This is a genomic window from Streptomyces sp. NPDC037083 (assembly GCF_055606485.1).
This window is the reverse complement of record NZ_JBVJSQ010000002.1, coordinates 822208-879514: the sequence shown is the minus strand read 5'-3', so window position 1 is coordinate 879514 and position 57307 is coordinate 822208. Positions and strand designations below refer to the sequence as shown.

General features: G+C 71.9%; 47 protein-coding genes and 1 tRNA gene (1 of these 48 cut by a window edge). 18 read left to right on the top strand and 30 right to left on the bottom strand.

The window, feature by feature from the left end; all coding sequences use genetic code 11:
• The 4 genes from ACZ7DE_RS08605 to ACZ7DE_RS08590 all read right to left on the bottom strand — a co-directional run.
• Nucleotides 1–227 carry the start of a GH1 family beta-glucosidase gene (locus ACZ7DE_RS08605; RefSeq protein WP_470758970.1) on the bottom strand. 1204 nt of this gene lie to the left of the window's left edge, so 227 of the gene's 1431 nt are visible here — the first part of the coding sequence; the start codon lies at nt 225–227; the stop codon falls past the left edge of the window.
• 162 nt (nt 228–389) lie between these two features.
• On the bottom strand, nt 390–1277 hold the full coding sequence (locus tag ACZ7DE_RS08600; protein ID WP_470759002.1) for a carbohydrate ABC transporter permease: 888 nt from the start codon (nt 1275–1277) through the stop codon (nt 390–392).
• 41 nt (nt 1278–1318) lie between these two features.
• Complete coding sequence (locus ACZ7DE_RS08595) at nt 1319–2329, bottom strand: carbohydrate ABC transporter permease (protein WP_470759001.1); 1011 nt, start codon at nt 2327–2329, stop codon at nt 1319–1321.
• Nucleotides 2330–2334: 5 nt separating this feature from the next.
• Nucleotides 2335–3663, bottom strand: coding sequence for an ABC transporter substrate-binding protein (locus ACZ7DE_RS08590; RefSeq protein ID WP_470758969.1), 1329 nt, complete (start codon nt 3661–3663; stop codon nt 2335–2337).
• A gap of 401 nt (nt 3664–4064) precedes the next feature.
• On the opposite strand from ACZ7DE_RS08590, the gene ACZ7DE_RS08585 reads away from it, so the two are divergent.
• Nucleotides 4065–5120 carry a LacI family DNA-binding transcriptional regulator gene (locus tag ACZ7DE_RS08585; RefSeq protein ID WP_470758968.1) on the top strand — a complete coding sequence of 352 codons (1056 nt, stop codon included), beginning with the start codon at nt 4065–4067 and terminating at the stop codon, nt 5118–5120.
• A gap of 573 nt (nt 5121–5693) precedes the next feature.
• Here the strand turns inward: ACZ7DE_RS08585 and ACZ7DE_RS08580 are convergent.
• From ACZ7DE_RS08580 to ACZ7DE_RS08560, 5 genes are all read right to left on the bottom strand, one after another.
• Complete coding sequence (locus tag ACZ7DE_RS08580) at nt 5694–6236, bottom strand: GNAT family N-acetyltransferase (protein ID WP_470758967.1); 543 nt, start codon at nt 6234–6236, stop codon at nt 5694–5696.
• 65 nt (nt 6237–6301) lie between these two features.
• Nucleotides 6302–6374 (bottom strand) — tRNA-His (locus ACZ7DE_RS08575).
• 116 nt (nt 6375–6490) lie between these two features.
• The gene (gene orn / locus ACZ7DE_RS08570; RefSeq protein ID WP_470758966.1) at nt 6491–7093 is read right to left on the bottom strand and encodes an oligoribonuclease; all 603 of its coding nucleotides are present in this window, start codon (nt 7091–7093) and stop codon (nt 6491–6493) included.
• Between the two features lie 117 nt (nt 7094–7210).
• Complete coding sequence (locus ACZ7DE_RS08565; protein WP_470758965.1) at nt 7211–8437, bottom strand: helix-turn-helix domain-containing protein; 1227 nt, start codon at nt 8435–8437, stop codon at nt 7211–7213.
• A 377-nt stretch (nt 8438–8814) separates the two neighbouring features.
• The gene (locus ACZ7DE_RS08560; RefSeq protein ID WP_470758964.1) at nt 8815–9144 is read right to left on the bottom strand and encodes a hypothetical protein; all 330 of its coding nucleotides are present in this window, start codon (nt 9142–9144) and stop codon (nt 8815–8817) included.
• 375 nt (nt 9145–9519) lie between these two features.
• On the opposite strand from ACZ7DE_RS08560, the gene ACZ7DE_RS08555 reads away from it, so the two are divergent.
• Together ACZ7DE_RS08555 and ACZ7DE_RS08550 are read left to right on the top strand one after the other, a co-directional pair.
• On the top strand, nt 9520–10047 hold the full coding sequence (locus ACZ7DE_RS08555; protein ID WP_470758963.1) for a universal stress protein: 528 nt from the start codon (nt 9520–9522) through the stop codon (nt 10045–10047).
• A 148-nt stretch (nt 10048–10195) separates the two neighbouring features.
• Nucleotides 10196–10762 (top strand): GPR1/FUN34/YaaH family transporter, encoded by a 567-nt coding sequence (locus tag ACZ7DE_RS08550; RefSeq protein WP_470758962.1) that lies wholly within the window; start codon nt 10196–10198, stop codon nt 10760–10762.
• Nucleotides 10763–10862: 100 nt separating this feature from the next.
• Here ACZ7DE_RS08550 and glmS read toward each other — a convergent pair whose 3' ends face one another.
• Together glmS and ACZ7DE_RS08540 are read right to left on the bottom strand one after the other, a co-directional pair.
• Nucleotides 10863–12680 (bottom strand): glutamine--fructose-6-phosphate transaminase (isomerizing), encoded by a 1818-nt coding sequence (gene glmS / locus ACZ7DE_RS08545; RefSeq protein ID WP_470758961.1) that lies wholly within the window; start codon nt 12678–12680, stop codon nt 10863–10865.
• Nucleotides 12681–12693: 13 nt separating this feature from the next.
• Nucleotides 12694–12951: a hypothetical protein gene (locus ACZ7DE_RS08540; RefSeq protein ID WP_470758960.1), complete on the bottom strand. Its 258-nt coding sequence runs from the start codon at nt 12949–12951 to the stop codon at nt 12694–12696.
• A 185-nt stretch (nt 12952–13136) separates the two neighbouring features.
• Here ACZ7DE_RS08540 and ACZ7DE_RS08535 point away from each other — a divergent pair, with 185 nt between their 5' ends.
• Nucleotides 13137–14699: a purple acid phosphatase family protein gene (locus ACZ7DE_RS08535; RefSeq protein WP_470758959.1), complete on the top strand. Its 1563-nt coding sequence runs from the start codon at nt 13137–13139 to the stop codon at nt 14697–14699.
• Between the two features lie 62 nt (nt 14700–14761).
• Here ACZ7DE_RS08535 and ACZ7DE_RS08530 read toward each other — a convergent pair whose 3' ends face one another.
• The 11 genes from ACZ7DE_RS08530 to ACZ7DE_RS08480 all read right to left on the bottom strand — a co-directional run bounded on the left by ACZ7DE_RS08530 (nt 14762) and on the right by ACZ7DE_RS08480 (nt 29200).
• On the bottom strand, nt 14762–15628 hold the full coding sequence (locus tag ACZ7DE_RS08530; protein ID WP_470758958.1) for a DUF4429 domain-containing protein: 867 nt from the start codon (nt 15626–15628) through the stop codon (nt 14762–14764).
• Between the two features lie 91 nt (nt 15629–15719).
• The gene (locus ACZ7DE_RS08525; RefSeq protein ID WP_470758957.1) at nt 15720–17489 is read right to left on the bottom strand and encodes an IucA/IucC family protein; all 1770 of its coding nucleotides are present in this window, start codon (nt 17487–17489) and stop codon (nt 15720–15722) included.
• On the bottom strand, nt 17486–18040 hold the full coding sequence (locus ACZ7DE_RS08520) for a GNAT family N-acetyltransferase (RefSeq protein WP_470758956.1): 555 nt from the start codon (nt 18038–18040) through the stop codon (nt 17486–17488). The genes ACZ7DE_RS08525 and ACZ7DE_RS08520 overlap by 4 nt, the downstream gene beginning before the upstream one ends.
• Nucleotides 18037–19320: a lysine N(6)-hydroxylase/L-ornithine N(5)-oxygenase family protein gene (locus tag ACZ7DE_RS08515; RefSeq protein WP_470758955.1), complete on the bottom strand. Its 1284-nt coding sequence runs from the start codon at nt 19318–19320 to the stop codon at nt 18037–18039. Before ACZ7DE_RS08515 ends, ACZ7DE_RS08520 begins: the two co-directional genes overlap by 4 nt.
• On the bottom strand, nt 19304–20746 hold the full coding sequence (desA, locus tag ACZ7DE_RS08510; protein WP_470758954.1) for a lysine decarboxylase DesA: 1443 nt from the start codon (nt 20744–20746) through the stop codon (nt 19304–19306). The genes ACZ7DE_RS08515 and desA overlap by 17 nt, the downstream gene beginning before the upstream one ends.
• A 283-nt stretch (nt 20747–21029) precedes the next feature.
• Nucleotides 21030–21851: a siderophore-interacting protein gene (locus ACZ7DE_RS08505; RefSeq protein WP_470758953.1), complete on the bottom strand. Its 822-nt coding sequence runs from the start codon at nt 21849–21851 to the stop codon at nt 21030–21032.
• A gap of 111 nt (nt 21852–21962) precedes the next feature.
• Nucleotides 21963–23012 carry an ABC transporter substrate-binding protein gene (locus ACZ7DE_RS08500; RefSeq protein WP_470758952.1) on the bottom strand — a complete coding sequence of 350 codons (1050 nt, stop codon included), beginning with the start codon at nt 23010–23012 and terminating at the stop codon, nt 21963–21965.
• A 441-nt stretch (nt 23013–23453) separates the two neighbouring features.
• A complete protein-coding gene (locus ACZ7DE_RS08495; RefSeq protein WP_470758951.1) occupies nt 23454–24614 on the bottom strand; it encodes an acyl-CoA dehydrogenase family protein in 1161 nt (386 codons plus the stop codon).
• Nucleotides 24615–24620: 6 nt separating this feature from the next.
• Nucleotides 24621–25541 (bottom strand): hydroxymethylglutaryl-CoA lyase, encoded by a 921-nt coding sequence (locus ACZ7DE_RS08490; RefSeq protein WP_470759000.1) that lies wholly within the window; start codon nt 25539–25541, stop codon nt 24621–24623.
• 8 nt (nt 25542–25549) lie between these two features.
• Nucleotides 25550–27571: an acetyl/propionyl/methylcrotonyl-CoA carboxylase subunit alpha gene (locus ACZ7DE_RS08485; protein WP_470758950.1), complete on the bottom strand. Its 2022-nt coding sequence runs from the start codon at nt 27569–27571 to the stop codon at nt 25550–25552.
• A 12-nt stretch (nt 27572–27583) separates the two neighbouring features.
• On the bottom strand, nt 27584–29200 hold the full coding sequence (locus tag ACZ7DE_RS08480; protein WP_470758949.1) for a carboxyl transferase domain-containing protein: 1617 nt from the start codon (nt 29198–29200) through the stop codon (nt 27584–27586).
• 96 nt (nt 29201–29296) lie between these two features.
• Between ACZ7DE_RS08480 and ACZ7DE_RS08475 the strand changes: the two genes are divergently transcribed.
• The 3 genes from ACZ7DE_RS08475 (at nt 29297) to ACZ7DE_RS08465 (ending at nt 32137) form a co-directional block, all read left to right on the top strand.
• Nucleotides 29297–29896 carry an SACE_7040 family transcriptional regulator gene (locus ACZ7DE_RS08475; RefSeq protein WP_470758948.1) on the top strand — a complete coding sequence of 200 codons (600 nt, stop codon included), beginning with the start codon at nt 29297–29299 and terminating at the stop codon, nt 29894–29896.
• A 165-nt stretch (nt 29897–30061) separates the two neighbouring features.
• Nucleotides 30062–31219 carry an acyl-CoA dehydrogenase family protein gene (locus tag ACZ7DE_RS08470; protein ID WP_470758947.1) on the top strand — a complete coding sequence of 386 codons (1158 nt, stop codon included), beginning with the start codon at nt 30062–30064 and terminating at the stop codon, nt 31217–31219.
• 36 nt (nt 31220–31255) lie between these two features.
• Nucleotides 31256–32137, top strand: coding sequence for an acyl-CoA thioesterase (locus tag ACZ7DE_RS08465; protein WP_470758946.1), 882 nt, complete (start codon nt 31256–31258; stop codon nt 32135–32137).
• Here the strand turns inward: ACZ7DE_RS08465 and ACZ7DE_RS08460 are convergent.
• Together ACZ7DE_RS08460 and ACZ7DE_RS08455 are read right to left on the bottom strand one after the other, a co-directional pair.
• Nucleotides 32134–32922 (bottom strand): phosphatase, encoded by a 789-nt coding sequence (locus tag ACZ7DE_RS08460; RefSeq protein WP_470758945.1) that lies wholly within the window; start codon nt 32920–32922, stop codon nt 32134–32136. The two genes, ACZ7DE_RS08465 and ACZ7DE_RS08460, sit on opposite strands and share 4 nt — an antisense overlap.
• A gap of 66 nt (nt 32923–32988) precedes the next feature.
• Nucleotides 32989–34455, bottom strand: a complete 1467-nt coding sequence (locus tag ACZ7DE_RS08455; protein ID WP_470758944.1) for a PucR family transcriptional regulator — start codon at nt 34453–34455, stop codon at nt 32989–32991.
• 154 nt (nt 34456–34609) lie between these two features.
• On the opposite strand from ACZ7DE_RS08455, the gene speB reads away from it, so the two are divergent.
• Together speB and ACZ7DE_RS08445 are read left to right on the top strand one after the other, a co-directional pair.
• Entirely contained in the window at nt 34610–35590 is a 981-nt protein-coding gene (gene speB, locus ACZ7DE_RS08450; protein ID WP_470758943.1) for an agmatinase, read from the top strand.
• Nucleotides 35587–37272, top strand: a complete 1686-nt coding sequence (locus tag ACZ7DE_RS08445; RefSeq protein WP_470758942.1) for a thiamine pyrophosphate-binding protein — start codon at nt 35587–35589, stop codon at nt 37270–37272. Before speB ends, ACZ7DE_RS08445 begins: the two co-directional genes overlap by 4 nt.
• A 79-nt stretch (nt 37273–37351) precedes the next feature.
• On the opposite strand, the gene ACZ7DE_RS08440 is transcribed toward ACZ7DE_RS08445, so the two are convergent.
• Nucleotides 37352–37555: a hypothetical protein gene (locus ACZ7DE_RS08440; protein WP_470758941.1), complete on the bottom strand. Its 204-nt coding sequence runs from the start codon at nt 37553–37555 to the stop codon at nt 37352–37354.
• Nucleotides 37556–37657: 102 nt separating this feature from the next.
• Between ACZ7DE_RS08440 and ACZ7DE_RS08435 the strand changes: the two genes are divergently transcribed.
• A complete protein-coding gene (locus tag ACZ7DE_RS08435; RefSeq protein WP_470758940.1) occupies nt 37658–38359 on the top strand; it encodes a hypothetical protein in 702 nt (233 codons plus the stop codon).
• Nucleotides 38360–38440: 81 nt separating this feature from the next.
• On the opposite strand, the gene ACZ7DE_RS08430 is transcribed toward ACZ7DE_RS08435, so the two are convergent.
• The gene (locus ACZ7DE_RS08430; RefSeq protein ID WP_470758939.1) at nt 38441–39247 is read right to left on the bottom strand and encodes an endonuclease I family protein; all 807 of its coding nucleotides are present in this window, start codon (nt 39245–39247) and stop codon (nt 38441–38443) included.
• A gap of 189 nt (nt 39248–39436) precedes the next feature.
• Entirely contained in the window at nt 39437–41773 is a 2337-nt protein-coding gene (locus tag ACZ7DE_RS08425) for a mannosyltransferase YkcB-related protein (RefSeq protein WP_470758938.1), read from the bottom strand.
• 176 nt (nt 41774–41949) lie between these two features.
• On the opposite strand from ACZ7DE_RS08425, the gene ACZ7DE_RS08420 reads away from it, so the two are divergent.
• From ACZ7DE_RS08420 to ACZ7DE_RS08400, 5 genes are all read left to right on the top strand, one after another.
• Entirely contained in the window at nt 41950–42801 is an 852-nt protein-coding gene (locus ACZ7DE_RS08420; RefSeq protein ID WP_470758937.1) for a serine hydrolase, read from the top strand.
• 84 nt (nt 42802–42885) lie between these two features.
• The gene (locus ACZ7DE_RS08415) at nt 42886–43917 is read left to right on the top strand and encodes an esterase-like activity of phytase family protein (RefSeq protein WP_470758936.1); all 1032 of its coding nucleotides are present in this window, start codon (nt 42886–42888) and stop codon (nt 43915–43917) included.
• Nucleotides 43918–44056: 139 nt separating this feature from the next.
• Complete coding sequence (locus ACZ7DE_RS08410; protein WP_470758935.1) at nt 44057–47785, top strand: ABC transporter ATP-binding protein; 3729 nt, start codon at nt 44057–44059, stop codon at nt 47783–47785.
• Nucleotides 47786–47976: 191 nt separating this feature from the next.
• Nucleotides 47977–48396 carry a hypothetical protein gene (locus ACZ7DE_RS08405; RefSeq protein WP_470758934.1) on the top strand — a complete coding sequence of 140 codons (420 nt, stop codon included), beginning with the start codon at nt 47977–47979 and terminating at the stop codon, nt 48394–48396.
• A 96-nt stretch (nt 48397–48492) separates the two neighbouring features.
• The gene (locus ACZ7DE_RS08400; RefSeq protein WP_470758933.1) at nt 48493–49905 is read left to right on the top strand and encodes a S28 family serine protease; all 1413 of its coding nucleotides are present in this window, start codon (nt 48493–48495) and stop codon (nt 49903–49905) included.
• Nucleotides 49906–50053: 148 nt separating this feature from the next.
• Here the strand turns inward: ACZ7DE_RS08400 and ACZ7DE_RS08395 are convergent, their stop codons facing one another.
• Both ACZ7DE_RS08395 and ACZ7DE_RS08390 read right to left on the bottom strand, forming a co-directional pair.
• Nucleotides 50054–51877: a glycoside hydrolase family 3 protein gene (locus tag ACZ7DE_RS08395; RefSeq protein ID WP_470758932.1), complete on the bottom strand. Its 1824-nt coding sequence runs from the start codon at nt 51875–51877 to the stop codon at nt 50054–50056.
• 378 nt (nt 51878–52255) lie between these two features.
• A complete protein-coding gene (locus ACZ7DE_RS08390; RefSeq protein WP_470758931.1) occupies nt 52256–53164 on the bottom strand; it encodes a LysR family transcriptional regulator in 909 nt (302 codons plus the stop codon).
• Between the two features lie 100 nt (nt 53165–53264).
• Here ACZ7DE_RS08390 and ACZ7DE_RS08385 point away from each other — a divergent pair, with 100 nt between their 5' ends.
• From ACZ7DE_RS08385 to ACZ7DE_RS08375, 3 genes are read left to right on the top strand one after another with little or no spacing between them, the layout of a single operon-like run.
• On the top strand, nt 53265–54248 hold the full coding sequence (locus ACZ7DE_RS08385) for an EamA family transporter (protein ID WP_470758930.1): 984 nt from the start codon (nt 53265–53267) through the stop codon (nt 54246–54248).
• A gap of 5 nt (nt 54249–54253) precedes the next feature.
• Complete coding sequence (aroA, locus tag ACZ7DE_RS08380) at nt 54254–55507, top strand: 3-phosphoshikimate 1-carboxyvinyltransferase (RefSeq protein WP_470758929.1); 1254 nt, start codon at nt 54254–54256, stop codon at nt 55505–55507.
• 28 nt (nt 55508–55535) lie between these two features.
• Nucleotides 55536–56177 carry a GNAT family N-acetyltransferase gene (locus ACZ7DE_RS08375; protein WP_470758928.1) on the top strand — a complete coding sequence of 214 codons (642 nt, stop codon included), beginning with the start codon at nt 55536–55538 and terminating at the stop codon, nt 56175–56177.
• A gap of 156 nt (nt 56178–56333) precedes the next feature.
• On the opposite strand, the gene ACZ7DE_RS08370 is transcribed toward ACZ7DE_RS08375, so the two are convergent.
• On the bottom strand, nt 56334–57134 hold the full coding sequence (locus tag ACZ7DE_RS08370; protein ID WP_470758927.1) for a sugar phosphate isomerase/epimerase family protein: 801 nt from the start codon (nt 57132–57134) through the stop codon (nt 56334–56336).
• Between the last annotated feature and the right edge of the window lie 173 nt (nt 57135–57307).

Sequence of the window (57307 nt, the reverse complement as noted above, 5' to 3'; positions counted from 1 at the left end):
CCCAGGTCCGCCATCAGCGCCACGTCGTCGCGGTAGCGGTGGTAGTGGTCGACAGCGATGTCGCCGGACTCGCCACCGGACGTCTTGCCCGGCGTATGGCTGAAGGTGTCCCAGATCGACGGCGTACGGCCGTCCTCCCGCACGGCCCCCTCGATCTGGTACGCGGACGTCGCGGCGCCCCAGAGGAAGGAGGGAGGGAAGGTCACCGGATTGACGGGCTCGGGCATGGAAGCGCTCCCATGAAAGGTCGTCGCAGGTCGTCGAGGTCGTCGCGACCGACGGGTTTTGGGGGAAGTGATGCGGAGGGGGCCGAGGCTGCGGTGACCCGGCCCCCGAGAAGTCACGGACGGGAGGGCGTCTTGCGGTGCGCGCGGTGCTCCGGCGCGTCGTCAGCCCTTCACGGCGCCCTGCATGATGCCGCCCACGATCTGCTTGCCGAAGATCGCGAAGACCAGCAGCAGCGGCAGCGTGCCCAGCAGCGCGCCCGCCATGATCAGGGACTGGTCCGGGGTGTACCCGCGGCCGAGGCCCGCGACCGCGACCTGCACGGTCGGGTTGCCGGTCTGGCTCAGCACCAGGAACGGCCACAGGAAGTCGTTCCACGTCTGGACGAACATCAGCATGCCGAGCACCGCCATCGCGGGGCGCGCCGCGGGGAACACCACGTGCCACACCACGCGCCAGCTGCTCGCGCCGTCCACCCGGGCCGCCTCGATGATCTCGTCGGGCAGCGCCTGGATGAGGTACTGCCGCATGAAGAACACACCGAACGCGCTCACCAGCGACGGCAGGATCACCGCCTGGAGCTGGTCCGTCCACTCCAGCTTGGCGACCATCATGTACAGCGGGATGACGCTCAGCTGCGGCGGCACCATCATCGTGCCGATCACGATCAGCATCAGCGCGCCCCGGCCCCGGAAGCGGAGCTTGGCGAAGGCGAACCCGGCGACTGTCGACAGGAAGACGATCGTCGCCGCCGAAGTCCCCGCCACGATCGTGGTGTTGACGAACGCCTTGCCCAGGTTCGCGTCGTTCCAGGCCACGTCCAGGTTGTGGAAGAGGTTGGAGCCGAACACGAAGGGCGGGGGCGACTGGGCCAGCCGGTTGTTGTCGCGGGAGGCGGCGATCGCCGTCCACACCAGCGGGAACAGCGAGCCGACGGTGAACAGGGTGAGGATGATGTACGCGATCGGACCGCCGTGCAGCTGCCCGCCGGCCCGCGCGGACTTCGGCCGGCGCACCTTCCGGGCCGTCGGTACGGCGTCCTCGGGTTCCACGGACCTCGCGGTCGTTGTCGTCGTCGTCACGGCCGGTACTCCTAACTACTGGCGCGCAGCCGGCGCGAGATGACGTAGTTGACGATGCCCACCGCGATCAGGATCAGGAACATCGTCCAGGCGATCGCCGAGGCCCGGCCCAGGTGCTGGTTCACCCAGCCCTGCTCGTACAGGTACAGACCCAGCGTCTGGAACTGGTGCTCCGCTCCGCCCGACGCGCCCTTGTTGGCGTCGAACAGCAGCGGCTCGCCGAAGACCTGGCTCGCGCCGATCGTCGAGACGACGACCGTGAACAGGATCGTCGGCCGCAGCGACGGCAGGGTCACGTGCAGGAACTGCTTCCAGCGGCTCGCGCCGTCCAGCGCCGCCGACTCGTACAGGTCCTGCGGGATCGCCTGCATCGCGGCCAGGTAGATCAGCGCGTTGTAGCCGGTCCACCGCCAGATGACGATCGTCGAGACGGCGATCTGCGACGGCCACTTGTCGTTCTGCCAGTCGATCGCGTCGATGCCGACGTAGTGCAGCGCCCAGTTGATCATGCCGTAGTCGCGCCCGAAGAGCAGCACGAAGACCAGCGAGGCGGCCGCGATCGACGTCGCGTACGGCGCGAGCATCGCGACCCGGTAGAAGGTCGAGGCGCGCAGCTTGTAGTTGAGGATATGGGCGATGCCCATCGCCATCAGCAGCTGCGGCACCGTCGAGATGACGCCGATCGTCAGGGTGTTCTTCGCCGCGTTCCAGAAGAAGTCGTCGTCGAAGATGCGCGTGTAGTTGCGCATCCCCACCCACGTCATGTCGGTCGGCGCGGTGAGCTCCACCTGGTGCAGCGAGGCCCATCCGGTGTAGACCAGCGGGAACAGGCCGAACGCGAGGAACAGCAGGAAGAACGGCGAGACGAACGCGTACGGACTCCAGCGCAGGTCCCGCTGCCAGCGGCGGGAGAGCCGGGCCCGATGGCGCCTGTCCGCCTCCGTCGGCGCGGCGGGCGGGCGGCCCGGGGCCGCGCCCCCCTCCTTCACGGGGGGCGCGGCGGTGTCGTGGCGGGTGGACATCCGGGTCACTTGTCCAGGTTGTTGTCGATGGTCTTGGTCGCCGTCTTCCAGGCTTCCGCCGCCGACTTGCCCTTGGTCACGAGGATCACGCCGTTGTCGGTCAGGCCCTGCTGGATGATCTGGTCCTTCGGGCCGATCACCTGGACGGGGGCGGTCTTGGCGGCCGCGGAGAAGACCGTGCCGATCGGCGAGTCGCCGGTCATCTCGTTCTTCGCGCCGGTGACCTCGGGCATCGTGTACGTGCTCGGCGCGCTCGGGAAGGAGCCCTGCACCTTGAACAGCTTCGCCTGCTGCTCGGGCGCGGTCAGCCAGGTGATGAACGCCTCGGCCTCCTTCACGTGCTTGCCGCTCTTCGGCACGCCCAGGAAGGAACCGCCCCAGTTGCCGGACTTCGGCGCGACGGCCACGTCCCACTTGCCGGCGTCCTCGGGCTTGGCCTTGCCCTTGATGGTGCCGAGCATCCACGGCGGGCAGGCGATGGTGGCGAACTTGCTGTTGGCGATCGTGGTGTCCCACGACTGCTGGAACTGCGTCTGGGCCTGGACCAAGCCCTCGGCGGCCGCCTTCGCGGTGAGATCGAAGGCGTCCTTCACGGCCGGGTTCGTCTTGTAGATGATCTCGCCGGACGCGTTGTAGAACTTCTCCTTCTCACTGCTGAGGATGGCGTTGATCAGACCGCCGGGGGAGTCCATGAAGAAGGTGCCGGCCTTGGCCTTCTTCTTGTACTGCTCACCAGTGGCGACGAACTTGTTCCAGTCGCCGGCCCAGAGCTTGCCGACCGCCTCGCGGTCGGTGGGCAGACCGGCCGCCTGGAAGAGGTCCTTGCGGTAGCAGAGGGCCATCGGGCCGATGTCGGTGCCGAGACCGATCGTCTGGCCGTCCTTGGTGGTGGCCTGGGACCACTTCCAGTCGAGCCACTTGCTCTTGTCGACGCCCGAGACCTTCGACATGTCCTCGAACTTGGCCGCCTGCGTGGCGACGACCTCGGCGATGTTGCCCACTTCGATGGCCTGGACGTCCATCAGGCCGCTGTTGGTGGTGAGGTGGTTGACGAGCGCCGGGTAGTAGTTCTCGTTCCGCTCGGTGACGTTCTCGGCGATCTTGATGTCCGGGTGGAGCTTCTCGTACTCGGTGTAGAGACCGGCCTCCTTGAAGCCCATCGTGCCGAAGAGGCCCAGCGTGATCGTGGTCTTGCCCTTGCCACTGCCGGACGACGAACCGTCGGATGCCTCGTCGCCGCCGTCGTCGGCACAGCCGGCCAGCAGCCCGGCGCCCAGCGACGCGACGGCCGCGAGGACAACCGCCCGGCGGGCGGTTCGGGTACGTGCTCGCATTGCGTCCTCCTGTTGCCCTGACGTGCCGACCCCCCGGCCAACTGCATTGTTGGGCCCGTTAGTTACTCGCTGCGGCTCGGGCGGGGAACGTGCGGGATGTGTATGTGTCAGGTACCGTGGGAGCGCTCCCACAAGTGATGTGTTGAAGAGTCGTCGGTTCGGGCGGGGGTGTCAAGGGTGGGAGCGCGGAGAGACGCGTTCAGTTATCTGCCTGTTAGCTAACGCGGACGGACAGCGCTTTCCCGCCAGGCGCCGCCGAGTTGGGCCGGTGCGGCGCGTGAGCCGACGGCCGTCGCGGGCCCTGGGCGACCTGGGGATGTCGGGCGCCGGCGGCGGTGGACCGAACGGGTGGGACTGTTAGATTCCAGGCCAGCGGGAACAACGGCGGGAAGGCGGAGCCCATGGCAAGCCACGGAGCGCGGGGGCGCAGCGGGGGGCGGCCGACCCTCGAAGAGGTGGCCGCACGCGCCGGCGTCGGCCGCGGCACGGTCTCCCGGGTGATCAACGGTTCGCCGAGAGTCAGCGACGCGACCCGCGCCGCGGTGGAGGCGGCGGTCGCCGAGCTCGGTTATGTCCCGAACACTGCGGCCCGCGCCCTCGCCGCCAACCGCACGGACGCGATCGCGCTGGTCGTCCCGGAGCCGGAAACGCGTTTCTTCGCGGAGCCGTACTTCTCGGACATCCTGCGCGGCGTGGGCGCGGAGCTGTCCGACACGGAGATGCAGCTGCTGCTGATCTTCGCGGGCAGCGACCGGGAACGTCGCCGGCTGGCCCAGTACCTGGCGGCGCACCGGGTGGACGGGGTGCTCCTGGTCTCGGTCCACGCGGACGACCCGTTGCCGGATCTGCTGTCCCAGCTGGAGATCCCCGCGGTGATCAGCGGTCCGCGGTCCGCGGGGGAGACGCTCCCGTCCGTGGACTCCGACAACTACGGCGGCGCCCGCTCGGCGGTCGAGCACCTGCTCTCCCGGGGCCGCACCCGGATCGCCCACATCACCGGCCGCCTCGACGTCTACGGCGCCCAGCGACGCGTCGACGGCTACCGCGACGCCCTGCGCGAGGCGGGCCACGAGGTGGACGAGGGCCTGATCGCGCTGGGCGACTTCACCGAGGAGGGTGGTCACCGCGCGATGCGTGAACTCCTCGCCCGCACGCCCTCCCTGGACGCGGTCTTCGCCGGCTCCGACGTCATGGCCGCCGGCGCCCGCCAGGCCCTGCGCGAGGCGGGCCGGCGCATCCCGGAGGACGTGGCGCTGGTCGGCTACGACGACTCGGCGATCGCCCGCCACATGGACCCGCCCCTGACGAGCGTCCGCCAGCCCATCGAGGAGATGGGCCGCCGCATGCTGGACCTGCTCCTGACCGAGATCGCGGACCGCCGTCCGGCGGTGTCACGAGGACTGGAACGCCGCCAGGTGGTCCTGGCCACGGAACTGGTGGACCGAACCTCGTCGTGAGGACGACCTGAGACACCCCCACCGGGGGCGGGGCTCGTCGAGCGGTCGCCCCCTCGGGCGACCGGGGCGTCGGGGCGTCGGGTGGTTGGCGTGCAGGGTGGTTGGGCCGGCTCGCGATCCGGGGATGGCGAAGGACTTGGCTGCCGCGTCGTCGGGGGCGTCGAAGAACCTGGCCGGCGTGTTGCCGAGCCGTCGCGTTGCCGACGGGGTGAGGCTGTCGAGTCGCCGGGGTGTCCGGGTGGCCGGGCCCCCGAGTTGCCGAGTCGCGGGGTCGTCGAGCGGCCGGGCTGTCGCGCAGTGCGGGGTGCCGAAGGGGCTGGCCGCCGCGTCGCCCGGGACATGGATGAGCCTGGCCGGCGGGTTGCCGAGGTGTCGCGTTGCCCTTGCGTCGCCGGCGGGTTGAGGCTGTCGGGCTGTCGGGCTGTCGGGCTGTCGGGCTGTCGGGACGTCGGGACGTCGGGCGGTCGGGGTGCCGAGTGGGCCGGCTGTCGCGTCGTCGGGGGGCTCGGTCGTCCCTGGGATGCCGAGCGGTCGTCGCGCGGGAGAACGGGGCCGGTGAGTGCGGTGTGTCGGTCAGGGGGTGGGGCCGGAGTGGTGGAGGGACAGGCGCCAGCGGACTTCGCCGTTGTGGTGTTCGCGGGTGGGGGAGAGGCCGGCGGAGCGGGCCACGCCGGCCGAGGCCTCGTGGGCGGGGTGGATGTGGGCGGTGATCGTTCGTACGCCCTGGGCCCGGAGACGGGTGACGAGTCCTGCGGCCGCCTCGGAGGCCAGGCCGCGGTTCTGCCACGGGGCGCCGACCACCCAGGCGATCTCGGCCTCGTCCCGGCCGCTCACCGTGGCCTGGACGGTGCCCGTGAGATCGCCGGTGTCGCGGAGCCGCAGGACCCAGTTGCACCAGGAGACGCCCGGGTCCGGGGAACCGGCGACAAGGCGCTCGTAGCGGATGCGCAGGGCCTCGGGTGTGCTGGGCTCGCCGCCGATGAACGTGTGCAGGGCGGGGTCGGCGAGGACGGCCGCCATCTCCGCCGCGTGCTCGACGCGCAGCGGGAGAAGATCGAGCCGGGTGGTGCGGATCGGCTCGGGCCGGATCGGATCGAGCCGGACGGCTGCGCGCATGGCTGCTCCCGGAAACGCATCAGCCGGTGACCTCCCTCGCGGGAAGTCACCGGCTGATGACTCAGGGTGAGTGACGGGACTCGAACCCGCGGCATCCTGGACCACAACCAGGTGCTCTACCAGCTGAGCTACACCCACCACGCCCGGCAGTTGGACTTTGCGGTCTCCCTACCGGCCGAGAAAAAGTGTACAGGGTCCGAAGGGGTGCTCGCGCACGGCTTTTCCCGACGCCGCCCGAGCACCGTCCGGGGGCCTTACTGGGCGGGCAGGACGTGCTTCGCCGCGATCGACTTCGCGGTGTCGGAGTCGGGGCCGGGCTGCGGCACGAAGACGGCCTCGCGGTAGTAGCGCAGTTCCGCGATGGACTCGCGGATGTCGGCGAGGGCGCGGTGGTTGCCGTTCTTCTCGGGGCTGTTGAAGTAGGCCCGCGGGTACCAGCGCCGGGCGAGTTCCTTGATCGACGAGACGTCGACGATCCGGTAGTGGAGGTAGTCCTCCAGGGCCGCCATGTCCCGGGCGAGGAAACCGCGGTCCGTGCCGACGGAGTTCCCGCACAGGGGCGCCCTGCCCGGCTCCTTCACGTGCTCCCGGACATAGGCGAGGACCTGGGCCTCGGCCTCCGCGAGCGTCGTCCCGCCGGCCAGTTCCTCGAGCAGTCCGGACGCGGTGTGCATCTGACGCACCACCTCCGGCATCGTCTCCAGTGCCCTGTCCGGCGGGCGGATGACGATGTCCACACCGTCGCCGAGGATGTTCAGCTCGGAGTCGGTGACGAGGGCGGCTACTTCGATGAGAGCGTCGTCGGACAGCGAGAGGCCGGTCATCTCGCAGTCGATCCACACCATGCGATCGTTCATGCGACCACCCTAAAGCTGACGTCGGCTTTTGAGGCGCCCCGTGTCCCGGCGCCCCCGGGGCGCACGCGGAACGCCGGACGGGCGGGCTCGGCCCGCCCGCCCGGCGTCACCAGGTGCTCACGTACCGCTGCGCTGCCCCGGCAGACTCGCGCGCGAGGTCAGGTACGCGTCGCGCGCGTGCTCGGACGGCAGGGACGCCGACGAGCCCACCGCACCGGCCGTCGCCGCCGTGCGCCGGATCTGCGGCGGCACCGGTCCCGGCGTCTCGGGGTGCAGCGGCGGCGGTGGCGGCGGCGACGGCTCGTTGTCCGTCGGCCGTTCGTTCTGCGGCCTGCGCGCCCGGTAGGCCGCCCGGTACGCCGCCGGCGACGAGCCGAGCTGGCGGCGGAAGTGGCCGCGCAGGGCCACCGGCGAGCGGAAGCCGCAGCGGCCCGCGACCTCGTCCACCGAGTAGTCCGACGTCTCCAGCAGACGCTGCGCCTGCAGCACCCGCTGGGTGATCAGCCACTGCAGCGGCGCGCTTCCGGTCAGCGACCGGAACCGGCGGTCGAAGGTGCGCCGGCTCATGTAGGCGCGGGCGGCCAGCGTCTCCACGTCGAACTGCTCGTGGAGGTGCTCCAGCGCCCAGGCGACGACCTCGGCCAGCGGGTCGGCGCCGATCTCCTCCGGTAAAGACCGGTCGAGATAGCGCTCCTGACCGCCCGACCGGCGTGGCGGCACCACGAGACGCCGGGCCAGCGCGCCCGCCGCCTCGTTACCGTGATCTGTCCGCACGATGTGCAGACACAGATCGATTCCGGCCGCCGTACCGGCCGACGTCAGCACGTCGCCGTCGTCCACGAAGAGTTCTCGTGGATCGACGTGCACCGACGGGTAGCGCTTGGCCAGCGTCGGCGCGTACATCCAGTGCGTCGTGGCCGGGCGGCCGTCCAGCAGGCCCGCGGCGGCCAGCACGAACGCGCCGGTGCACAGGCCCACGATGCGGGCGCCCTCTTCGTGCGCCCGGCGCAGCGCGTCGAGCGCCTCCTCCGGTGGCGGAGAGGTGATCGAACGCCAGGCCGGCACGACGACCGTGCCCGCCCGTGAGATCGCCTCCAGGCCATGTGGCGCGGTGAGTTCCATGCCCCCTGTGGTCCGCAGCGGGCCTTCCTCGCCGCCGCACACCAGCAATCGGTAGCGCGGCACGCCGGCGTCCTGGCGGTCAATCCCGAACACCGACAACGGAATGGAACTCTCGAAGATGGGGCCGCCGCTGAACAGCAGCACCGCGACGATCTCCTTGCGTCGTCGCCCGGAAAGCTTCCGGGCCACGGCTTCCGGCGCGGCAGTGGAGTCGTGGCTCATCCTGCTAAGCCCCCCTCGGTGGTCGCGGCTCCTCGGTTGTGTCGCTCCTGCACGTTTCCCCTCGGTCCTGCACGAGTCCCCCGCCGTAGACAGTCAAGATCGAATCTACTGTGTCGCACGATGCCGGCGTGGCCAGTTCAGCACCCGGCAGATTGTCGACATGGCAACTTGGCGTGAAGCATTCGATCACGAAGCGTTGCACTCGTGGGCCGTGCAGGGAAGTGCGCCTCGGTGCGGTGGCCAATCCCCGTAGGGTGCGCAGTGCCCCTGAGGCCCTTTCCGTGCAGGTGGAACGGGGGGTGGGGGGTGGTTACGGCAAGAGATGCACACTTACCGGAAGTTGGCTGAAAAGAAGCGGGTCCGTGCGTGAAAACCGGTCAACCGACCGGTGAGTTTCCCCCGGAGTGACGACCGCCACGGTGCGACCCCGTTCCGGTGCGCTGACGGCGCCCCCGGTGGTGCGCCTGGGGCGCGGGCTCCTCGGCGAGCAACCGGGCCGCGCACCGCTCGGACCGGCGCAGCAGCACCCGGCAGACGGCCGTGACGGCGGCGAGGCCGAGGGCGGTGCCGGCGGTTCCGGCGAGCGAGGTGCCGTACCAGAGGAGGACCACCGGGACCAGGACGCAGCTGAAGGCCGCCCAGCGGATCAGGTCGGTCGTCCGGTCTTCGCCGGGGCGGGGTTCGGGGGTGGTGCGGGGCGAGGGCATCGGACGGGCTCCTTCCTGAAGCGGCGGGGCGGCCGGGGCCGTGGAGTGGAGGGGAGAGGACCGGGTGGTGGGGTCGGGGCGGCGGTGCGTGCGGTTCAGGGGGTTCAACGCCGGTTCGGGCGGTCGGTCACTGCTGGAGGCGCTCCGGCGTGAGCGAACCCTGTGCAAACCGCCTGTACGGGGCAGCAACCATTGCGTTACGGGCGTTCGCTCGTGCATGCTCCCTGGAACCCCCACCGGGGGCGTGCGGGCTCTGGGCCCAGGAGGCGTGCCGCCGTACCCTTGGGGGTATGGGGTTGGGAAGATGATTCCCGGACAGCTCCGCCGCCCACCGCCGCGTCCCACCCGTATAAGGATCAATACGCCGAGACAGCCATGGCCGGTCACGAATTCTTCGAACCCGCGGACCGCAAGCGGCCCGTCGCCGACCCTACGGCGGCCGAGCCCCTGGCGGCTGAAGAGGCACGCCATTCCTGCGATCCCGCCTTCAAGCACGGGGTGGTCGTCGGCTTCGACGGCTCCACGTCCAGTGAACGCGCTCTCGCGTACGCCATCGGCATGGCCCATCGCTCCGGGTCGGGCCTGATCATCGTCCATGTCGCCAACCGGCTGCCGACCACGGTGTGGGCCGGCTGCGAGCCGCCCGTCTTCGTCGACGTGCCCGATCACCGCACCGAGGTGCTCGGTCTGGAGCTCGCGTGCGCGGACTACCTGGCCGAGGTGCCCTGGATCCTGGTCGAGCGGGGCGGCGACATCTGTCATGAACTCGAAGAGGTCGGCCGGGAGTACGAGGCCGACGCGATCGTCGTCGGGTCGACGCACGGCATCGTCGGGCGGATCTTCGGCTCCGTCGCCGGGCGGCTCGCCAAGCGGGCCAAGCGGCCCGTCGTCGTCATCCCCTGACTCGCCGTCCTCCCAGGTGAGTTGAGATCCCGGCACGTCCGGCCCCCCTTGTCGCGCCGCATGAATCTACTGACGCGTAGGGGTGTTTGTGCCTTTGTGAAGGGCATATATCGCTCACACAACTGCACATGCATGAAGGGAGCCCGCCGTGGACAACGACGTCTCTGCGGGAATCAGCACCACCACGGTCGCCGGCCGACTCGCCCTGGGCGTCACCCTGTTGGCCTTCGGGCTCGGGTACACCGGCCTCATCGACGGCGTGACGGCCGCGGACGCCGTGTCCGTCGCCCACTACGTCGGCGGCGTCGCGCTGTTCGTCGCCGGCCTGTTCGCCCTCCGGGACCGTGACGCGGCCGCCGGCACCGCCTACACCGTCCTCGGCGCCTTCTGGTTCACCTGGGCCGTCTCGGCCGGCGCCCAGGTCTCCGACAACGCCGCGGGGCTCTTCCTGCTCCTGTTCGCCCTCGTGGCGCTCTCCCTGACCCTCGCCGGGGGCGACCAACTCGGCCAGGCCGTCTACGGGTTGTTCTGCGTCGGGCTCGTGCTGATGGCCGTCGCCCGGTTCGCCGACGGCGACGGTCTCGCCAAGGCCGGCGGCTGGTTCGCCGTCGCGGCGGGCGCGGTGGCCTGGTACGCGGCGACCGCGGCGCTGGCCCACTGGCCCACGTCGGTTCCGCGACGCGCTGCCCGCCCCGGCGTGACGGCCACGGGCTGATCGGCAGCCGACGCCGGGGAGTTGGGCGTCCCCGGCAGCAGAGCGGCCCCCCACGTGGCGGTGGCGCACGTGGGGGGCCGCTCCGCGTCGGCGGGGAGGACTACTCGACCGTGACCGACTTCGCGAGGTTCCTCGGCTTGTCGATGTCACGCCCGAGCGCCTTCGCCGTGTAGTAGGCGAGGAGCTGGAGCGGGATGCCCATGAGGATCGGGTCCAGCTCGTCCTCGTTCTTGGGCACGACGATCGTCTGGTCGGCCTTCTCCTGCTCCTGGTGGGCGACCGCGATGATCCGGCCGCTGCGGGCCTTGATCTCCTCCAGGGCGGCGCGGTTCTTCTCCAGCAGGTCGTCGTCGGGGACGATCGCGACCGTCGGGAGCGCGGGCTCGATGAGGGCCAGCGGGCCGTGCTTGAGCTCGGAGGCGGGGTAGGCCTCGGCGTGGATGTACGAGACCTCCTTGAGCTTCAGGGAGGCCTCACGGGCGACCGGGTAGCCCCGGACGCGGCCGATGAAGAGCATCGAGCGGGCCTCGGCGAGCTGCTCGGCCAGCTTCTCGATCTCCGCCTCCTGCTCCATGATCTCGGCGATCTGGGCGGGCAGCTTGCGCAGGCCCTCGATGATCCGCTTGCCGTCGCGCACGGACAGGTCGCGGGTGCGGCCGAGGTGCAGGGCGAGCAGCGCGAAGGCCACCGTGGTGTTCGTGAAGCACTTGGTCGACACGACGCAGACCTCGGGGCCGGCGTGCACGTACACGCCGCCGTCGGCCTCGCGGGCGATCGCCGAGCCGACCACGTTGACGACGCCCAGCACCCGGGCGCCCTTGCGCTTCAGCTCCTGGACCGCCGCCAGCACGTCGTACGTCTCACCGGACTGCGAGACGGCGATGTACAGCGTGTCGGGGTCCACGACCGCGTTGCGGTAGCGGAACTCGGACGCCGGCTCGGCGTCGGCGGGGATGCGGGCGAGCTCCTCGATCATCTGGGCGCCGATCATGCCCGCGTGGTACGAGGTGCCGCAGCCGAGGATCTTCACACGGCGGATCTGGCGCGCCTCGCGGGCGTCCAGGTTGAGGCCGCCGAGGTGAACGGTGGAGAAGCGGTCGTCGATACGGCCGCGCAGCACGCGGTCCACGGCGTCGGCCTGCTCGTGGATCTCCTTGTGCATGTAGGTGTCGTGGCCGCCCATGTCGTAGGAGGCGGCCTCCCACTCCACGGTGGTCGGCTCGGCGGTGGTGCGGGTGCCCTCGGTGGTGTAGGTGCGGAAGTCGTCCGCCTTGAGGGTGGCCATCTCGCCGTCGTCGAGCGTGACTATCTGGCGGGTGTGGGCGACGAGGGCGGCGATGTCCGAGGCGACGAACATCTCCTTCTCGCCGATGCCGAGGACGACCGGGGAGCCGTTGCGGGCGACGACGATGCGGTCCGAGAAGTCGGCGTGCATGACGGCGATGCCGTAGGTGCCCTCGACCACGCGCAGCGCCTCGCGGACCTTGTCCTCGAGCTTGTCGGCCTGGGCGCGGGCGATGAGGTGCACGAGCACCTCGGTGTCCGTCTCGGAGAGGAACTCGACGCCGTCGGCCTCGAGCTTCCTGCGCAGGTCGGAGGCGTTGTCGATGATGCCGTTGTGGACGACGGCGACCTTGAGGTCGGCCGACATGTGCGGGTGGGCGTTCACGTCGGAGGGGGCGCCGTGGGTGGCCCAGCGGGTGTGGGCGATGCCGGTGGTGCCCTTGAAGCGCGCCGGGACCTTGGCCTCCAGGTCACGGACCCGTCCCTTGGCCTTGACCATCTTCAGGCCGGCCGTCTTGGGGGAGGTGACGACTATGCCGGCCGAGTCGTACCCGCGGTACTCGAGCCGCTGGAGACCCTCCAGCAGCAGCGGGGCCACGTCACGCTTGCCGATGTATCCGACAATTCCGCACATATATAGGTATTCCTCAGCCGTAGACCATGCGGCGCAGCTGCCTGAGCGTGAGCTCCGGCGGCGCGACCGCCCGGTATTTCAGGTCCGCCTCGATCCGTTCGAAGATCTCCGCGTTCACCAGGCCCTGGGCCTGGAGCTCGCGGTGGCGGCGACGGACGTAGTCCTCGGTCGTCTCGTCGAAGTAGGCGAGCACGTCCTGGACCACCCGCAGCGCCTCGCCCCGCTGAAGGGGCGTGGAGCGCGTCAGATGATCGACAAGTTCCTCGTGCACCCGTAGATCCTGAGGGACGCGGGCCGGTTTCGCAAGAAACGTGCCCGATTTCGGGCAGGCACCTGTTAAGGAGCCTTGGGGCAACGTTGAATGTGTTATGAGCCCCTGTTCGCGAACCGTCCATGTGGCGTCCTGCGGCCCGTCGCCCGAGGCGACGAGTTTCAGACGTCATGGACACTCCTCGCATGGGCGTACCCGAGCAGCTCGCCGACCGTATGAGCATGGCCGAGCAGCACGAGTACCTGCGCGCCAAGTTCTCCCGGCGCGCGATGATCAGAGGCGGCGCCGTCACGCTGGGCGCCGTCACCGGTGGCGCGTTCGTGACCGGCGCCACCGCCCGGGCCGCCGTTCCCACGCAACCCCTCTCGCACACCGAGACCGTCGACGGCGCCCTCGTCGCCCCCTTCGGCCGCCACCTCGCCTACGGCAACGACCCGCGCACCGAGATCACCGTCTCCTGGCAGGTCCCCGTCGCCGTCAGGAAGCCGTTCATCCGCATCGGCGCCCACCCCTGGGACCTCTCCCACAGGATCGAGGCCGAGGTGCGCACCCTCCACACTCCGGCCGGGGTCGGCGCCGGCGGCGATCACACCCAGTACTACGTGCACGCCAAGCTCACCCACCTCAAGCCGGGCAGGACGTACTACTACGGCGCCGGTCACGCGGGCTTCGACCCGGCCGAGCCGCACCTGCTGGGCACCCTGGGCACCTTCACCACCGCCCCCGCCCACAAGGCGCCCTTCACCTTCACGGCCTTCGGCGACCAGGGCGTCAGCTACCACGCGCTGGCCAACGACAGCCTGATCCTCGGCCAGAACCCGGCCTTCCACCTGCACGCCGGTGACATCGCCTACGGCGACCCGGCCGGCCAGGGCAAGACCTCCGACACCGGCTTCGACTCGCGCACCTGGGACCAGTTCCTCGCCCAGACGGAGTCCGTCTCGAAGTCGGTGCCGTGGATGGTGTCGTACGGCAACCACGACATGGAGGCCTGGTACTCGCCCAACGGCTACGGCGGCGAGGAAGCCCGCTGGAGCCTCCCGGACAACGGGCCGGACAAGAAGAACCTCCCGGGCGTGTACTCCTTCGTCCACGGCAACACGGCGATCATCTCGCTGGACCCCAACGACGTCTCCTTCGAGATCCCGGCCAACCTCGGCATCTCCGGCGGCACCCAGACGAGGTGGCTCGAGGGCCGGCTGAAGAAGTTCCGGGCCGCGAAGGACATCGACTTCGTCGTGGTGTTCTTCCACCACTGCGCCTACTGCACCTCCACCGCGCACGCCTCGGAGGGGGGCGTGCGCCAGGAGTGGGTGCCGCTGTTCGACAAGTACCAGGTGGACCTGGTCATCAACGGCCACAACCACCAGTACGAGCGCACCGACGTCATCAAGGGCGGCGCGGTCACCAAGAAGCTCCCGATCGGCGGCACGGCCTACCCCGAGACCGAGGGCGTGGTGTACGTCACGGCGGGTGCGGCCGGCCGCAGCCTGTACGCCTTCACCGCCCCGGACTCGTACGAGGGGCACGAGAACGAGGTCGACTCGGTGGCCTCCTTCGTCAACCTCAAGGACGGCAAGCAGAACGAGACCGTCACCTGGTCGCGTGTGCGCTACCTGAACTACTCGTTCCTGCGCGTGGACGTCACCCCCGCGCCGAAGGGCCACCGCACGACCCTGAAGGTCCAGGGCATCGCGGAGACGGGCGACCGCATCGACCACTTCACGGTGGCCCGCACGGCGAAGTGACCCGGCCGGTGCGCCCGGAAGACGGGGCGCCCCCGGCTCCGGCGGGCGGTCCTCACCCTCCGCTACATGCGGGTGAGGACCGCCCGCTTGGCCATCGTGAACTCCTCGTCCGTCAGGACGCCGTCGCGGTGGAGATCGCCCAGCTCGCGCAGACGGCGCAGCAGGGCGTCGTGGCCGCCGTCCGAGGCGGATCCGGGCTCGGGCCGCGGCGGCACGGCGTCCTCGGGGGCGGCGGCCGGATGCGGGAGCCGGGCCTGCACCGCGGCCGCGACCAGGGCCATCAACGGGTCCCGGCGGAAGCCCCACAGCTGCACGGCGTCGGGGTCGTACCGCGGCGGGGCCTTGCTGACCGCGCCGCGCACCCGAAACCGCAGACAGCCGCACTCCAGACCGGCGGCGGGATGCCACTCGACGGCCGTGATGTCCTCGACTCCGATGCTGCGGGCGCCCGCGGAGGCCTTGGCCTCCTCCGTCTTCCAGTTCCACTCCAGACGCACCCGCTCGCCGTCGAAGCTCGCCGTGCCGTCCCCGGCGGAGGCCGACAGGGGGACGGCCGGCCCCGGCAGCAGGTACGCGCCCACGGGGCCGGACGGAACCCGGTCCAGCAGCAGGGCGTCGCGTACCTCGTCCACGAGGTACTCGGCGACGCCGTACCGGTCGTCGACGGTGAGCTGGTAGGGATCGTGCGGCTCGGCCAGCCGGCCGCCGGTCGCGTGCAGCAGGGGGTCCGCGCCGTCGCGCAGCCGCAGCCTGAGCCGGCCGGCCCTCCTGCCCTGCTCGAACGAGATCCCCGCCAACGCTTCGAGCGGGACGACGAGTTCACCCAGAGTCCGGCGGAGCGTGCTGACGTTCCTGTCCCGGCCCGGGGTGAGACGCAGGGCCTCGCCGTCGAAGACCCAGGTGCCGTCCTTCTGGATGATTTCCGCCATGCGGCGATTCTTCCAAAGGGTTCCGCTCGCGGCCGACGAGGACGACGACGGGCTCCCCGGGGACCGTACCCGGGGAGCCCGTCCGCCTCGATCAGAACCCTGCGACGGGATTCTTCAGGGTGCCGATCAGCTGCAGGGCGCCCGACGGGTCCGCCAGGTCCACCATCTGCCGGTTGTTGCGCAGCTGGAGGCGGTTGAGGCAGGACAGGGCGAACTCGGGGGCGAACATGTCGTACTGGCGGAACCGGTCGGCCAGTTCGGGGTTCGCCTCCTGGTAGGCGCGGGTGACCTCGGCGACCGTGCGCCAGAAGTCGTCCTCCGCCAGGATCCCCTCGGTGGCGAGGCCGGCCGCGAGGAACCGGAAGAAGCAGTCGAAGACGTCCGTGAAGATGGACAGGAGCTTCGTGTCCTCGGGCACCTCGACGCGGATGCGGCGGACCTCGGGCGGCAGCACCGCGTCCGGATCCATGACGGCGATCTCCTCGGCGATGTCCTTGTAGATCGCCCGCTGCACGACCCCGTCGCGCAGCACGAGGATCGTGTTCTCGCCGTGCGGCATGAACACCAGGTCGTAGGCGTAGAAGCTGTGCAGCAGGGGCGTGTAGTACGCCTGGAGGTAGGCGCGCAGCCACTCCGTCGGGGCCAGGCCGGAGCGCTCGATCAGCGCGCCGGCCACCGACCGTCCCTCGTGGTCCACATGGACCAGCGAGGCCATCGTCGCGAGCGACTCGCCGTCCCGGAGCGTCGGCACCGGGCTCTCCCGCCACAGCGCCGCCAGCATCTTGCGGTACGGCGAGTAGCGGTCCGTCGCGGCCTCGTACTCCAGGTGCCGGTAGCCGACGGCGGCCCGCTCGCGGATGATCGACAGGCCCGTCGACTTCAGCACCGGGTCGTTGTCGACGAGCTGGGCCAGCCAGTCGTTGATCGCCGGGGTCGCCTCCATGTAGGCGGCCGACAGTCCGCGCATGAAGCCCATGTTGAGGACGGACAGGGCCGTCTTCACGTAGTGCTTCTCGGGGTGGGACCGGTTGAAGAAGGTGCGGATGGACTGCTGCGCCAGGTACTCGTCGTCGCCCTCGCCCAGGCACACCAGGTTCCCGCGGGCGATCTCGGCCGCGAAGGTGACGGCGAGCTTGTTCCACCACTGCCAGGGGTGGACGGGAATGAGGAGGTAGTCGGCCGGGTCCAGGTTCCGCTCGCGCAGAACCGCGTCGAACCGTTCGACGGTCGCCGAGCCCAGCTCGTCGCGCACGAACGACTCGTACTCGATGCCGGCGCCCGCCGTGAACGCGGCCCGCGAGCGGTGCGCGGCCAGCCACACCAGCCGGACGGGGCTCGCCGTCTCCGGCGCGTAGGACAGGTACTCGTGGATGCCGAAGCCGAGCCGCCCGTTGTTGGCGACGAAGCAGGGGTGGCCCTCGGTCATCCCGGTCTCGATGGCCTGGAACCCGCTGCGGACCAGCTCCGCCGACGTGATCTGCGGTTTGGCGAGCTTGTAGCAGGTGCCGGAGAGGGTGGAGGAGATCTCCTCCAGATAGACCGGCAGGATCTCGTCGCTCAGGCCCAGCGTCGACTTCAGCTCGATGAAGAAGTCCAGTGCGTCGACGGGCAGTTCGGCGTCGTCGCGGGTGCGGGTGATGGAGTCGGCGTCCACCTGCCAGTGGTCGAGGGCGCGGCGGACGGCGGTGAAGCGGTAGTACGTCAGCCCGTCGTCGCTGCGGACGACGTACCGGCCGTCCTTCTCCTCGGGCGTGACGAGCCGCTCGTGGGCGAACTCCGCGAGGGCCTTGCGCACCAGCAGGCGGTTGGCCTGCGCCCAGCGCTCGGGGGAGAGGTGGGCCACGGCGTCGGCGAGGCTCATGCCGTCACCCCCGTCGCGGCGACGAACTGCTCGCGGGTGCAGAAGCTCAGCAGGGCCTGCTTCTCCGGCTTGCGGATCTCCCGCTCGGGCACGAAGCCGACGGCCTCGTTGAGCGCGTGCACGGCCTTGTTGGAGACGTCCGGCTCGACGACGACGCGCTCGACCGCCGGGTCCGCGAAGAGGTGTGCCATGACGGCCGTGATCACCGCGCGGGTGAAGCCGTGCACCGGCCGGTCCGTCGGGGCGACCAGGAAGTGCATCCCGACGTCGCCGGGGCGCGGCTCGTACAGACCGACCAGCTCGCGGTGGGCGGGGTCGTAGTACTCCATCAGGAAGGCGGGCTCGCCGTCGTGCAGTCCGAGGAGCGCGTGGTGGTGCTCGTCGGCGGCGATGTCCAGGTAGGCCCGCTCGACGTCCACCGGTTTCGCGTCCTGCATCATCCAGTAGGCGGCCTTGGGGTGCGTCACCCAGCCGTGCAGCAGCTCGGCGTCCCGCAGGGGGTCGAGGGGGCGCAGGGTGAGTCGGCCGACGGCGGCCGAGGGGGTTGTCATATGCCGAACTCCTGGAACGCGATGGTCTTCTCGACCGGGTAGTACTCGCTGCCGAGCAGCTCGCGGATGATGTAGCTGTTGCGGTACGGGCCCATGCCGAGGTCCGGGGAGGTGACGCTGTGCGTGTGCACGCCGGCGTTCTGCAGGAACACGCCCCGGCCGGTGGTGTCGATGGCGTAGTTGCGGCCGACGTCGAAGTTGCCGTGGGAGTCGTAGCGCAGTCTGTGCCTGACCGGCGCGAGGAACTCCGGCTCGGCGTAGTGGTAGCCGGTGGCCAGGACCAGGCCCTGCGAGTTCAGCTCGAAGTCCTTGCCCTGCTCCTCCTGGCGGAAGGAGAGGGTGTAGGCGCCGTCCGCGTGACGCGCCCCGGTGAGGGCCGAGTTGGTCAGCAGGCGGGTGGGGACGGGCCCGCCGAGGTTCTTCTGGTAGAGCAGGTCGAAGATCTCGTTGACGAGGTCGCCGTCGATGCCCTTGAACAGGCCCTTCTGCTCGGACGCGAGGCGGTAGCGGGTCTGCTCCGGCAGCGCCCGGAAGTAGTCGACGTACTCCGGGGAGGTCATCTCCAGCGTGAGCTTGGTGTACTCCAGCGGGAAGAAGCGCGGGGAGCGGGTGACCCAGTTCAGCTGGTAGCCGTGGACGTCGATCTCGGCGAGCAGGTCGAGGTAGATCTCGGCGGCCGACTGCCCGGAGCCGACCAGCGTGATCGAGTCCTTCTTCCGCAGCTCCGCCCTGTGCTGCAGATAGCGGGAGTTGTGCAGGAAGTCGCCGCCGAGTCCGGCGCAGGCCGGCGGGACGTAGGCAGTGGTGCCGGTGCCGAGGACGAGGTGCCGGGCGCGGTACACGTCCCCGTCGGTGGTCCGCACGGCGTAGAGCGCGTCGGCCTCGTCGTACGTGACCTCGGCGACCGTCGTCGAGAAGCGCACGCTGCTCAGCTTGTTCGCGGCCCAGCGGCAGTAGTCGTCGTACTCGACGCGCAGCGGGTAGAAGTTCTCGCGGATGTAGAACGAGTACAGCCGGCCCTTCTCCTTCAGGTAGTTGAGGAAGGAGTACGGGGACGTCGGGTCGGCGAGCGTGACCAGGTCCGACATGAACGGGGTCTGGAGGTGGGCGCCGTCGAGGAACATCCCCGCGTGCCACTCGAAGTCGGGCTTCGACTCCAGGAAGACGCCGTCGAGTTCCGCGATGGGCTCGGTCAGACAGGCCAGTCCGAGGTTGAAGGGGCCGAGCCCGATCCCCACGAAGTCACGGATGGTGTGCGGGGATTCAGCAAGCGCGGTCAAGGGATTCTCCCAGGTACTGCTCGGCGTGGCCGGCGATCAGGTCGAGGACGGCGGCGATGTCGTCGGCCGTGGTCTCGGGGTTGAGCAGGGTGAACTTCAGGTAGTGCCGGGCGCCGACCTTGGTGCCGGCGACCACCGCGTCGCCGGAGGCGAACAGGGCCTTGCGGGCGTAGAGGTTGGCGCGGTCGATCTCGGCGGGGTCGGTGACGGCGGCGGGGATGCAGCGGAAGACGAGGGTGGAGAGCGACGGCTGGACGACGACGTCGAAGCGCGGGTCCGCGGCCAGCAGCCGCCAGCCCTCGACGGCCAGGTCGCAGACCTCGTCGAAGAGCTGTCCGATGCCGTCGGCGCCCATCGTGCGCAGGGTCATCCACAGCTTGAGCGCGTCGAACCGGCGGGTGGTCTGCAGGGACTTGTCCACCTGGTTGGGGATGCGTTCCTGCACCATGCGGCGCGGGTTGAGGTACTCGGCGTGGTAGGTGACGTGGCGGAGCGTGGCGGCGTCGCGGACCAGCACGGCGGACGAACTCACGGGCTGGAAGAAGGACTTGTGGTAGTCGACGGTGACGGAGTCGGCGCGCTCGATGCCGTCGATCCGGTCCCGGTACTTCACGGAGGCGAGGAGCCCGCAGCCGTAGGCGGCGTCGACGTGCATCCAGGCGCCGAACTGCTCGCACAGTTCGGCGATCTCGGGCAGCGGGTCGATGGAGCCGAAGTCGGTGGTGCCGGCGGTGGCGACGACGGCCATGGGGACGAGGCCGTCCTTCCTGCAGCGCTCCAGCTCACGGGCGAGCGCGACGGTCTGCATGCGCTGGTCGTGGTCCACGGGGATGGAGACCACGGCGTCCGGGCCCAGGCCCAGCAGTTTCGCCGACTTCTTCACGCTGAAGTGACTGACGTCGGAGGCGAAGACGCGCAGTTTCGCCAGGGAGTCGGACTTCGCCTCCTCGCGGGCCAGCAGCAGGGCCTGCAGGTTGGACTGGCTGCCGCCGGAGGTGAACACCCCGTCGGCGGCGGGACCGAGGCCGATGCGGGCGGACGTCCAGTCGATCAGTTTGCGCTCGATGAGGGTGCCGCCCGCCGACTGGTCCCAGGTGTCGAGGGAGGAGTTGACGGCGGACAGGACCGCCTCGCCCAGCACGGCGGGGATGACGACCGGGCAGTTGAGGTGGGCGAGATAGCGCGGGTGGTGGAAGTAGACCGCGTCGCGGAGGTAGACCTCCTCCAGCTCGTCCAGCACGGCGGCGGTGTCGCCCAGGGGCTGGTCGAGGTCGATCCCGTCGATGCGGGGCGCGAGGTCGTCGACCGTGACACCGGTGAACGGCCGGTCGGTGGCGGCGAGTTTGGCGGCCACCCGCTCGACTCCTTCGGTCACGGAGCGGCGGTACTGCTCAGCGGTCGTGTCATTGAGCAGGTGCGAGCGCATGGTGGGGGTCCTCCGGGGGTGGGGACGGGGTCCTGGGCGGGACGGACTCGGGGACGGAGCCTGAGGTCAACTTAGGTTAGCCTAACCTAAGTTGAAAGGGGAAGATCCTGGGTCCGCCGTGACGGTGATCACGTCCGCGATCACCTCTGCAACCCGCGCCGACCTGCGGCGGAGGCGCGCTGTGGCGACGGCCGGCCGACGGTGGGGCGACGGCCCGCTGACGGTGGGAGGACGGCCCGCTGACGGTGGGAGGACGGCCGGCTGACGGTGGGGCGACGGTCGGCTACTCCGCCTCGCGGAGCTGCTCCTCGCTCATGCCCCGGCGCCAGTACCCGACGAAGGTGACCCGGCGCCGGTCGACGCCCCGCTCCTGCACGAAGTGCCGGCGCAGCGCCTTCACGGACCCCGACTCGCCCGCGATCCAGACGTAGGGGCGTTCGGCGGCCGGCAGGCGGGCCGCGCGGACGGCGTCGACGGAACCCTCCCCGACGACCCATGTCACCTCGGCGTCCGCCGCGGTCGGCAACTCCTGGACCCCACCGGGGTCGTGGGCCTCCAGCCAGACCCGGACCCGCTGTCCGGCCGGCAGGGACTCCAGGATCGACGCGATGGCCGGCAGCGCGGTCTCGTCGCCCCACAGCAGCACCAGGTCGGTGTCGTGCGGCGGCCGGAACCGGATCGCCCGGTTGTCGGCCACCGCGGGCCCGAGCAGCACCACCCGGTCCCCGGCGGCCGCGCGCGAGGCCCAGGCGGAGGCGGGCCCGGCGGGGGTGTGCAGCACGAAGTCGACGTCGATCTCGGCGGTGCGTCCGAGCGCGTCGCCGCGCAGGGCCCGCAGCGTGTACGAACGCATCACCGCCCGCACGCCGTCCGGCAGTTCACGCCACCCCTGCCACCAGCCGTCCCCGAGCTCGAAGGGGACCTGCGGCTCGGTCTGCCCCGGATGCGGCAGGAACAGCGACAGCGACTGGTCGCGCCCGTCGGAGAAGAAGTGCTGCAGGTCCTCCCCGGCGAAGGTGACCCGGACCAGGGACGACGACAGCCGCCGAGTCCGTGCCACCTGGAGGGAGAAGAACCGGAAGGGCGCGGCGACGGCGGTGGTCATGGGGGGCTCCTGCGAACGTGGGGGTGAGGGGAGCGTCTTCAGGGGCGCGGGTGGCTGCGCGACCGGCCGCAGTCGGCCCGCAGCCCACCCGCGACGGCAGGCCGCTCTTGCTCAGGCGACCTTCTTCGCCTTCTCGAGAGCCTCGGCGAGGTTCTCCAGCAGCGGCACGCACTTGTCGTAGGACAGGATCGGCTCGGGTGAGCGCGCGATGACCTGACCGGCCTTCACCGCCGGCAGCTTCTTCCAGGTCGCCTCGGTGATGTCGGCGGGCTGGATGGTCGAGGAACGGTCGTCCATCATGATGATGTCGGCCGGGTACTTGTCGACGTTCTCCCAGCTCAGCGACTCGTACCAGCCGCCGCCCTGGGCCTTCGCGCTCTCCGGCGGCTCGACGAAGTTCACGCCGAGAGCCTTGAAGTACTCCAGGTCGATGGAGAGGTTGGTGCCGGAGACGTAGAACAGTTCGGCGCTCGCGGAACCGGCCATCACCTTGATGTCGGGCTTGGCCTTGGCGGCGGCGCGCAGCCGGGCGGCCGCGTCCTCGAACTTCTTCTTGGCGTCGGTGACCGCGGCCGCCGTCATGTCGGCGCCGAGCGACTCGGCCAGTTCCCACATGCGCTGCAGCGGAGCGGTCAGCTGACGGTCGTAGACGGAGATGCCGACGCTCGGGGCGAGCTTGGCGATCTTGTCCTTGGAGGCCTCGGGGACGTACCAGAGGGTCCCGGCGCTGTCGAACATCGTGGAGATGAGGACGTCGGGCGCGAGGGCTGCGTACTTCTCGACGTTGAACTCGTCCCAGACGTTGCCGAGGACGGTCACCTTGGAGACGTCCATGTCGCCGGCTTGGACGTCGGCCTTGCCCGCGGCGGTTCTGGTCGGACCGAACACGCCCTTGACCTGGATTCCGTAGTCGTGGAGGGCCGCGCCGACGCCGGTGAAGGCGACGATGTTCGCGGGGATCCGGTCGAGCTTCACCGTGGTGCCGCGGTCGTCCTTGAACGTCCAGGGGCCCGACTTGGCCGACGCGCCCGCCGACGACCGGGAGTCGCTCGTGCTCGCGTCCTCGTCCCCGCAGGCGGCGAGCACGGCACCGAGGCCGAGGGCGCCACCGGCGGCGAGGATGCCACGGCGGGTGGGACGGGCGGCTCTGGCGTTGGACATGAGTCTGGCTACTTTCGAACGGGGCGGGATCACCCGGGGACGGTTCGAATGTAGGTTAGCCTAACCTCAGGTCCTGTCCAGAGGGCAGCCCCGGGGGCGGGAGCGCCCGGAGCGAGTCGCGTCTGCTTTCTGTGTCCTGCCTGTGGATCAAAGGCGGACGGGTCTTCAGGAGGCTTCTTGGGTCTCGGGGTTGACGTCCGCCCGAGGAAGTGAAGAACGTCCGGGCGGCCTCGAGGGGGACATCGGCGGCCGCCCTGCCGGCCGGTGCGGTCCCCGAGGGACCGCACCCCTGCCGCTGTCGGGACGGCTTTCGGTCAACGCCCGAACCGGCGCCCGAACCGGCGCCCGAACCGGCGCCCGAACCGGCGCCCGAACCGGCGCCCGAACCGGCGCCCGGTCCGGGCGGCCGCAGCCGCCGCCCGCGGGCTGCGACGCCCTGGCTCAGCCGGTGAGCCCCAACTCCCGGGCGATCAGCATCCGCTGCACCTCGCTCGTGCCCTCGCCGATCTCCAGGATCTTGGAGTCGCGCCACATCCGGGCCACCGGGTACTCGTTCATGAACCCGTACCCCCCGTGCACCTGGGTGGCGTCCCGCGCGTTGTCCACGGCGATCGTCGACGAGTACAGCTTCGCCAGGGCCGCCTCCTTCTTGAACGGCTCGCCCGCCACCAGCCGCGAGGCCGCGTCCCGCCAGGCGAGACGGGACGTGTGGGCCTTCATCTCCATGTCGGCGATCTTGAACTGGACGGCCTGGTTGGCGCCGATCGGACGGCCGAACGCGTGCCGTTCCTTGGCGTACTTCACCGACTCGTCCACACAGCCCTGCGCGAGCCCGGTCGCCAGCGCGGCGATGGCGATGCGGCCCTCGTCGAGGATCCGCAGGAACTGGGCGTACCCGCGGCCCTCCTCGCCCAGCAGGTTCGCCGCGGGGACCCGCACGTCGGAGAAGGACAGTTCACGGGTGTCGGAGGCGTTCCAGCCGACCTTCGAGTACGGCGCCGCGACCGTGAAGCCCGGGGTGCCGGACGGGACGATGATCGCGGAGATCAGCGGCCGGCCGTCCGGCTTGCGGCCCGTCACCGCCGTCACCGTGACCAGGCCGGTGATGTCCGTGCCCGAGTTGGTGATGAAGCACTTGGTGCCGTTGATCACCCACTCGTCCGTGTCGGGGTCGAGACGGGCCGTCGTGCGCGTCGCGCCCGCGTCGGAGCCGCCGTCCGGCTCGGTCAGTCCGAAGGCGCCGAGGATCTCGCCCGAGCACAGCCTCGGCAGCCACTGGCGCTTCTGCTCCTCGGTGCCGAAGAGATGGATCGGCATGGCGCCCAGCGAGACGCCCGCCTCCAGGGTGATCGCCACGGACGAGTCGACGCGCGCGAGTTCCTCCAGCGCGATGCCCAGGGCGAGGTAGTCGCCGCCCATGCCGCCGTGCTCCTCGGGGAACGGCAGCCCGAACAGGCCCATGCGGCCCATCTCGCGGACGATCTCGTAAGGGAACTCGTGCCGCTCGTAGAAGTCGCCGATCTTGGGAGCGACCACGTCGTGCGCGAACTCCTCCACGGTGCGGCGGAGTTCTTCCAGCTCAGGGGAGAGGCGGTGGTCCATGTCGGGTCACTGGTCCTTGTGGGAGAGGGCTCGGACGGTGCGGGACGGGCTGGGTCGGCCCAGGTGGCCGGCCATCCACTCGCTCGTGGCGACGAGACGGCCGAGGTCGACCCCGGTGTCGATGCCGAGGCCCTGCAGCATCCACACGAGGTCTTCGGTGGCGAGGTTTCCGGTGGCGGACTTGGCGTACGGACAACCGCCGAGACCGCCCGCCGAGGCGTCGACGGTGGTGACGCCGTGCTGGAGCGCGGCCACGGTGTTGGCGAGCGCCTGGCCGTAGGTGTCGTGGAAGTGCACGCCCAGCACGTCGGTGGCGACGCCCTCCTCGTTCAGCGCGCGCAGCAGCGCCCCGACGTGTCCCGGGGTGGCCACGCCGATCGTGTCGCCCAGGCTCAGCTCGTGGCAGCCGAGGTCGAGCAGGGCGCGGCAGACCCGGACGACCTGGTCGACCGGGACGGCGCCCTCCCAGGGGTCGCCGAAGCACATCGAGAGGTAGCCGCGCACATGGACGTCCTGCGCCCTGGCCCGGGCCACCACCGGCTCGAACATGGCCAGCGCCTCGTCCACCGTGCGGTTGAGGTTGGCCTTGGCGAAGGACTCGGTGGCGCTGGCGAAGACGGCGACGCGCCGGGCTCCCAGCGCCAGCGCCCGGTCCAGTCCGCGTTCGTTCGGCACGAGCACCGGCAGTGCCGCGTCCAGATCGCTGACCAGCGGGAACAGCTGCTCCGCGTCGGCGAGTTGGGGCACCCACCGGGGATGGACGAAGCTGGTGGCCTCGATGGTGCTGAGGCCCGCGCCGGCGAGGCGGCGCACGAACTCCGCCTTGACGTCCGTCGGCACGGTCGCCTTCTCGTTCTGCAGGCCGTCACGGGCGCCGACCTCGTGGATGCGCACCCGGGCGGGCAGGCCCGGGGCCGGTACGACCATGGGGAGCGTCACCGGTCCTCCTTCTCCGGGGCGGTCGGGGCGATGACGGCCAGCACCTGGTCCATGGCGACCGTCGTGCCCGGCGTCACGTCCAGTTCGGCGACCGTGCCGGCGTGCGGGGCGGAGATGACGTGCTCCATCTTCATCGCCTCCACGACCAGCAGGCTCTGACCGGCGGCCACCTCGTCGCCCACGGCGACCTTGACGACCGTGACCGTGCCGGGCATGGGCGCGGTGAGGGAGTCGGCGCCCGCGTGCGCCCCCCGGGTGAGCGAGGCGGCCACCGGGTCGTGGTCGCGCACCTGCCAGGCGTCGCCGTCGCGGCCCAGCCAGGTGCCGTCCGGCAGGGCGGCGAAGGTGTGCGTGACGCCGTCGAGCCGGCACGCGACGCGGGAGTCGCCGGGCCGCGGGGGCAGGATCCCGGAGCTCCGCCGGGGGGTCTCCTCCCCGTCGAGGAGCACCTCCCACCCGCCGTCGGCCGTGCCGCGCACGCGGACGGTCACCGGGTCGTGGCCCGGCACCTGCAAGTGGTGCGCGGTCCAGGCGGGCTCGCCGCCCAGCCGCCAGCCGTCCGCTGCCGAGAAGGGGTCCACCCAGCCCGCCGTGGGCTCGGGGGCGAGCGCGGCCTGACGCAGCAGCGCCGCCGCCGCGTAGACGTCCCCCGGGACGTCGGCCGTGACCAGCGTCTCGACCTCCCGCTCCACCAGCCCGGTGTCCAACTCGCCCGCCACGACCGCCGGATGGGCCAGCAGCCGCCGCAGGAACCCGGCGTTGGTCTGCACCCCCAGGGTGACGGTGTCCGCCAGGGCCGCCCGCAGCTTCCTGAGGGCGCTCGCCCGGTCCGGGCCGTAGGCGATGACCTTGGACAGCATCGGGTCGTAGAGGCTGCCGACCTCGGCGCCCTCGCCGAGCCCGGAGTCGGTGCGCACCCCGTCGCCCTGCGGCTCGTGCAGCCTCAGCACCGTGCCGCCGGACGGCAGGAAGCCGCGCGCGGGGTCCTCGGCGCAGACCCGCGCCTCGACGGCGTGCCCGGTCAGCCGGACGTCGTCCTGGCCGAAGGACAGCGGCTCGCCGGCCGCCGCCCGCAGCTGCCACTCCACCAGGTCCAGGCCGGTGACCAGTTCGGTGACCGGATGCTCCACCTGGAGACGGGTGTTCATCTCCATGAAGTAGTACGAGGACGGGTCGCCGCCCGGGACGATGAACTCCACCGTGCCCGCTCCCCGGTACCCGCAGGAGCGCGCCGCCTGCACGGCCGCCTCGCCCATCGACGCGCGCGTGGCCTCGTCGAGCAGGACGCTGGGCGCCTCCTCGACGATCTTCTGGTGCCGGCGCTGCAGGGAGCACTCGCGCTCGCCGAGGTGGACCACGTTGCCGTGGCCGTCGGCCAGGACCTGGATCTCGATGTGCCGGGGCCGGTCGATCCACCGCTCGACGAGCAGCGTGTCGTCGCCGAAGGAGGCGCGGGCCTCGCGGCGCGCGGCGGCGATCTCCTCGGCCAGCAGGGACGCGTCCCGCACCAGCCGCATGCCCTTGCCGCCGCCGCCCGCGCTCGGCTTCAGCAGCACGGGCACACCGATCTCGTGGGCGGCGGCGACGAGCTGTTCGTCCGTCAGGCCGCTGCCGCTCGACCCCGGCACCACCGGGACCCCGGCCTCCCGCACCGTCGCCTTGGCCCGGATCTTGTCGCCCATCAGGGCGATGGCGTCGGCGGGCGGCCCGATGAAGACCAGGCCGGCGTCGGCGCAGGCGCGCGCGAAGCCGGCGTTCTCGGCCAGGAAGCCGTACCCCGGGTGGACGGCCTGCGCGCCCGTCCACGCGGCCGCCTCCAGCAGCCGCTCGACCGACAGATAGCTCTCGGCGGCGGACGGTGGACCGATCCGCACGGCCGTGTCCGCCTCCCGGACGTGCCGGGCGTCGGCGTCGGCGTCGGAGAAGACCGCCACCGAGCGCACGCCCATGGCGCGCAGCGTGCGGATGACCCGGACGGCGATCTCGCCCCGGTTGGCCACGAGCACTGTGTCAAACATGAAGTCCCCTCCTCACATCCGGAAGACGCCGAACCGGGGTTCGCCCAGTGGCGCGTTGGCACAGGCCGTCAGGGCCAGACCCAGCACCTGCCGGGTCTCCTGCGGCTCGATGACCCCGTCGTCCCAGAGCCGCGCCGTCGCGTAGTAGGCGTTGCCCTGCCGCTCGTACTGCGCGCGGATCGGGTCCTTGAACGCCTCTTCCTCCTGCGCGGGCCACTCCTGGCCGCCGGCCTCCAACTGGTCGCGCTTGACGGTCGCGAGGACGGAGGCGGCCTGCTCGCCGCCCATGACGGAGATCTTCGCGTTGGGCCACATCCACAGGAAGCGGGGCGAGTACGCCCGGCCGCACATGGAGTAGTTCCCGGCGCCGTACGACCCGCCGACGACGACCGTCAGCTTCGGCACGCGCGTGCACGCCACCGCCGTCACCATCTTGGCGCCGTGCTTGGCGATGCCCCCGGCCTCGTAGTCCTTGCCGACCATGAACCCGGAGATGTTCTGCAGGAACACCAGCGGGATCCCGCGCTGGTCGCACAGCTCGATGAAGTGGGCGCCCTTCTGGGCGGACTCGGAGAACAGGATGCCGTTGTTGGCGACGACGCCGACCGGGTGACCGTGGATCCGGGCGAAGCCGGTGACGAGGGTCTGCCCGAACTCGGACTTGAACTCCGCGAAGCGGGAGCCGTCGACCACGCGTGCGATGACCTCGCGCACGTCATAAGGGGTGCGGGAGTCGACCGGCACGGCGCCGGTCAGCCCGTAGGGGTCGACCTTGGGCTCGACGGAGGGCCGCACCTGCCAGGGCAGGGGCCCGCGCGCGGGCAGCGTGGCGACGATGTTCCGCACGATCCGCAGCGCGTGCGCGTCGTCCTGCGCGAGGTGGTCGGTGACGCCGGAGACCCGGGAGTGCACCTCGCCGCCGCCCAGCTCCTCCGCGGTGACGACCTCGCCGGTGGCGGCCTTCACCAGTGGGGGGCCGCCCAGGAAGATCGTGCCCTGGCCGCGCACGATGACGGCTTCGTCGCTCATGGCGGGCACGTACGCCCCGCCGGCCGTGCACGACCCGAGCACGGCCGCGATCTGCGGGATGCCGGCCCCGGACATCCGGGCCTGGTTGTAGAAGATCCGCCCGAAGTGCTCGCGGTCCGGGAACACCTCGTCCTGCATGGGCAGGAAGGCGCCGCCGGAGTCGACCAGATACAGACAGGGCAGACGGTTCTCCAGCGCCACCTCCTGGGCCCGCAGGTGCTTCTTCACCGTCATCGGGTAGTAGGTGCCGCCCTTGACGGTGGCGTCGTTGGCGACGATCACGCACTCGCGCCCGCTGACCCGCCCGATCCCCGCGATGACCCCGGCGGCCGGGGCCTGTCCGTCGTACATGCCGTCGGCGGCGAGGGGGGCGAGCTCCAGGAAGGGCGAGCCCGGGTCCAGCAGCGCGTCGACCCGGTCCCGGGGCAGGAGCTTGCCGCGTGCGGTGTGCCGTGCCCGCGCCTTCTCACCGCCGCCCAGCCGGGCCGCGGCCAGCTTGCCGCGCAGCTCCTCGGCGAGCGCGCGGTGCGCCTCCTCGTTGGCCCGCCAGGCCTCCGACGCGGGATCCGCCGCGCTCGTCAGCTCCGGTGCCTGTTCCATCCTCGAGGTCCCCTCACCCAGTGATCGACTGTTAATGAGCGTTAACCATTTCCTTCAGGTTAACGACCGCTAACCTCCCTGTCTAGAATTGTTCGCATGGCCACGAGAACCGACGCCCCCACCCGGCGCGAGCAGATCCTCAGGGAGGCCGCGCGGCTGTTCGCCGAGCGAGGGTTCCACGGCGTCGGGGTCGACGAGATAGGCGCCGCGGTCGGCATCAGCGGTCCGGGGCTGTACCGGCACTTCCCCGGCAAGGACGCGATGCTCGCCGAGCTGTTGGTCGGCATCAGCGGGCGGCTGCTGACAGGTGCGAAGCGGCGCCTCCAGGAGGCCGACGGCGTGTCCCCCGGGGCGGTGCTCGACTCGCTCCTCGAGGGGCACATCGACTTCGCCCTCGACGACCGCCCCCTGATCACCCTGCACGACCGTGAGCTGGACCGCCTCCGCGACAGCGACCGCAAGCTGGTGCGCCAGCTGCAGCGGCAGTACGTCGAACTGTGGGTGGAGGTCCTGCGCGCGGTGTATCCGGGGCTCGCCGAGCCCGCGGCCCGTTCTGCGGTGCACTCGGTCTTCGGTCTGCTGAACTCGACCCCGCACCTCGGCCGACCGGGTTCCCTGCCCGGCCGCGCGACCACCGCCGAGCTGCTGCACCGCATGGCCCGCGGCGCGTTCGCGGCGGCGGCCGCCAGGGAGTGACGAGCGTTACGGCCGACGCTCTGGACGCCTCTCCCTACCGGCCGGTACGGTTGCCCTGAGCAAGCGCTTAGCCAAGGGGAACCTCAACCACGCATTGAGCAACCCCCACGGCGAGCACCACATCCGCGAGAGCGGCGCCGGCTTAGGCGCAGAGAGGGGCCGGCGGTGCGCCGTACGGTGTTCAACGAGGACCACGAGGCGTTCCGGGAGACTCTCCGGGCCTTCATCGAGGCCGAGGTCGTCCCCGTCTACGACGAGTGGTTCGCCGCGGGCCAGGCGCCGCGCGACTTCTACTACAAGCTCGCCGAGCTGGGCGTCTTCGGTATCCGCGTCGACGAGGAGTACGGCGGCGCCGGCATCGACTCCTACAAGTTCGAGGCCGTCCTGTACGAGGAGACCGCCCGCGCCGGCGTGACCTTCGGCGGTTCCGGCGTGCACGTGCTGCTCGGTCTGCCCTACATAAAGATGCTCGCCAACGACGAGCAGAAGAAGCGCTTCCTGCCGAAGTTCGTCTCCGGCGAGGAGATGTGGGCGATCGCGATGACCGAGCCGGGCACCGGCTCCGACCTCGCGGGCATGAAGACCACCGCCAAGCTCTCCGAGGACGGCACGCACTACGTCCTCAACGGCTCCAAGACCTTCATCACCGGCGGCGTCCACGCCGACCGCATGATCGTCTGCGCCCGCACCGCGGCGCCCACCGCCGAGGACCGCCGCCACGGCATCTCCCTGTTCGTGGTGGACACCAAGGCCGAGGGCTACTCGGTCGGCCGCAAGCTGGACAAGCTCGGCCTGAAGACCTCCGACACCGCCGAGCTGGCGTTCGTCGACGTGAAGGTGCCCGTCGAGGACCTCCTCGGCGAGGAGAACAAGGGCTTCTACTACCTGGGCCACAACCTGGCCTCCGAGCGCTGGGGCATCGCCTACGGCGCGTACGCGCAGGCCAAGGCCGCCGTCCGGTTCGCCAAGCAGTACGTGCAGGAGCGCACGGTCTTCGGTAAGCCGGTCGCGCACTTCCAGAACACCAAGTTCGAGCTGGCCGCCTGCCAGGCCGAGGTGGACGCGGCCGAGGCCGTCGCCGACCGCGCCACGGAGGCCCTGGACGCGGGCGAGCTGACCCCCGCCGAGGCCGCCAGCGCCAAGCTGTTCTGCACCGAGGTCGCCCACCGCGTGATCGACCGCTGCCTCCAGCTGCACGGCGGCTACGGCTTCATGAACGAGTACCCGATCGCCCGCCTGTACGCGGACAACCGCGTCAACCGCATCTACGGCGGAACCAGCGAGATCATGAAGACGATCATCGCCAAGGACATGGGTCTGTAAGGTCCCGGCAATCACCGCCCGGTACAACCAGACGCCATGAGCCAGGCACTACAGGATCTCCTCGATCTGCTCGACCTGGAGCAGATCGAGGAGAACATCTTCCGCGGCCAGTCCCGGTCCGCCGTCGTCCCGCGCGTGTTCGGCGGGCAGGTGGCGGCCCAGGCGCTGGTCGCCGCCGGTCGTACGGTCCCCGAGGACCGGCACGCCCACTCCCTGCACGCGTACTTCCTGCGCATGGGCGACCCGGGCGCGCCCATCGTCTACAACGTCGAGCGCATCCGCGACGGCCGCTCCTTCACCACGCGTCGCGCGGTCGCCGTCCAGCACGGGCGGCCGATCTTCGCGCTGTCGGCGTCCTTCCAGACGTACGAGGAGGGCCTGGACCACCAGACGCCCATGCCGCCCTCGCCGGACCCGGCCACGCTGCCCACGTCCGAGGAGCGGCTGCGCGGCTACGGCCACCTCGATCCCGCGGTCGTCGAGCGGTTCCTGGAGGCCCGGCAGGCGATCGACCTGCGTTACGTCGACGAGCCGCCGTACGGGAGGTTCGGCGAGCCCCGCGAGCCGCACTCCCAGGTCTGGTTCCGCACCAACGGAAAGCTCGGCGGCGCCGTCGACGAACCGCTGCTGCACGTCGTCCTCGCCACGTACGTCTCCGACATGACGCTCCTGGACTCGGTCCTGCTCGCGCACGGCCGCGGCGGCTGGGCGGTCGGCGACGTCGTGGGGGCGTCCCTGGACCACGCCATGTGGTTCCACCGTCCGTTCCGCGCCGACGAGTGGCTGCTGTACGACCAGGAGTCGCCGTCCGCACACGGAGGCCGCGGCCTCGGCCAGGCCCGCATCTACACGCAGGACGGCCGGCTCGCGGTGTCGGTGATCCAGGAGGGCGTGGTCCGCGTCCCCCGGGAGGACTAGGCCAGGCCCGCCTCCGCGAGGAGGTAGGCGACCATCGGGTCGTAGTGGCGCGGGCTGACGACATGGTCGTCCAGGGGGACGGCCACCTGGACGACGCCCTCCGCCTCGCCGATGAAGAGCGCCGGGTCGTTGCAGTCGGCGTAGCCGACGGAGTCGACGCCGTGCCGGCCGGCGTAGCCCGCCCAGCCGTGGTCGGCGACGACCAGGTCCGGCAGCGGGCGCCCCTCCCGCTCCAGCGCCGTGAGGATGGCCTTCATCGGCTCGCCCGAGTGGGTGTGCCACAGCGTGGCCCCGTGCTCCAGCACCGCCACGTCGGCGAGCTGCCAGACGTACCCCTCGTCGGTCTGCAGCCCCTCCGGGATGACGACGATCTCGCAGCCCGCGTCGCGCAGCGCGGCGGCCGTGGCGCGGTGCACGTCCAGCAGGCCGCCCGGGTGGCCGGTGGCGAAGAGGACCCGCTGCCGTCCGTCGGCCGCCTTGCGCAGCCGGGCCGCCATCCGGTCCAGGCCGTCGACCGTCAGCTGCGGGTCGATGGTGTCCTGGCCGTAGCGGTACTCGGGGTCGTCGTTCACGCCGACCCGCTCCGCCATCACCGCGAGCACGTCCTGCTCGTCGTTCCAGCGGTCGCCGAGTTCCAGGCCGAGCCAGAAGTTGCGGACGCCGTTGGCGAGTTGACGGTAGTGGGAGAGGTTGTTCTCGCGGGGAGTGGCGACGTCCCCGGCGATACGGGTCCTGACGAGATGGTCGACGAGTTCGGCGCGGCTGGGCGTCCCGGGTATCGGCATGGTCTCCATTGTGAGGCAGCGGGCTGTGCGCGTCCTCGCAGTTCCGGCCGCTGGGACACGCGTCACTCAATGGTGTTTCAGGGCGAACCACAGCTCCATCCGTACGTCCGCGTCGTCCAGGTCCGTCCCCAGCAGGTCCGCACAGCGGGTGATCCGCTGCCGCACGGTGTTGCGGTGCACGGACAGGGCCACCGCCGTGCGGTCCCAACTGCCGTGCAGGGACAGCCAGGCGCGCAGCGTCTCGGTCAGCGGGGCGTTCGCGGCGATCGGGGCGAGGAGCGCACGGGCGTGGGCCCGGGCCTCGTCTTCGGGCAGCAGGTCCAGCAGACCGGCGCCGGCGCCGTGGCGCACCAGCGCCGAGCGGGTCGCGCGGGCCCGGGCCAGCGCGCGGGCCGCCTGCGCGTCGGCGGCGGGCCAGCCGGCCGGGTCCGTGTCCGCGCTGACGCCGAGGGTCCAGCCCGGCTGCGGCGCCGGCGCCCGCTCGGCCGGGACCAGGATCCGGACGACGTCGTCCGCGAGGTCGACCAGCGGCGAGCCGAGCGCCGCGCCCAGCGCGGAGGCCGCCACGGGATCGGGCGCGTGCGCCTGCGGCCGCGCGTGCACGACGAGCCACCGCTCGCCGCCCAGCAGCGGCGCCACCTCGCCGGGCGCACCGCCCAGCAGCAGCCGCACGAGCGCGGAGGAGCGAGCGGCTCCCGAGCCGCTCTGGTGCTCGCCGGTGAGGAGCGACAGCAGCACGGCGGCGACGGAGGCGATGGTGTGGTCACCGGGGTCGCGCCGGGCCGCCGCGACCCCGAGCACGAACCCCTGCCGTCCCCCGAGCGCGTAGACGGCGAGCCGGGTGCCCGAGGCGGTGGTCTCGGCGGCGGTGGAGGCCACCGGGGCGGCGGAGTCCGGGCGGGCGAGGACGCGGGCGAGCCGGGCCAGCGACGTGTCCTCCGCGCCGGCCGGCCCCGCCGCCGCGATCTGCGTGCCCTCCGGCCCGTAGAGCACCGCGCGTCCGCCGGTCCGCCGGGCGAGCCGGTGCAGCACGGACGACACCGGGTCGGGGCGTGAGGCGGCGGCGGCGAGGCTCTGCTGCGCCTCCGTCACCCGGCGCAGCTCGGCCGTGCGGGCGTGCTCCATCAGCTGCCAGACCGCGCGGGCGACCGCCGAGAACGTCGTCCGCGGCGGCACCTCGAGCAGCGGCAGCCCGTGCGTCTCGCAGGCGTCGGCCAGCGCGCCCGGCACGGTGTCGTGCACGGGCGCGACGCCGAAGCCCAGGGCCGCGCCGCCCGCGGCCACGATCCGCGCGACGTAGTCGTCGAAGGAGGTTCCGGAGCCGGCCGGGTCCGGGATGTGCGCGCCCGCCGTCAGCAGCAGCTCGCCGCCCAGCAGATACGGATACGGGTCGGCCATCTCCGAGGCGTGCGCCCCGTGCAGGACCGTCCCGGGGTCGGACGGCCCGGCGATCTGCCGCAGACCGAGGTCCTCGCGGGCCAGCAGGGCGGCGAGGGGGACCGGCGGGGTCGGGGGTACCACGGGCTCCGACACGATGGACGTTTCCTCCACTGAGTGCGACTGGAGTGATGGAAACGTACACTTCCAGGGTGCTTTTCGACCACCTAGGGTCACTCCCGGCACCCCGGTGGTGTCCCATGAGAAGCAGTGCATACGCGATAAAGCGTAAGGAAGAAGGCATTCGACCATGAGCGGCATCGAGACGCCCCGCGGCCCCGTCGACTCCTCCCGCATCCCGCGGTACGCCGGCCCCGCGACCTTCGCCCGGCTGCCCCGCCTCGACGAGGTCGGCCGTGCCGACGTCGCCGTGGTGGGCGTGCCGTTCGACTCCGGCGTCTCGTACCGGCCGGGCGCCCGCTTCGGCGGCAACGCGATCCGTGAGGCGTCCCGGCTGCTGCGGCCGTACAACCCCGCGCAGGACGCCTCCCCGTTCGCCCTCGCCCAGGTCGCGGACGCGGGCGACATCGCCGCGAACCCCTTCGACATCCATGAGGCCGTCGACACGATCGAGGCCGCGGCGGACGACCTGCTCGGTACGGGCGCGCGCCTCATGACCCTGGGCGGCGACCACACGATCGCCCTGCCCCTGCTGCGCTCGGTGGCGAAGAAGCACGGCCCGGTCGCCCTGCTCCACTTCGACGCCCACCTCGACACCTGGGACACCTACTTCGGCGCCGAGTACACGCACGGCACGCCGTTCCGCCGGGCGGTCGAGGAGGGCATCCTCGACACCGAGGCCCTCTCCCACGTCGGCACCCGCGGCCCGCTCTACGGCAAGCAGGACCTGACCGACGACGAGAAGATGGGCTTCGGCATCGTCACCTCGGCGGACGTCTACCGGCGCGGCGCCGACGAGGTGGCCGACCAGCTGCGGCAGCGCATCGGCGACCGTCCGCTCTACATCTCCATCGACATCGACTGCCTGGACCCGGCGCACGCCCCCGGCACCGGCACCCCCGAGGCCGGCGGCATGACCTCCCGCGAGCTGCTGGAGATCCTGCGCGGCCTGGCGTCGTGCAACCTGGTCTCGGCCGACGTCGTCGAGGTGGCCCCCGCGTACGATCACGCGGAGATCACGTCGGTGGCCGCGTCCCACACGGCGTACGAGCTGACCACGATCATGTCCCGTCAGATCGCCGGGGCGCGCGAGGAGAACGAGGGCAAGTGACCCACGACCACGACCTGGTGCTCCGCCCGACGGCCGCGCAGACGGAGGCCGCCCTGAGCCCTCCCCCCGGCCGCAACGGGGGAGACCTGGTCGTGGAGACCCTGGCCGGGCTCGGCGCGACGACCGTGTTCGGCCTGCCCGGCCAGCACGCGCTCGGCGTGTTCGACGCCCTGCGCCGCTCCGACCTGCGCTACGTCGGCCTGCGGGTGGAGAACAACGCGGGCTTCGCGGCGGACGCCTACGGCAGGATCACCGGCGAGGCGGCCCCCCTGCTGCTGTCGACCGGACCGGGCGCGCTGACGTCCCTGGCGGCCCTGCAGGAGGCGGCGGCCGCGTCCGCCCCGGTGCTGGCGATCAGCAGCCAGATCCCGACCGCGGGCCTGGGCGGCCGCCGCCACGGCTATCTGCACGAACTCCCGGAACAGGCGGCCTCGTTCAGGGGCGTCGTGAAGTCGGTGCACACGGTCCGCGCCCAGTCCCAGATCCCGTCGGCGATCGCACAGGCGTGGAAGTCGGCGCTGTCGGCCCCGCACGGCCCGGTGTGGGTGGAGATCCCGCAGGACGTGCTGCTGGCCGAGACGGCGATCCCCGTGGTGACGGGCGGCGACGCGTTCCCGGACGAGCTGCCCCCGCGTCCCGAACTGACGGCCGTGGCGGCCCGGTTGCTGTCCACCGCCGCCCGCCCGGCGATCGTCGCGGGCGGGGGAGTGGTGAGGTCCGACGCCTCGCGCAAGCTGCGGCAGCTGGCGGAGATGATCGACGCCCCCGTCGTCACGACCTTCGGCGGCAAGGGCGCCTTCCCGTGGAACCACCCGCTGTCCCTGCAGTCCTGGCTGGAGGACCGCCACACGACGGACTTCCTGGAGGACGCGGACGTCCTGCTGGTGGTCGGCTCGGGGCTGGGCGAACTGTCGTCCAACTACCACACGTTCACGCCGCGCGGCCGGGTCGTGCAGATCGAGGCGGACCTCGGGAAGCTGGAGTCCAACCACCCGGCGCTGGGCATCCACGCGGACGCCCGCCTCGCGCTGCAGGCGCTGCTGGAGACGGTGTCCGGGCGGCGGGACCCGACGGCCCCCGAGCGCGTCCAGACCCTCCTGGCGAAGGTCGCCGACCGCATCGCCGCCCAGGAACTCGACCTGGAGCAGGAGGTGTTGGCCTCGGTGCGCAGGGCGCTGCCCGCCGACTCGCCGTCCTTCTGGGACATGACCGTCCTCGCGTACTGGGCATGGTCGGCCTTCGACGCCAAGGGCCCCAACCAGATGCACTCCGCCCAGGGCGCAGGCGGCCTCGGCTACGCCTTCCCGGCGGCGCTGGGCGCGGCGGTCGCCGATCCGACCCGCCCGGTGCTCGCCGTGTCCGGCGACGGCGGCGCCCTGTACTCGATCGCCGAACTGGCCACCGCCCGCCAGCACGACCTGAACGTCACGTGGCTGATCGTCGACGACGGCGGCTACGGCATCCTGCGCGAGTACATGACGGACGCCTTCGGCGAGGCGACGGCCACGGAACTGACCCGCCCCGACTACGCGGCCCTGGCGGAGTCCTTCGGCGTGCCCGGCGTGCGGACGTCCCCGCAGACCCTGGAGGCGGACCTGGCGAAGGCACTGCGCTCACCGGGCCCGTCGGTGGTGGTGCTCCCGGCGGTCCTGCGCATGTTCGCCCCGACGCACCTCGACTGAGCCGCACCCCTCCGGGCCGCACCCCTCGACGCAGGCACGCTCCCGCTGGCCGGGCCAGGCCAGGCCGGGCCCGGCTCGCCTAGCCGATGAGGTGGCTGATGCCGCCGTGTCCGCCCGAGCCGTTCCAGAGCACGGCCGCGAGCCAGAACGGAAACCAGGCGACCCTCTCCGGCAGGAGGCCCGCTCCGAAGAACCAGCCGAGGGTCAGCACGGCCGGCAACAGACAGCAGCACCAGCCGCGCGAGCCTGGCGGGGCGGCCGGGGGAGCGGGGGTCTCGGACATTCCGTCACGCTAGGCGGGGCCGGTGACCTGCGCATGAGTACGCGTACCCAGGCGAACGGAAAGGCACGGTCGCCGTCCGGTGATCGTTGGTACGGTCCCGGCATGTCCGACGCGAACCGATCGCCCGACCTCGACCTCGACCCCGGCCCCGGTCGCGGCCTCGCCCCCGACCCCGGCCCCGTCACCGCCGACGACGTGCGCCACGCGGTCCGGCTGGCCGTCGCCGCCCTGCGGGGCGCGGAGGGCGCCGACTGGGAGGCCGGGGCGGGTTCCCTGGAGTGGAGTTGCCGGGAGACCGTCGAGCACCTCGCCGACGACCTGTTCGCCTACGCCGCCCAACTGGGGCCCGAAGAGCCGCCGTCGGACACGGAGGTGCCGTTCGTCTGGAGCAGCAGAAGGCCCGGCGGGCCGGCGAACGTCGTCTTCGCCGACCGGACGGCCGGAGCGGCCGGTCTGGTGCAGGTGCTGGAGGCGTGCGGGGCGCTGCTGGCGGCCATGGTGCGCACGACGCCGCCGGAGGTCCGCTCGCACCATGTGTTCGGCGCATCCGACCCGGAGGGGTTCGCCGCGATGGGCGTCGTCGAGACGCTGGTGCACCTGCACGACGTCGCCGAGGGGCTCGGCTTCGCGTGGGAGCCGGACGCCGGGCTGTGCGACCGGGCGCTGGCCCGGCTGTTCCCGGACGCCCCGCACGACACCGGCCGGTGGCCCACGCTGCTGTGGGCCACCGGCCGGGGCGAGCTTCCGGGGCACGCGCGCCGCACGCGGTGGCGCTGGTACGGCGCTCCCCGGACGGAGCGTTAGCGCTCGGCAGCGCCGGCCGCCGCGGTTCCGGGGCCGCGCGGCAGCAGAGCGCTACGGAGCCCCGGGGCGCCGTGCCCGCTCCTACCAGATCGCCTCGACCCACTCCGGGTGGTCGATGAACGGGTTGCGGTTGTGCTGGTAGGTGTCGTAGATGACCTGGTTGCGCTTCTCCTCGAAGGCGCTCGGCGGGTCCTCGTCGTTCCATGCCTTGAGGACGGAGAGCCTGCCGATGTACGGGTTGCTGCCGTTGTTGACCTGCTCGTTCGGCTCCAGGTCGGCGAAGCCGTCGCCGCCGTCGTAGCGGACCGCCATGTAGAGGATCATGCGGGCCACGTCGCCCTTGTCGGCGTCGCGCGGCTCGAAGGAGTCGGAGTCGGTGAGGCTGCCGCCGCCGCCCGAGACCGTGCTGCCGCCGTTGTCGAAGTCCTTGTTGCCGCGGATGCTGTTGACCGTCACGTCCGCCGGGCGCAGGTGGTGCAGGTCCGTGCCGGGGCCGGTCACCTCGCCGAAGTCGCCGTGGGACTTGGCCCACACGTGTTCGCGGTTCCAGTCGCCGACGTCGCCGCCGTTGAGGGACTTGCTGCGCGAGACGCCGCTGTACAGCAGGATCACGTTGCTGCTGTTGTTCGGGTCCTGGTCGGTGACCTTCAGCGCGTTCCAGACCGCGGAGTAGGAGATCTTCGAGACGTTGGCGCTGATGATCGTGTGCAGGGACGACTTCAGGCTCGTACCCGTCTTGCCGACCGCGTTCTTGTAGTACGTCGAGTCGTAGGCCGTCGTGGTCGCCGCGGCGGGGGTCGCGGTGAGCGTGGGGGCGGTGATGCCGACCAGGACTGCAGTGGTGGCAAGCGCCACCGACTTCCATCGGCGTATGCGTGTCGCCAGCATGTGGGGTGTCCGATCTACGCGGGTTGATTGAAGGCGGCAATCGGGAGAGTGACATGCACATGCGGTCATGGCAATGAATCTGACATGTCCATCAGATGACGGGATCCGGCAAAACGCCCCTTGCCTACGCGAGTTGGCAACCCGGAACGGCCCCCGACAGAGAGTCGGGGGCCGTCGGTGCTGTACGGGTCAGCTCACGTCGGAGGGGTCCAGGCGGTAGACCGTCGACTGGCTGCGCTGCGAGGTGGACGAGGCGTCCGACTCGGCGGACGACGCCGAAGCCGAGCCGTACTCGCTCGCCTCCACCGCCGTGCCGTTCTTCTGCACCCATGTGGTGATCTCGGCGAGGAGGCCGTTGTCGCCGCCGCCCGGCCCGCCGCCGCTGCCGAGCTGGATGTAGTGCAGCTCGCCCTTCTTCACCAGCTCCTTGAGCCTGGCCAGGGTCATCGCGTTGTCGGAGCCGGTGAAGCCGAACATCGAGATGACGGGCTTGCCGGTGCTGAGGATCATCTGGCCGGCGCTCTGCGAGTTGGACACCGCGATCAGCCAGGTGGCGCCGTCCTGGTGCTTCTCCAGATACGAGACGAGCCCGCTGTCGGCGCCGCCCATGCCGCCGCCGCCCATGCCGCCCCCGCCGTCGGGACCGCCACTGGTCCCCCCGGGGGCGCCGCCCGTCCCGCCGCCCGGAGCCGCGCCGTTCTGGCCGCCGCCCTGGCCGCCGCCCTGGGCGCCGCCGGTGAACTCCCCGCTCCCGCCGCTCTGTTGGCTGTCCTGGCCGCTGTCCTGGCCGTTCGGGGCGCCGTTGGGAGCATCGCCGCCCCGCGTCGTCGGGCCGTTGCCGCCCCCTCCGGGGAACTCGCCGTTCGCCCGGCCGCCCTGTTGCGTACCGCCGGGCATCCGGCCCCCGGGGCCGCCGTCGCCGCCACCGGGACCGCCCATGCCGCCCCCGGTGGAGGGGCCGGCGGTCGGGTTGGTGCCGCCCATCATCCCGCCGGCGGAACCGAAGGCCGGTGAGACCGCGTACGCCGTCGGACCCGCGAGGGCCGCCACGACCGCCGCGGCGACGGACACGCCGAGCAGCCGGACCCTGGTGCCGGAGCTCGCCGACCGCAGGACGCACAGGCCCACGATCGCGAGGGCCGTGACCACGCCGACGGCCGGCCACAGCCAGGCGTTCCAGCCGGTGGCACGGCGCAGCAGCACGACGGCCCAGACGCCGGTGACCGCCAGCCCCGCCGGCAGCACCCACGACCACTTCGCGTCACCGCCGCGGAAGGCGCGCCACAGCATCACGCCGCCGCCCCCGCACAGCGCCGCGATGCCCGGGGCGAGCGCGGTCGTGTAGTACGGGTGCATCGTGCCCTCGGCCATGGCGAAGGTCAGGTAGTGCAGCACCAGCCAGCCGCCCCACAGGACCAGGGCGGCGCGCGTCACGTCGGTGCGCGGGGCGCGCCCGCACAGCACCAGGCCGGCGACGAGCGCGACGCCCGCGAAGGGGATCAGCCAGGAGATCTGACCGCCGAGGATGTCGTTGAACATCCGGCCGATTCCCGCGGTCCCGGCGAAGGTGCCGCCCCCGCCGCCCCCGCCGCCGTTGCCCTCGCCGCCGAGGACCCGGCCGAGGCCGTTGTAGCCCATGATCAGGTCCCAGGCGCTGCCGTCGGTCGAACCGCCGATGTACGGCCGGTCGTCGGCGGGTACGAGCGAGACCGCCGCGGCCCACCAGAAGCTGGAGACGGCCAGCGCCACGGCCGCGAGCGCCAGGTTGACGGCCTTCTTCCGCCGGCCGAGCCGCGACGCGTACACGTACACGGCGAAGACGGCGGGCAGGGCGATGTAGCCCTGGAGCATCTTGGTGTTGAAGGCGAGCCCGAAGCACACCGCTGAGCCGATGAGCGGCAGCAGCCGGTCGTCGCGGGTGGCGCGCAGGGCGAGGGCCGCGCCCGCGACCATCAGCAGCACCAGAACGGTGTCGGGGTTGTTGTCGCGGTTGATGGCGACCGTGATCGGGGTCAGCGCGAGGACGAGTGCCGCGACGACGGCGGCCGCATGCCCGAACACCCGCTTCACGGAAGCGTGCAGGATCCAGATCGTGCCCAGCGCCGCCGCGACCTCCGGCAGCATCATCTGCCAGGTGCCGAAGCCGAGGATCCGGCAGGACAGGCCCATGACCATGAGCGCGAACGGCGGCTTGTCGACGGTGATGAAGTTCCCGGCGTCCAGTGAGCCGAAGAACCACGCCTCCCAGCTCTTCGTGCCGCTGTAGATCGCGGCGCTGTAGTAGCTGTTGAGACTGTCGCCCGACAGGTTCCAGGAGTAGAGCACCGCGGCGAGGAGCAGGATCGCGATCAGCGCGGGGAGCGACCAGCGCGGCGCCCGGTCCGGCGGAGGCGACGGGGGTCCCCCCGCTCGAGCGGAGCCGGGAGTGGGTGAGGGGACCGTCTCGGAGGCCGTCGGCGGCGCGCAGTCCGGGGACGCGGGCGAGGACGCGGTCGGGTGGGGGAGGGGATCGGTGGCAGAGGTCACCACTGCACGATGCGTACCGCCCATGAGCGAGGGCTGTGCTCCACCTGGGGACGACCTGTGGCTGGACCTGCGGCCGGACCTGCGGCTGGACGAACGGGCGGTGCCGCGCGTGGCCCGAACTCCCCTTCATGGGAACGTGAGTACAACTTTCGTACGGACGTGTGAGTCAACGTGGCATGACTCACCGGACTACCAGACGCAGGAGAGGACTGGTCGCCACGGCTCTGGGCGCCGGCATCCTCATCACCGGCGTGAGCGCCGCGCCCGCCTCGGCCGCCACCTCGACCGTCAGCTGTACGTCGGACAAGGCCGCTCTCGCGACCAAACTGAAGAAGGACATCACCGCCGCCCTCGCCAACCGCAGGGGCACGGTCGCCGTCGGCCTCTACGACCGCACCGCCAACACCACCTGCAACCTGCGCGCTTCGACCGCCTTCGACTCGGCCAGCGTCGTCAAGGTGACCGTCCTGTCCGCGCTGCTGTGGGACGCGCAGAAGACCGGCCGGGCGCTGACCAGCCGTGAGAAGACCCTCGCCACCGCGATGATCACCAAGTCGGACAACGCCTCCACCTCCACCCTGTGGAAGCAGCTCGGCCTGACGAAGATCAAGGGCTTCCTCACGGCCGCGAAGATGACGCAGACCAAGCCCGGCGCGAACAACTACTGGGGCCTGACCCAGATCACCGTCAACGACGAGCAGAAGCTGCTGAAGCTGCTCACCGCCAAGAACGCCGTCCTCACCGACGCCTCGCGCTCCTACGTCAACACGCTGATGAGCCAGGTCGTCTCCTCGCAGCGCTGGGGCACCCCTTACGGGCGGCCCTCCGCCGTCAACTGGCACGTCAAGAACGGCTGGCTGTCGCGGGCCACCAACGGCTGGCGGGTGCACAGCGTCGGCACCTTCAAGGGCGGCGGCCACGACTACGTCATCACCGTCCTGACCCACGGCAACAGCACGATGGACTACGGCATCGCGACCATCCAGGGCGTCGCCAAGGTCATCCACAGGGACCTCGCCGCGTCCTGAACCCGGGGCCGGGTTCCTCGACGCCTCGTCCCACCGCAACGCCGTGTCCCACCGCGCGTCACCGGCCCGCCCTACGGTGACGCCATGCGCCTGCGAACCGTACTCGCCACCTTCACCGCCGGCCTGGCGGCGGCCGTCTGTCCGACCGCCGCCGGGACCGCGGACGCCGGCACGCCGGCGTCCCACGCCTGCTCGCCCGCCGTCTCGGTCGACCGCTTCTCCGACGCGCTCGACAAGACCACGTACGACGGCTCCTTCGTCGGCAACCTCTCCGCCCTCGCCCTGGACCGGGACGGCTCCCTCGCCGCCCTCTCCGACCGCTCCACCCTCTTCGGCCTGGACGCGAAGACCCTCGCCCCGAAGTCGGCCGTCCCGCTCGCCGACGAGAACGGCGCCGCGCTCGACAGCGAGGGACTCGTCGTGGACCGGGACGGCACCCGGCTGATCACCTCCGAGACCGAGCCGTCCGTCCGCCGCCACGGCGCCGACGGCCGGATCCTCGACCGTCTCCCGGTCCCGTCCTCCCTGCTCGTCGCGCCCGCCGGCCGGGCCACGACCAACCAGACCTTCGAGGGTCTGACCCTCCTGCCCGGCGGCCGCACCCTCCTCGCGTCGATGGAGTACGCGATCTCCGGGGACAGCGCGGGCATCGTCCGCTTCCAGACCTGGACCCGGACCGGGGGCGACCGCTTCCGGCTCGGCGCGCAGTACGCCTACCGCACCGACACCGGCCTCGGCGTCCCCGAGGTCCAGGCCCTGCCCGACGGCCGCCTGCTGGTCCTGGAGCGCGGCTTCACCTCCGGCGTCGGCAACACGGTCCGCCTCTACCTGGCCGACCCGCGCCACGCGACGGACACCGCCGGCATCGTGAACCTGACGGGCCGAAGCGGCGTACGCCTGATCGGGAAGACCCTCCTGACCGACCTCGTGACGTGCCCGTCACTGGGAGCGACGGCCAAGCAGCCCCAGCCGAACCCCCTCCTGGACAACATCGAGGGCATGGCGGTCACGGGCCGAGAGAAGGACGGGCTCGAGGTCGTCCTGGTGAGCGACGACAACCAGAACGCGGCCCAGACCACCCGCTTCCTCTTCCTGCGGGTACGGGTCGGACGCTGACGGCGCGGGGCCGTGCCGAGGGCCGGCCGCGCCGCGCGGGCGCGACGGGCAGCCCGGGCGAATTGTTGCAGCGGGATGAAATCCGCTCCCTGTGGCGTTGGTGCCTTCCGGCAGAGCAGGACGACAGGAAGGCACCGGCGTGGCAGCGCAGCAGGGGGAGCAGCGGCGGGGCTGGGCGCGCAGACTGGCCCGGTATGCCTGGCGTCATCCGGCGTACGTCGTCCTCGCCCTCGGCTCCTCCCTCGCCGGCATGGCCGTCATGGCGCTGGTCCCGCTGGTCACCAAGGTGATCATCGACGACGTCGTCGGCGACCACACCCGTGACATGGCCCCCTGGGCGGGCGCCCTGCTCGCCGCCGCCGTCCTCGTCTACGCCCTCACCTTCGTCCGCCGCTACTACGGCGGACGGCTCGCCCTCGACGTCCAGCACGATCTGCGGACCGAGATGTTCGAGACGATCACCCGGCTCGACGGCCGCCGGCAGGACGAGCTGTCCACCGGCCAGGTGGTCGGCCGTGCCACCAGCGACCTCCAGCTCATCCAGGGCCTGCTCTTCATGCTCCCGATGACGATCGGGAACCTGCTCCTCTTCCTGATCTCCCTGGTGATCATGGCGTGGCTGTCGATCCCGCTGACCCTGGTCGCCCTGGCGGTGGCGCCCGCCCTGGCGTACATCGCCAGGCGCAGCCGGACCAAGCTCCACCCCGCCACCTGGTACGCCCAGGCCCAGGCGGCGGCGGTGGCCGGCGTGGTCGACGGCGCCGTCAGCGGCGTACGCGTGGTGAAGGGGTTCGGGCAGGAGGAGCAGGAGACGGGCAAGCTGCGCGAGGTCGGCCGCCGCCTCTTCGCCGGCCGGCTGCGCACGATCCGCCTGAACTCGGCCTACACCCCCGCCCTCCAGGCGGTCCCCGCCCTCGGCCAGGTCGCCATGCTGGCGCTCGGCGGCTGGCTGGCCGTGCGCGGCCACATCACCCTCGGCACCTTCGTCGCGTTCTCCACCTACCTCGCCCAGCTCGTCGGCCCGGTCCGGATGCTCGCCGTGGTCCTCACCGTCGGCCAGCAGGCCCGCGCGGGCACCGAGCGCGTCCTCGAGCTGATCGACACCGAGCCGTCGATGACGGACGGCGTGAAGGAACTGCCCGCCGACGCGCCCGCCACCGTCGAGTTCGACGACGTCGCGTTCGGCTACGACCCCGACCACCCCGTCCTCGACGGCCTCACGTTCGAGATCCGCCCCGGCGAGACCCTCGCGGTCGTCGGCTCCTCGGGCTCGGGGAAATCGACCGTCTCCCTCCTCCTGCCGCGCTTCTACGACGTCACCCGGGGCGCGGTCCTCATCGGCGGCCACGACGTCCGCGAGCTCACCCTCGACTCGCTGCGGGCCGCGATCGGCCTGGTCCCCGAGGACTCGTTCCTCTTCTCGGACACCGTCCGCGCCAACATCGCCTACGGGCGCCCCGACGCCACCCAGGAGCAGATCGAGGCCGCCGCCCGCGCCGCCCAGGCCGACCGTTTCATCGCCGACCTGCCCCGCGGATACGACACCAAGGTCGGCGAGCACGGCCTCACCCTCTCCGGCGGCCAGCGTCAGCGCGTCGCGCTCGCCCGCGCCATCCTCACCGACCCGCGCCTGCTGGTCCTGGACGACGCCACCTCCGCCGTGGACGCGGCCGTGGAGCACGAGATCCACGAGGCGCTGAAACAGGTCATGCAGGGCCGCACCACCCTCCTCATCGCCCACCGCCGCTCCACCCTCAACCTCGCCGACCGCATCGCCGTCCTCGACGCCGGCCGGCTCGCCGACCTCGGCACCCACGAGGAGCTGCAGGAACGCTCCCCGCTCTACCGCCGCCTGCTCACCGACCCCGACGAGCTCGGCGGCGTCTCCCCCGGCCACGCCCAGCCGGTCGTGCCGGGCGAGGACACCTCCGTCCGCGACGAGCTGGACGCCGAGTTCGATGCCGAGCGGGGCGTGACCCCCCGGCTGTGGACCGGTGACCGCGAGCCGAAGGACACCGCGCTGGCCGGGTCGCCGGCCACCCCCGAGCTCCTCGCCCAGGTCGAGGCGCTGCCCCCGGCGGCCGACACGCCCGGCGTCGACGAGGGCCGGGCGGTCCAGCCGGAGGAGTCGTACGGCCTGCGCAGGCTGCTGCGCGGCTTCGGCGCGCCGCTCCTGATCAGCCTCGCCCTGGTCGCCGTCGACGCCGGGACGAGCCTGCTGCTGCCGGTGATGATCCGGCACGGCATCGACCAGGGCGTGACCCGGATGGCGCTGGGCGCCGTCTGGACGGCCTCCCTGCTCGCCCTGCTCGCCGTGCTGGTGCAGTGGGTCGCGCAGACCGGCGAGATCCGGATGACCGGGCGCACCGGCGAACGCGTCCTCTACACCCTGCGCCTGAAGATCTTCGCCCAGCTCCAGCGTCTCGGACTCGACTACTACGAGCGGGAGCTGACCGGCCGGATCATGACGAGGATGACGACCGACGTCGACGCCCTGTCCACGTTCCTGCAGACCGGCCTGGTCACGGCCTTCGTCTCGGTCGTGACCTTCTTCGGCATCATGGTCGCCCTGCTGGTGATCGACGTACAGCTGGCGCTGGTCGTCTTCGCGACGCTCCCGCCCCTGATCGTCGCCACCTACTTCTTCCGCCGGGCGAGCGTGAAGGCGTACGAACTGGCCCGCGAGCGGGTGTCGACGGTCAACGCCGACCTGCAGGAGTCGGTGTCCGGGCTGCGGATCGTGCAGGCCTTCCGGCGCGAGCGGGACGGCGGGGAGCGGTTCGCGGAGCGCTCCGACAGCTACCGCCGGGCGCGGGTGCGAGGTCAGTGGCTGATCTCCGTGTACTTCCCGTTCGTGCAGCTGCTGTCGTCGGTCGCGGCGGCGGCCGTGCTGATCGTGGGCGCGGGCCGGGTCGACGCGGCGACCCTCACGACCGGCGCGCTGGTCGCCTACCTCCTCTACATCGACCTGTTCTTCGCCCCCGTCCAGCAGCTCTCCCAGGTCTTCGACGGCTACCAGCAGGCGACCGTCTCCCTGGGCCGCATCCAGGAGCTGCTGCGGGAGCCGACGTCCACGAAGCCAGCCGAGGAAGCGCAGCGGGTGGTGTCCCTGCGCGGTGAGATCGCCTTCGAGGACGTGCACTTCGCGTACGGCTCCGCCGACGAGCCCGAAGAGGCCCTGAGCGGGATCGAGTTGCGCATCCCCGCCGGCCAGACCGTCGCGTTCGTCGGCGAGACCGGCGCCGGCAAGTCGACCCTCGTCAAGCTGGTGGCGCGCTTCTACGACCCCACCGGCGGCCGGGTCACCGTCGACGGCACGGACCTGCGCTCCCTGGACCTCACCTCCTACCGCCACCGCCTGGGCGTCGTCCCGCAGGAGGCGTACCTCTTCCCCGGCACCGTCCGCGACGCCATCGCCTACGGCCGGCCCGAGGCCACCGACGCCGAGGTGGAGGCGGCGGCCCGGGCGGTCGGCGCGCACGAGATGATCGCCACCCTCGACGGCGGCTACCTGCACGAGGTCGCCGAGCGCGGCCGCAACCTCTCGGCGGGCCAGCGCCAGCTGATCGCGCTGGCCCGCGCCGAGCTCGTCGACCCGGACGTCCTGCTCCTCGACGAGGCGACGGCCGCCCTTGACCTGGCCACGGAAGCCCAGGTCAACCAGGCCACGGACCGTCTGGCAGGCCGCCGCACGACCCTGGTGGTCGCCCACCGCCTGACCACCGCCGCCCGCGCGGACCGCGTCGTGGTGATGGACCACGGCCGGGTCGTGGAGGACGGCACGCACGACGAACTGCTCACCCTCGACGGCCGCTACGCCCACCTGTGGCGCACGTTCGTGGGAGAGGACACGCCCGCGGCGGTCTGACCGGGGGCGGGGTCCGCCGACCGGGCTGCGCCGGTCGCCGGACGGGGCCGAGCGCGGGGCCCGGGGTCTCTTCGGCGGGCGGGTCCCGGCGGCGGCCGTGCAACCATCCGACGCCTGTCGTGCGTCCGTACATCAGTACGGGCATCGCGTGCGGCAGGCGCGCACGGCGAACGTGGGAGGGGACCGGGACCGTGGGCACAGGCGCGTCGGGGTCGAAGGGTGCGTGGAGCGCGACCGGCAGACGACTGGCGGTGGGACTGGTCCTGCTGATCGTGTCCGCGCTGCTCGCCGTCGCCGCGCCGGGCAGTGCCCAGGCCGCCGCCTCCTCGTCCTGCCCGGGCCGCAAGGTGCGCACCCTGCCCTTCTCCACCGGCTCCGTGCTGGTCTACCGGAGCGGCGGTTCCGTCTGCGCGGTCACCGTCCAGAAGAACACGGGCGCCAAGCGGCTGATCTCGGTGAGCCTGCAGGCGCGGGGGCATCTGGCCGTGCCGAAGGCGAGGCTCCACACCCGCAGTTCACCGCCGGTGCAGGTGTACGCGGGCCACCGCGATGTGCGGGTGACGGGCGCGGTGGCCGGCGGCTCGTACCGTTCGGCCTGGTTCCGGTGCTGACTCTGCCTGCGCAGGATCAACCCCCTCTGGTGTGACGGGTGTTGCTCCGATACCTTCCGGCGACGCACATAAGTCTCACAGGGAGGGTGCACGCGCATGCGCACAGCGCTCAGATGGCTGCTCGCGCTCACGGTGCTCATAGGCACGCTGAGCACGGCGGGAGCGGCGACCGCCGCGGAGCCGGAGGCCACCGACATCAAGGACCGGCTCCTCGCGGTACCGGGCATGAGCCTGATCGAGGAGAAGCCGTACCCCGGCTACCGCTACTTCGTCCTGAACTACACCCAGCCGGTGGACCACCGGCACCCCTCCGAGGGCACCTTCCAGCAGCGGATCACCGTGCTGCACAAGGACGTGAGCCGCCCGACGGTCTTCTACACCGGCGGCTACAACGTCTCCACCAACCCCGGCCGCCGTGAGCCCACCCAGATCGTGGACGGCAACCAGGTCTCCATGGAGTACCGCTACTTCACGCCGTCCCGTCCCGCCCCGGCCGACTGGTCCAAGCTGGACATCTGGCAGGCGGCGAGCGACCAGCACCGCATCTTCAAGGCGCTGAAGAAGATCTACGGCAAGAACTGGATCTCCACGGGAGGTTCCAAGGGCGGCATGACGGCCACCTACTACGAGCGCTTCTACCCCAGGGACATGGACGGCGTCGTCGCCTACGTCGCCCCCAACGACGTCGTGAACGACGAGGACTCGGCCTACGACCGCTTCTTCGCCTCCGTCGGCACCAAGGAGTGCCGCGACCGGCTGAACGCCGTACAGCGTGAGGCGCTCGTGCGCCGGACGCCGCTGGAGAAGAAGTACGAGGCGTACGCGGCGGAGAACGGCTACACCTTCACCACCATCGGCAGCCTGGACCGCGCCTACGAGGCGGTCGTGCTGGACTACGTGTGGGGCTTCTGGCAGTACAGCCTGCTCTCCGACTGCGGCTCGATCCCGGCGGACGCGGCCACGGCGACCGACGACGAGATCTGGAACTCGGTCGACGCGATCTCCGGTTTCTCCGCCTACGCCGACCAGGGCCTGGCCACGTACACGCCGTACTACTACCAGGCGGGCACCCAGCTCGGCGCGCCCACCATCCACTTCCCGCACGTCGAGAAGAAGTACATCCGCTACGGCTACCAGCCGCCGCGCAACTTCGTCCCCCGCGACATTCCGATGAAGTTCCAGCCGTGGGCGATGCGCGACGTCGACACGTGGGTGAAGCACAACGCCCGGCACATGCTCTTCGTCTACGGCCAGAACGACCCGTGGGGCGCGGAGCCGTTCCGGCTGGGCAAGGGCGCGAAGGACAGCTACGTCTTCACCGCCCCCGGCCTGAACCACGGCGCGAACGTGGCAGGCCTGGTCGCGGACCAGAAGACGCTGGCCACGGCCCGCATCCTGGAGTGGGCGGGCGTCCCGGCGCCGGCCGTCTCCCAGGCCAAGCCCCTGGCGAAGTTCGACGCCAGGCTGGACGTGCGCGACGTGGAACGCGAGCCGGCGCTGCGTCCGTAGCGTGAGCGCGGCTCACACGCGCCGCGCGCTGTCCGGCGCGGCGGGGTCGTCGTCGAGCCGACGGAGAGGGCCGTGGACGGCGGGCACCGCGCCCGCGTGTCCACGGCCCTCACCGCTGTGCGCGCGCCGCGGGGCGGGCGGCGGGCCGCTAGGGCCTCTCGTACGTCAGGCCGTGTCCGATCGGGTAGAGCACCCGGGCGGGGTCGTCCGCCCGTTGTACGGGCACCGGGAGTCCTCCGCGTGGCGTCACCGTCCCGGCGATCACCCGGGCGGCTGCCCGCAGTTCGACGTCGGTCCAGCAGTAGGTCGCCAAGGACGCCGTGGCGAAGGGAAGTTGGGCCACGTCGTACGGGTTGCGGATCGCGGCCGCCACCACCGGCCGACCGGTCGCCGCCAGTTGCCGCACCAGCGTCCGCTGGGGGCTGTCCGCCGTGACGTTGTAGGTCGTGACCACCACGGCGTCGGCCCCGTCCGCGGCCGCCACCGCCCGCGTGATCGTCTCGGGGTCGGGCGCCGTGCCCGTGGACAGGGCCGTCGCCGTGAAGCCCAGTTCGGTGAGGGCGGCGGCGAGGACCTGGGTGGGCGGGCCCGTGGTGCCGGAGGGGGAGGCCGGGTCGGCGCCCAGCACCAGGAGCCGGGGGTGGGTCCGGGGGGACAACGGGAGCAGCGGACCCTCGTTGACCAGCAGGGTCGTCGTCCGCTCGGCGAGCCGGTCGGCCGCCTCGAGGTGCGCCCGCGCGCCGGCCGTCCGTCCGGCGTCGGCCACGTCGACGTACGGCTCGTCGAACAGGCCGAGCCGCGCCTTCAGGCGCAGGATGCGCAGCACCGACTCGTCGAGCCGCTGCTCGGTCAGCTCGCCGTCCTGCACGGCGTTCAGGACGGCGTTCCAGGCCACGTCCAGCTTCGGCGGGTTGAGGAGCTGGTCGACGCCGGCCTTGAGCGCCAGCACCGGCACCCGGTCGTCGCCGTACTTCGTGCGCACGCCCGCCATGTCGAGGGCGTCGGTGACCACGACGCCGTCGTAGCCGAGCTGCTCGCGCAGGATGCCGGTGACGACGGGACGGGAGAGGGTGGCGGGGTCGCCGGAGGCGTCGAGGGAGGGGACCAGGATGTGCGCGGTCATCAGGGAGTCCACGCCGGCCGCGATCGCCGCCCGGAAGGGCGCCGCGTCCAGCGTCTCCCACATCTGACGTGTGTGGGTGATGACGGGGAAGCCGGTGTGGCTGTCGACCGCGGTGTCGCCGTGCCCGGGGAAGTGCTTGGCGGTCGCCGCCACCCCCGCCGCCCGGTAGCCCTCGGCCTCCGCGGCGACCAGGCCTGCCACCGCGTCCGGGTCGGCGCCGAAGGAGCGGACGCCGATGACCGGGTTGGCCGGGTTGACGTTGACGTCGGCGACGGGGGAGTAGTCCTGCCGGATGCCCATGGCCCGCAGCTCGCGGCCCGCGAGCAGCCCGAGGGTGCGGGCGTCGTCCCGGTCGCCCCCCGCGCCGATCGCCATGGCGCCCGGGAAGAGGGTGGCGGGCCTGCCCACGCGGCAGACGACGCCGTGCTCCTGGTCGGTGGAGATCAGCACCGGCAGTCCGCGCGGCTGCCCCAGCGAGGCCCGCTGGATCCCGTTGGAGAGACCCGCGATCTGCGCCGGGCCACGGGTGTTGTGCGCCCAGGCGAAGTAGATGATCCCGCCGAGCCGGTAACGGGCGACCAGTTCGGCGGCCGTGCGCACGCCGAAGTCGGCGAGGTTGGCGTCGGCGTCGGCCTGGTCGGGCGCGGTCGCCGAGTGGCCGTGGACCCGCGAGACGAAGACCTGGCCGACCTTCTCCCGCAGGGTCATCCGGGAGAGGAGGGCGTGGAGCCGACGGTCGTCCGCCCGGGCCGTGCCGCCCGCGGCGAGGGCGGCGGTGACGCCGGCGCCGGCGGCGAGGGCGGTGGTGACGCCGGCGGTGGCGGCGAGGAGGGTGCGTCTGGAGGGCATGTGCGCTCCTTCCGGAGGGGGGCCGGTGGCGCACGCTACCTGTGGGGGCGCCGCCATCGGCGCATTGGAGGGGGGCGCGCCGACGACGGCTCGGCTGCCGCCGCGGTGCGGCGGAGAGGGTGGGTCAGCGATCGCAGCCGCGAGGGCCGACACCGCACCGAGGAGATCTTCCGGCAGCCTGCGGGTTGGACGAGCGGGAACCGACCGGGGTTCCCGCTCGCACCCGGAATCCGCGAAGTCGGAACGCGTGCGACGAGAGGGCACTCCTGAGACGTTCCCCCGGCTCAGGCCCGCCCTCCGACGACGCGGCTCGGCGTCCGCCCCGGAGCCGGAGCCGGAGCCGGGGCCGGGGCAGGACGAGGCGGCGCGGCCCCCGGGTCAGCCGGCCGCCGCGTGCGGCCACTGCTCGCGCAGCACCCGTACCGTCTCCGCGATCGCCGGCCGGCGGGCCGCGCCCGTGCGCCACAGCGCGTACAGCCGTCGCACGGGCGTCGGGTCGAGCGGCACCTCCACCACCCCCGGCGGCAGCGGGCCGCGCCCGAGCCGCGGGATGAGGGCGACCCCGAGACCGGCTGCGACCAGGGCGACGAGGGTCGGGTTCTCCTCGGCCGTGTGGACGAGGTCGGGTTCGTGTCCCGCCGCGCGCAGCGTGCGCACCAGCCAGTCGTGGCAGACCCGGCCCGGCGGCTGACAGATCCACCGCTCGCCGCCCAGCTCCTCGCGCCGCACGCCCGTCCGCCCGGCGAAGGGATGCCCCTCGGGGACCAGCAGATCGCACCGGTCGTCCCCGATCACCGCGTGCTCGACGCCGGCCGGGGCGGGCAGCGGCGCGATGTCCCAGTCGTGCGCGACGGCGAGGTCCACGGCGCCCTTGGCCACCAGGTCCACCGACAGGTGCGGGTCGACCTCGCTGAGCCGGGCGTCCAGTGCGGGGTGCTCGCGGGCCAGTTCGGCGAGGACGGACGGCAGCAGGCCGCGGGCCGCCGACGGGAACGCCACGACGGTCAGCCGCCCGGCCGGCACCCCGCGCCGCTCCTCCAGCTCAGTCTCGGCGCGCTCCACGATCGCCAGCAACTCCTGGGCCGCGCTGACGAGTTGCAGCGCCTCGTCGGTGAGTCTGACGCCGCGCCCCTCCCGCTCCAGCAGCACCGTCCGGGTCTCCCGCTCCAGCTTGGCGAGCTGCTGGGAGACGGCCGACGGGGTGTAGCCGAGGGCGGCCGCCGCCGCTCCGACCGTGCCGTGGACCGAGACGGCGTGCAGGGCGCGCAGGCGCTGGAGATCGAGCACGGAGAACTCCTGTGTCCCGGCGAAGGATCAGCGTTGCTTCATCCAACCATGCAGCGATCGTCGCTGGTGCTTCACGGTCGGGGCGGGTGATCCTCGACGCATGCGCCCCGCCCACCTCGCCCTCGCCGTCCTCGTCGCCGCCGTCTGGGGCGTCAACTTCACCGTCATCGAGATCGGCCTCGGCCACTTCCCGCCGCTGCTCTTCTCGGCCCTGCGCTTCCTGGTGGCCGCCCTGCCCGCGGTGTTCCTGGTGGGCCGCCCGAAGGTGGCCTGGACGTGGATCCTCGCGGTGGGACTGGTCCTGGGCGTGGCGAAGTTCGGGCTGCTGTTCGTCGGCATGGACGCGGGCATGCCGGCCGGACTGTCCTCCCTGGTCCTGCAGATACAGTCGGTTTTCACCGCCGCCATCGCCTTCGCGGTGCTCGGCGAACGTCCGACCCGGGTCCGTCTGCTGGGCATGGCCGTCGCCCTGGCCGGCATCGGCGTGGCGGCGGCGGACGAGGGCGCCTCGGGCCCGCTCGGCGCGTTCGCGCTGGTCGTCGCGGCGGCGGCCTGCTGGGGCGCGTCCAACGTGCTCACCCGCAAGGCCTCCCCGCCGGACGCGCTCAACTTCATGGTGTGGGTGAGCACGGTCCCGGTCCTGCCGCTGCTCGGCCTCTCCCTCCTGACCGAGGGCCCGGCACGGGACCTGGCCGCCCTGCGCGACCTGGACTGGCAGGGCGCCGGCACGGTCTTCTACGTCGCCTGGGTCACGACCGTCTTCGGGTTCGGCGCCTGGGGCTGGCTGCTGCGCCGCCACCCGGCGTCCACGGTGGCCCCCTTCTCCCTCCTGGTCCCGGTCTTCGGCATGACGTCGGCGGCCCTGTTCCTCGGTGAGTCGGTGAGCGGTCCGCGCTGGTGCGCGGCCGCCCTGCTGGTGGGCGGGGTGGCGCTGACCTCCCTGGCGCCGGCGGGGAAGACGGTCCGGCCGCCCCTTCGGTCCGCCGCCGGTCCGGCCGTCCGGCCGGGGCCGGGGGAAGCCGTCCCGACGCCCGTCCATCCCGTGGACGCACCGGCGACGGAGCGGACCGGGGCGGGATCATGAAGGGCATGGCCCTCGTCGACATCCCCGGCTCCAAGTCCATCACCGCCCGCGCCCTGTTCCTGGCCGCGGCCGCCGACGGAGTCACCACCCTCCGGCGCCCCCTCCGCTCGGACGACACCGAGGGGTTCGCCGAGGGCCTGACCCGGCTCGGCTACCGCGTCGGACGGACACCGGACGCCTGGCAGGTCGACGGCCGCCCGCAGGGACCGGCGCTCGCCGAGGCGGACGTGTACTGCAGGGACGGCGCGACCACGGCACGCTTCCTGCCCGCCCTCGCCGCCGCGGGCCACGGCGTCTACCACTTCGACGCCTCCGCCCAGATGCGCCGCCGCCCCCTCCTGCCGCTCACCCGTGCCCTGCGCGAGCTGGGCGTGGACCTGCGGCACGAGGAGGCGGAGGGCCACCATCCGCTGACCGTGCGCGCGGCCGGCGTCGAGGGCGGGGAGGTCGTGCTGGACGCCGGTCAGTCCTCCCAGTACCTGACCGCCCTGCTGCTGCTCGGCCCGCTGACCCGCACCGGCCTGCGCGTCACCGTCACGGAGCTGGTCTCGGCGCCCTACGTGGAGATCACGACCGCGATGATGCGGGCGTTCGGGGCGGAGGTGGGGCGCGAGGGAAACACCTACGTCGTGCCGCCTGGCGGTTACCGGGCCACCGCCTACGCGATCGAACCCGACGCCTCCACCGCGAGCTACTTCTTCGCCGCGGCCGCCGTCACCGGCGCCGAGGTGACCGTGCCGGGCCTCGGTGAAGGCGCACTCCAGGGCGACCTCGGCTTCGTCGACGTGCTGCGGCGGATGGGCGCCCGGGTCGAGATCGGCGCCGACCGCACCACCGTGGCCGGGACCGGCGAACTGCGCGGCGTCACCGTCAACATGCGGGACATCTCCGACACCATGCCGACGCTCGCCGCGATCGCCCCCTTCGCCTCCGGACCCGTGCGCATCGAGGACGTGGCGAACACGCGGGTGAAGGAGTGCGACCGGCTCGAGGCCTGCGCGCAGAACCTCCGGCGGATGGGCGTGGAGGTGGCCACGGGCCCGGACTGGATCGAGATCCGGCCGGGCGCCGCCCCGACAGGCGCCGAGGTCACGACGTACGGCGACCACCGCATCGTCATGTCCTTCGCGGTGACCGGGCTGCGCGTCCCCGGAATCTCGTTCGACGACCCCGGCTGCGTCCGCAAGACTTTCCCCGGCTTCCACGAGGCGTTCGCGGAACTGCGCGATCTGCCGACCGGGCAACCGAGGACGTGCTGAGACAGCGGCTGGGAAAGGGCGGCGTCGGGTGAGCTTCGTGATGGAGGGACCGGTCCTGGAGGGCGCGCTGGTGCGCCTCGAGCCGCTGGAGCGGCGGCACGCCGCCGAGTTGGCGGTGGCGGCGGAGGAGAACCGGGAGACGTACGCCTTCACCTGGGTGCCCCGGGCGCACGAGATCGGCGACTACGTCGACGCCCAGCTCGCCCGCGCGGCGACCGGCCGGCTCGCGCCCTACGCGCAGATCTCCCTCGCCTCCGGCCGGGCGGTCGGCGCGACCTCGTACTGGGAGCCGCGTTCCTGGCGGTCCGACGACCAACTGGACGCCGTCGAGGTCGGTTTCACCTGGCTCGCCGGCTCCGCCCAGGGCACGGGCGTCAACGCCGAGGCCAAGCTCCTGCTCTTCCGGCACGCCTTCACGCAGTGGGGCGTGGCGCGGGTGGACCTCAAGACGGACGCCCGCAACCGCCGCTCCCGCGCGGCCATCGAGAGCGTCGGCGCCCGCTTCGAGGGCGTCCTGCGCAACTGGTCCCGCTCCTGGGCGCCGGGCGAGGACGGCAGGCTGCGCGACTCCGCGATCTTCTCCATCACGGCGGACGAATGGCCGGAGTGCGAACGACGGCTGTCCGACCGAGTCGCCGGCTTCCGCACCCGCACGCGGGTGTCCGGCTGACCGCGCCTGTCGCCGCACGTGGGCGGGTACCGGCTGCTCTCGCCCGTCGCCGCACATGCGCGGGTGTCCGCCGGACTGACCGCGCGCGTCACGCGTGCGCGGTCAGTCCGGCGGACCGTGCTCGTCAGGTCGGTCACGCGGCCGGGCCGCCCGTTCTCACACGGAGTCGTTGAGCAGCCGCCCCAGGTGCGCGCGTCCGTCGTCCAGGAGTCCCTCCAGCGGCGCGGCGGACTCGTACCAACGCTTCTCGTACTCCCAGCACAGCCAGCCGTCCCACCCGTGCCGGGCCAGGACCTCGACGCACTCGGCGAGCGGCAGCACCCCGGCGCCCAGCGCCAGCGGAGTGGTGTCCTCGGCCGAGGAGATGTCCTTGACCTGCACATAGCCGAGGAACGGCGAGAGCGCCGCGTACGTGTCCTGCGGCTGCTCGCCGCCCAGCCAGGTGTGCATGACGTCCCACAGCGCGCCGACCTGCCGGTGCCCGACCGGTCCGAGGATCCGGATGACGTCCGCGCCGGTGCGGTGCGAGTCGTGGGTCTCCACCAGGATGCGCACGCCGAGGTCGGCCGCGTGCTCGGCGGCGGTCCCGAGCCGCCGGGCCGCGACGGCGTCGGCGTCCGAGTCGGTCTGGTCGTCGGACGCGCCCGGGAAGACGCGGACGAACGGCGCGCCGAGGTCGCGGGCGAGGCCGACGAGGCCGCGGATCTCCTCGAGCACCGGCTCGTCGACCCCCGGCGCGGCGACCCGCGCGTACCCCGCGACCCCCAGGATCTCGACGCCGGCCGCCTTGAACTCGGCGGCGACGTCGGTGCGTTCTTCGGGGCTCAGCCCCGGGTGGACCGGCTCCTCGGGATGGGCGCGCAACTCCACGCCGTGATAACCGTGCGCGACCGCGAGCCGCAGCACTTCGGAAACGGGCAGACCAGGGACACCGAGGGTGGAGAAGGCGAACTTCATGCTCACCACTGTCACCCGGACGCGGCTCGCGGGTCCAGTGGAGACGGAAGTATCGTGAATGTACGTACTGGTATGTACGAGCCCAGAGGCTCGCACGGGACCCGGCCTGCCGGCCTGCACCCTGCACCCTGCACGCGACCCTCACATGCCCCGGCGGCTCACACCCCGGCCCT

Bases quoted from the DNA above. Each gene is read 5' to 3' on its own strand.
- ACZ7DE_RS08595 (WP_470759001.1), bottom strand. From the start codon at position 2,329: ATGTCCACCCGCCACGACACCGCCGCGCCCCCCGTGAAGGAGGGGGGC.
- ACZ7DE_RS08590 (WP_470758969.1), bottom strand. From the start codon at position 3,663: ATGCGAGCACGTACCCGAACCGCCCGCCGGGCGGTTGTCCTCGCGGCC.
- ACZ7DE_RS08585 (WP_470758968.1), top strand. From the start codon at position 4,065: ATGGCAAGCCACGGAGCGCGGGGGCGCAGCGGGGGGCGGCCGACCCTC.
- ACZ7DE_RS08580 (WP_470758967.1), bottom strand. From the start codon at position 6,236: ATGCGCGCAGCCGTCCGGCTCGATCCGATCCGGCCCGAGCCGATCCGC.
- orn (WP_470758966.1), bottom strand. From the start codon at position 7,093: ATGAACGATCGCATGGTGTGGATCGACTGCGAGATGACCGGCCTCTCG.
- ACZ7DE_RS08565 (WP_470758965.1), bottom strand. From the start codon at position 8,437: ATGAGCCACGACTCCACTGCCGCGCCGGAAGCCGTGGCCCGGAAGCTT.
- ACZ7DE_RS08560 (WP_470758964.1), bottom strand. From the start codon at position 9,144: ATGCCCTCGCCCCGCACCACCCCCGAACCCCGCCCCGGCGAAGACCGG.
- ACZ7DE_RS08555 (WP_470758963.1), top strand. From the start codon at position 9,520: ATGGCCGGTCACGAATTCTTCGAACCCGCGGACCGCAAGCGGCCCGTC.
- glmS (WP_470758961.1), bottom strand. From the start codon at position 12,680: ATGTGCGGAATTGTCGGATACATCGGCAAGCGTGACGTGGCCCCGCTG.
- ACZ7DE_RS08535 (WP_470758959.1), top strand. From the start codon at position 13,137: ATGGGCGTACCCGAGCAGCTCGCCGACCGTATGAGCATGGCCGAGCAG.
- ACZ7DE_RS08530 (WP_470758958.1), bottom strand. From the start codon at position 15,628: ATGGCGGAAATCATCCAGAAGGACGGCACCTGGGTCTTCGACGGCGAG.
- ACZ7DE_RS08525 (WP_470758957.1), bottom strand. From the start codon at position 17,489: ATGAGCCTCGCCGACGCCGTGGCCCACCTCTCCCCCGAGCGCTGGGCG.
- ACZ7DE_RS08520 (WP_470758956.1), bottom strand. From the start codon at position 18,040: ATGACAACCCCCTCGGCCGCCGTCGGCCGACTCACCCTGCGCCCCCTC.
- desA (WP_470758954.1), bottom strand. From the start codon at position 20,746: ATGCGCTCGCACCTGCTCAATGACACGACCGCTGAGCAGTACCGCCGC.
- ACZ7DE_RS08505 (WP_470758953.1), bottom strand. From the start codon at position 21,851: ATGACCACCGCCGTCGCCGCGCCCTTCCGGTTCTTCTCCCTCCAGGTG.
- ACZ7DE_RS08500 (WP_470758952.1), bottom strand. From the start codon at position 23,012: ATGTCCAACGCCAGAGCCGCCCGTCCCACCCGCCGTGGCATCCTCGCC.
- ACZ7DE_RS08495 (WP_470758951.1), bottom strand. From the start codon at position 24,614: ATGGACCACCGCCTCTCCCCTGAGCTGGAAGAACTCCGCCGCACCGTG.
- ACZ7DE_RS08490 (WP_470759000.1), bottom strand. From the start codon at position 25,541: ATGGTCGTACCGGCCCCGGGCCTGCCCGCCCGGGTGCGCATCCACGAG.
- ACZ7DE_RS08485 (WP_470758950.1), bottom strand. From the start codon at position 27,571: ATGTTTGACACAGTGCTCGTGGCCAACCGGGGCGAGATCGCCGTCCGG.
- ACZ7DE_RS08480 (WP_470758949.1), bottom strand. From the start codon at position 29,200: ATGGAACAGGCACCGGAGCTGACGAGCGCGGCGGATCCCGCGTCGGAG.
- ACZ7DE_RS08475 (WP_470758948.1), top strand. From the start codon at position 29,297: ATGGCCACGAGAACCGACGCCCCCACCCGGCGCGAGCAGATCCTCAGG.
- ACZ7DE_RS08465 (WP_470758946.1), top strand. From the start codon at position 31,256: ATGAGCCAGGCACTACAGGATCTCCTCGATCTGCTCGACCTGGAGCAG.
- ACZ7DE_RS08460 (WP_470758945.1), bottom strand. From the start codon at position 32,922: ATGCCGATACCCGGGACGCCCAGCCGCGCCGAACTCGTCGACCATCTC.
- speB (WP_470758943.1), top strand. From the start codon at position 34,610: ATGAGCGGCATCGAGACGCCCCGCGGCCCCGTCGACTCCTCCCGCATC.
- ACZ7DE_RS08440 (WP_470758941.1), bottom strand. From the start codon at position 37,555: ATGTCCGAGACCCCCGCTCCCCCGGCCGCCCCGCCAGGCTCGCGCGGC.
- ACZ7DE_RS08435 (WP_470758940.1), top strand. From the start codon at position 37,658: ATGTCCGACGCGAACCGATCGCCCGACCTCGACCTCGACCCCGGCCCC.
- ACZ7DE_RS08430 (WP_470758939.1), bottom strand. From the start codon at position 39,247: ATGCTGGCGACACGCATACGCCGATGGAAGTCGGTGGCGCTTGCCACC.
- ACZ7DE_RS08420 (WP_470758937.1), top strand. From the start codon at position 41,950: ATGACTCACCGGACTACCAGACGCAGGAGAGGACTGGTCGCCACGGCT.
- ACZ7DE_RS08415 (WP_470758936.1), top strand. From the start codon at position 42,886: ATGCGCCTGCGAACCGTACTCGCCACCTTCACCGCCGGCCTGGCGGCG.
- ACZ7DE_RS08400 (WP_470758933.1), top strand. From the start codon at position 48,493: ATGCGCACAGCGCTCAGATGGCTGCTCGCGCTCACGGTGCTCATAGGC.
- ACZ7DE_RS08395 (WP_470758932.1), bottom strand. From the start codon at position 51,877: ATGCCCTCCAGACGCACCCTCCTCGCCGCCACCGCCGGCGTCACCACC.
- ACZ7DE_RS08385 (WP_470758930.1), top strand. From the start codon at position 53,265: ATGCGCCCCGCCCACCTCGCCCTCGCCGTCCTCGTCGCCGCCGTCTGG.
- aroA (WP_470758929.1), top strand. From the start codon at position 54,254: ATGGCCCTCGTCGACATCCCCGGCTCCAAGTCCATCACCGCCCGCGCC.
- ACZ7DE_RS08370 (WP_470758927.1), bottom strand. From the start codon at position 57,134: ATGAAGTTCGCCTTCTCCACCCTCGGTGTCCCTGGTCTGCCCGTTTCC.